Origin of the sequence: Methanothrix harundinacea 6Ac (genome assembly GCF_000235565.1) — an archaeon.
In the GTDB taxonomy this organism is placed as follows: Archaea; Halobacteriota; Methanosarcinia; order Methanotrichales; family Methanotrichaceae; genus Methanocrinis; species Methanocrinis harundinaceus.
Map to the genome: position 1 here is coordinate 786,629 of NC_017527.1, position 57,671 is coordinate 844,299.

Below are 57,671 nucleotides of genomic sequence, written 5' to 3' on the forward strand. Positions count from 1 at the left end.
CCCCTCCCCAGGGCCTGGAGGGCTGCGCCCCTCCCCACCCAGGCGTCGCCGTCCTCGGGCCTCTGCCGGATCACCTCATCGTAGATCAGGACCGCCTCCTCGTACCGCCCCAGGCTCCTGAGGGCGAGCCCCTTGTTCATCCAGGCGTGGTGGTAGGCGGGGTCGAGGCTCAACGCCATATCGTACGCCTCGACCGCCTCCGAGAGCCGCCCCTGGTCGTAGAGGGCGACCCCCTTGTTGTTCCAGGCCTGGGCGTATCCGGGGTCGAGGACGATGGCCACGTCGTAAGCCTTGATCGCCTCCGAGAGCTGCCCCTGGCCGAAGAGGGCGACCCCCTTGTTGTTCCAGGCGTTGGCGTCCTCGGGGTCTAGGCTGATGGCCATATCATAAGCCTCGATCGCCTTCTCGTCTTCTCCCATCTCGTCGAGGGCTATCCCCTTGTTGTACCAGGCGTGGGAGTACTGGGGGTCTAGGCTGATGGCCACATCATAGGCCTCGACCGCCTCCGAGAGCCTCCCCAGGTCCCGGAGGGCGACCCCCTTGTTGTTCCAGACGTAGGGGTCCTGGGGGTCGAGGCTCAAAGCCGTATCATAGGCCACGACCGCCTCCGAGAGCCTCCCCCCATCGTATAGAGATAGCCCCTTCCCCCCCCAGGCGAGGGGGGAGGCGGGGTCGATGCTTATCGCCTCGTCGTACCGGCGGGCCTCGATGAGGGGCGCCACAGCCCTCGGATCGCCGATGATGACGAGGGCCTCGGAGGCCTTCTCGGATACCCCCGGATCGGCGTCCCTCAGGGCGGCGATGAGGGGGGTTACAGCGGCGGGACCCCCGGCCTCGGCGAGGGCCTCGACCGCCTCCCCTCTCACCCCGCCGTCCGGATCTTTGAGGGCGAGGTAGGCGAGGGGCTCTATGGCCTGGGGGTCGCCGATCTCCCCCAGGGCCCGGGCAGCCCGCATCCGGACCGAGGAGTTTTCGTCTTTGATGGCTCCGATGAGGGGGGTTACCGCGGCGGGATCCCCGGCCTCGGCGAGGGCCTCGACCGCCTTCCCTCTCACCCCGCCGTCCGGATCTTTGAGGGCGAGGTGGGCGAGGGGCTCTATGGCCTGGGGGTCGCCGATCTCTCCCAGGGCGCGGGCCGCCTCTCTTCTGACCCCCGGATCGGGGTCCTTCAGGGCGGCGATGAGGGGTCCGACGGCCCGGGCGTCCCTGACCTCTCCCAGGGCCGCCGCCGCCTCGCACCTCACCTCGGAGGCCTCATCCTCCAGGGCCGATATCAGCGGGTCCACGGCCCCTGCTCCCCCGGCCTCTCCGAGGGCGCGGGCCGCCCCCGCCCGGACGTCGGCCTGGCCGTACTTCAGGTCCAGGATGAGGTCGTCCACCACGGTGGCCCCGGCAGGGGTTGACGCCGCCAGGAAGAGCAGCGCCAAAATGAGCTTTCCTATTTTACCCCCCTCCATGGATATCGATACTGTCTCCGACGACTAAAAATGCTTCGGTGATGCCTGCATGACCGATCCCTCAGCCTCGCATGAGCCCTCCCGCTCCGAGGCCGAAGACCAGAACCAGCGGCGGAGGTCCATCGATCCCCGTGGGAGGGGCGGCATGGTCTCCGCCCGGGGGAGGAGAGAGCTCCAAAGGAATCGGATCTTCCATATTCTATTTATTCTCAAAGAGGATAACCTATCGAGGTGATCCCATGAGCCGTCTTATAGCTGCGTTCATCTTCATCCTGATATCATCACCGCCGTCCCTGGCGGCGACGATCACCGTCGGGGAGGATGGCTGCGACTTTTATAGAATCGGTCCGGCCGTCGAGGCGGCGAACGTCGGCGACGTCGTCGAGGTTCACAGCGGCGAGTACCTGGTGAATCTGAACATAACCACCCCCTTTATCACCCTCCGGGGAAACGACACCGGCGGCGGTATGCCCGTCCTCCGGGCGGGAAGCTCCACCGCTGAGATCGAGAGCGAATCCGCGGGATTGACCGAGATGGTGCAGATGAGTGGTGGGACCGCCGTAGCCATAAGGGCCGATTTCGTCACCGTCGAGAACTTCGTCATCACCGGCGCCACCTGGCCGAGACCTTACGACACCGGCGAGCATAACGACGTCATCGGCCACGCCGGGATAAAGGTCTACTCCGACTTCAACAAGATCGTCAACAACACCTTCGAAGGAAACGACCTGACCGCCATAGGCCTGATCAACGCCAGCAACAACCAGATCCTCGGAAATACGATCAAGGACGTCTCCTTCGGCTACGGCATAACTATGTACAACTCTCCTGAGAACACCATCGAGGGGAACTCCCTCATCCACAACAACTGGGGGATCTCCCTTCAGAGGAGCGACTCGAACACCTTCAGGGAGAACGAGATCCGGGAGAGCGTCAACGACGGGATCTGGGCCGTAAACGCCAACTTCACCTTCATCACCGGGAACATCATATCGAGAAACGGCTTCGAGAGCGAGTTTGAGGGGAACGGCAAGGGAATCCATCTGGTGGGGTCGACGGGGCTCATCGCCAACAACGTCATCTCCTTCAACCGGGACCATGGGATATACATCCAGAGCATCTTCTGGGAGTATTGCAGCGAGCCGCCCTGCGGCGCCGAGGAGTCCAGCGAGAACCTGGTCATCGGAAACAGGATCGAAGGGAACGGAAGAGACGGGATCCGGCTGGAGAAGACCTGGAAGAACAACATCATAGACAACAACATCACCTCCAACCACGGAAACGGGATCAGCTTCCTCCAGAGCCACAACAACACCGCGGATCTGAACAACGTCACCAGAAGCGACCACGGTATCTTCCTCGACCGGTCTAACTATACGAAGGTCAATAACAATACCATCTCGGAGGGGGAGAAGACCGGGATCTTGTTCTGGTCGACCATCGGAGCCTCGGCCTACAACAACACCATCTTCGATAGCCCCGTCGGCGTATCCGTCGAGGAGTCCTCTTCAGGCCTCGCCATCACGGAGAACAGGATTAAAAACGCCACCGAGGGGATGAACATCTCCGGCGGGTCGAGGGAGAACCAGGTCACCGGAAACAACGTATCTTCCTCGGATGTGGGCGTGATCCTCGTCGGAGCAACCCGGAACCTCATAACCGGAAACCTGATCTTCGATAGCATCCTCGGGATCGTCGCCGACTTCGCCTCAAGAGGAAACTCGATCTATGGAAACGACCTCTCCGGAAACGGCGAGGCGGCGAGGGACGAGGGGGATAACCTCTGGGACGACGGGTCGAGGGGGAACCTCTGGGGGCCTGACGTTTGCGATGACGCCGATGGCGATGGCGTCTGCGAAGGACCCAGGATCATCCCAGGTGGTAAGAACACGGACAGGTTCCCGCTGGCGAGGAGGGCGGGGTCGTGAGAGGACGATGGGGCCACTTCTGAGCCCATCCTTTCCCCCCGGTTCCTGGGGCCTCTAAGAGGACCGGCCTCCTCCGGGGGGACCTCTAACCAACCAAGCAGATACAACGCCAAGCCCGCCTCGCAGCCCCTGGCGGGCTTTCTAGCCCTCTCTTCATGGAGGGCCGCGGGTCCACGCCTCCCTATTTCTCCTCCGGTTGGTGGATGGAGCAGATCGTTAAATTTATAATGTTTAATCGTTACTATTATAGTCTGAGAGGGGCGAGTATGAGGGCCTCTCGACTGCCGATATGATGGACAGATCTCATATCTCCCTCTGCCTGAGTTGTGCCCTCTCCTGCCCGTGGCCCCTCTCCCTTCAGCCCTCGAACCGCTGGCATCGGTCTATAGGGCCCCGGATGAATGCCGGCCTTCAGGGATCCCTCGGAGCTTCCGACTCCTCAAAACAGAAGGTGCAGACCTGGTCACCTTTGCATATCTGCGATTTCAGGCTGAAGGATATCTTCAGGTCGCCGCCCTCGAACTCCGCTGCCCAGGCGGCGTACTCGGCGTTGCAGATCGTCGTCCCCACCCTCTCGGATAGGGGCTCTCGACCGGATCTCACGAGAAGCTCGTGCCATGGGCACTTTGATATGATCAGCCTCAGGAGGCGGCCGTCTTCGTCCATCTCGGCCTCAAAATCGAACCCCTCGGCCGAGTGCTTCGCGGAGATGCACCTAGCAAGCCCCTCTATCCCCTCGTCGGCCTTCAGCATCGTCCTCAAGGTCCGGGCCTGGATCTTGGGGAGGACGGACCAGACCCGGCGGTCCGCCTCCAGCGCCTCCTCAAAGCCCCTCATCTCCTCTACCTTCATGAACCAGAGGCCATCGACGGCGGTGTAGCTCCTCCGGAAGTACTCCGCCCGCTCTCCGTCGGTGAGATCCGTCATCCTCTAGCCCTCTCCTCCCTTCCGTCTTCCCTCCACCTTCTCCTCCGGTCTCCTCATACCCTCTCGACGTGGCGGAGCTCGACGGCGATCCCCCGGGTGGCCTCGACCATCTCCCAGCCGCTCATCTTCGCCCTCCCGACCCCGAAGGCCGCCTCCCCGGTCACTATCACCTCGTCCCCGGGCCGGATCTGGTCGTCGGCTCTGGCGACCCCGGGGGCGAGGACGTCCCCCCGGGGGACGAAGTCGCCGATCTCAACGACGTACCCGCCCCGGGAGAGAAGCCTCCTTGCCCCCTCAGGGGAGAGGGCGATGGTGCCGTGAGGGGTGAAGGAGGCGAGGGGCTTTCTGTCAGCGGAGGAGAGCTCCCTCCCCCTAACCCGCACGCCTCCGGCGAGGAGGTCGCGGCCGGCTCCGAGGCCGAAGGAGTAGTCGGCGAGGGCCCGGAACTTCTGGATAAAAAACCCCTCCAGGGGTCTCGCGTCGCAGGTAGCCTCGGCGACCGCCTCCGAGAGCCTCCCCAGAGCCTCGCCGTCGGTCCCCCCTCCGGTAAAGACGGCGTCGATCCCGCTATCGACGACCGCCTCCTCCAGCTCCCCTTCGATGTGGGCGACGATCCTCCTGTACCGGTTCCTCTCGAGGTATCTCTCCAGGCACCTCGTCAGCCACTTCCGCTCCAAAAGGTCCCACCTCCCGGTGACGGGGACGTCGTAGCTCGCGGCGGGGTAGACCTCCTCCAGCTCCCGGGGGACCAGGGCCAGGGGCGAGGTGAGGATCAGCTCGTGGAGCCTCCGCCTCGCCTCGCCGAGGGCGGAGGCGAAGAGCCGGTGGGACCGGGATGTCGAGTAGGGCTTCCGAGCCGAGCAGGGGAGGAGGAGGAGGACGTCGCTCTCCGGGGCCCTGTACCTCTCCAGGACCCGCTCGGCGAACCGGGTCACCTCCACCCGCTGGAGGGACTCGGCACAGTTCGCGTACATGACGCTCCTCCTGGCGGTGGGGGTCCTCCGCTCCAGATACCGGTGCTCCTGGTCGAGGAGCCTCAGGGCCGCCGTCTCCTCGGGGGCGACCCTCACCTGTCTTTCGGCGTACTCGCGGAGCGTCCCCGACCGGATCATCGTCTTCACGATGGAGAGCTCCTCCTCGAGCTTCAGCTGGTTGTGTTCTGCCACCAGCTTCGGATCCTGTTCCTCCTCCAGGGCCCTGCAGAAGGGGCAGCGGCAGGGGAGCTCCTTCAGAGCCTCGACGGGCCAGACCCCGTCCCGGAGGTGGTACCTCCCCAGGAGGCCGTCGACGACGATCCTCGCGCCGTCCACGAGGTCGACCCCCAGGTAGACGAGAAGGGCGAGGTTGGCGGGGGTCGCGAGGGCCGGGGCGTAGAGGGCCGAGTCGGGGGGGGTCATCTCCCTGATCTTGACGATGGAGGCCACAAGCTCCCTCGGGTTTCGGAGGGACCCCGCCGCCCCGAGGACGTAGACGTCGGCTGCCGGGGGCCGGTCCATCGTCAGGGGGTGGACGACGACTCCTGAAGGTCCGCCCCTCGGGATCGGAGGGACGGCCAGGGTCGGCTCGGTGTGGAGGGAGAAGGGGGCATGGGGTCCGATGAATATCCTGCCCCCCTCTTCGGAGGACGCCGACCCGGCCGAGACCGCCTCCTCGATCGACGGGAAGGCCCAGATCGGTCCCACCGACTGGATCAGGTCCCTCGAGAGGATCGCCGGGGTCTCGACCGGCGCCGCGAGGCGGAGCCTTCCCATCCTCGCGGGGCCGTCGCGGTCCTTCACCTCGAAGTGGCGGGTCATCTCCCCCTCCCACGGAGGTCGGCCCATCCCCCGGGCAGCTCCTTCAGCCGTATCTCAAAGGTGGCGGAGGGGTTTGACTCCATCAGCCTCTTGAGGTTTGCCAGGGCCTGGGCGATCCCCGCCCCGTCCGCCTCCGCCGGGACCTCGGCGTTGAGGGGAGCCGTCTCCGCCAGCTCCTGGGGGTACGGGCCGAAGGGGGGCACAAACCAGAGGATCTGGTCGAACCCATCCTCCCGGACCCCCCTATCCGCCACCAAGACCCTCCCCGATAGCTCGATCCTCTCTATCCGGGCCCCATACCTCAGAACCTCCGGCCTCGCCGCCGACTCCGGCCCCATGTAGAAGCAGGTGGACCGCGCGGCGGGGTCGAGGGTCTCGATCCAGCCGGCGTGGGGTATGAGGGCCCGCAGGCCATCGATCATCTTCGGATGGGACCTCGCCCTCCTCTCCACCAGCTCCCAGAGGGACCCCTCCCAGATCGACTGCCTCACCCGCCGGACCTCCGCTAGGGAGACGGAGAGGTTGTGGCGGGCGAGGAGCTCCGTCCTCTCCGGGTCCTCTGCCAGATCCTCCGCTGCCCGGTCTCTGCATACCTCGCAGCAGCAAGGAAGGTACTTCAGCTCCTCCAGGTGGAGGGTTCCGCTGGTGGTGAGGTAGCGCCCCTGCCTCGCGCTGAGGGCGTAGGCGGCGGAGTCGAAGAGGTCGCATCCGAGGGCTGCGGCGAGGGCGAACATCATGGGGTGGCCCGCTCCGAAGAGGTGGACCGGGGCTGCCGGGCCGAGCCCCTGCTTCGAGGCGGCGACGACCTCCACCAGGTCTCTGAACCTGTAGGCCTCCATCAGGGGGACGACGGCCCCTATGGGACAGAGGTCGAAGCCCATCTCTCCGACCCGCCGGCCCGCCCCAAACCGGAGGTCGGGGTAAGTCGAACCCTGGATCGGCCCCGCCAGGAGGGATCCGCCTTCGCTCCAGTCCTCCCGCGCCTCGGAGAGCCTCTCCTCGGTGATGGCGAGCTCCGCCTCGGCCCTCGACCTGGGGACGTCCGGGGGCGTGGGGATGTCCAGGGGGACGCAGATGTCGGAGGCTATCAAACGCTGAAAATCGAGGATCTCCAGGGGCTGGACGTCGATATTGCCGTAGACCGAGAGCTGAAAGGCCCCCGAGTCGGTCATGATCGGCCCCTCAAACCCCAGGAGCCGGTGGACCCCCTCCTTCGCGGCTAAGTCGTGGAGCTCCGGGTCCTGATGGATGATGTAGCTGTTGGTGATGAGGATCTCGGCTCCCAACCTCTCGAGATCGGCAGGTTCGATCAGCCTGAGGTGGGGGTTCACCACCGGCATCAGCGCAGGGGTCTCGACGACGCCGTGGGGCGTCCGAAGCCTGCCGATCCGACCTGCCAGATCCTTGTGAAGGACTTCAAAGCAATCTGGCATCTCCTCATCTCACTGCAGATAAGGCATAAATAGGTTGGTACCGATCAAGGTGTATCGCATCCCGATTTTGAAAAAATTGGTGGTGACCAGAATTGAAATGTGCAGTTATGATCATGCTGGCGTGCCTGTCGGGCATCGCATCGGGAGATGGGTATACAACTACCCAGGACGTCTTCCTCATGGGAGATACATCGGTGATGACGTGGACGGGAGAATCGCGGTTCTCGGATTATGCAGACTTGTACTGGGCGTCTTATGTATCGAACCCCGACCGATCCCCCCTGGCCCCAGCCCTCTTCGGACAGACGGTGGACGTCGAGAATACCATGGGGATCTGGAGGATGAACTTCCCCTTCAACATCTCCGCCTCCTCCTTCGGCGATGGGACGACGCAGTCAGCGGCGGTCGTAAGCCCGAGGTATGATTTCGGGATCGGCACCTATTGGCGCTATTCTAAGCCCATGCCTATCGAGGGCTCCACCTTTGGTCAGGGGACGGCGACCAACATGACAGCGGTCCAGAGGAACACCGAGTCTATATACCAGGAGATAACAAATAAGTTCGGCCTGTAAGGGCACAGGCCGACGACTTTTCCTTTCTGCTATTTTATCATCCCCTTTTTCGTACGGTGTAGGGGAGGAGCCCTCCAGCGGCGACCATCTCCCTCTGGCGCCGGCTCAGCACCATCTTAAGAATAACCTTCTTTTCCGCCGTCCTATCGAAGGCCTCCACCACCTCTGCTCCGCCTTCGAGGGCATCCCGGATGCCGGGGATCTCCAGATCGTCATCCCTGCTGAGGAGGTCGTAATCCGATTCCGAGACGAAGGTGAAGGGGATTATCCCGAAGTTGACGAGGTTTGCGGCGTGGATCCGCTCCATCGACTTCGCCATCACCGCCTTCACCCCCAGGTACATGGGGCAGAGGGCGGCGTGCTCCCTGGAGGACCCCTGGCCGTAGCTCACCCCCGCCACGATCAGGTTCGCGATACCCCGGTCCCTCCGCACCGCTGCCCTCTTGCTGAACTCCGGGTCCAGGGGCTCAAAGACGAACTCCGAGTACTTGGGGACGTTCGACCGGTACTTGAGGCGGGATCCAGCGGGCATGATGTGGTCGGTGGTGATGTAGTCTTCCACCTTGATCGCGATCTTGCCGCAGAGGTCCTCGGGCATGGGGTCGTTGGTGGGGGGAACCCCGATGTTCGGTCCCCGATAGATCGAGACCTTCGCCCTATCTGCCGCTGGCAGGGGAGGGATGATCATGCTGTCGTCCACCTTGAAGCGATCTGGCATCCTCACCCGCGGAAACTCCATCTCCAGGTCCCTCGGGTCGACGATCTCTCCCCGGAGGGCCGCCGCCGCCGCCGCCACGGGGCTGGCCAGGTAGACGTTGGCGCTCGCGGTCCCCGATCGGCCCTTGAAGTTCCGGTTGCTGGTCCTGATGGAGATCGAGTCGGTCTTGGGGGAGATGCTGTTACCTATGCAAAAGCCGCAGGCAGACTCGAGGATCCTGGCGCCGAAGGCGATGAGGTCCGCGAGACTTCCGTTCTCCGCGATCATCATGAGGACCTGCCTCGAGCCGGGGGCCACCCCCAGGGATACCGATGAGGGGAGGCGGCGGCCCCGGACCATCTCCGCGACGGTCATAAGGTCCGCGAAGGAGGAGTTGGTGCACGACCCTATCATCACCTGGTCTACAGGGGTCCCCGCGAGGTCGCTGACGGGGACTATATTCCCTGGGCTGTGGGGTGCGGCCATCAGAGGGACCAGGTCGGAGAGGTCGACATCCAGTTCGCGATGGTACTTCGCGCCGTCGTCGGCCGCCAGGGGGGCCCATTGGCCCCCTCTATCCTGGGCCGCGAGGAACTTTTGGGTCTGCTCGTCGCTGGGGAAGAGGGAGGTCGTCACCCCCGTCTCGGCGCCCATGTTGGTTATCGTCGCCCTCTCGGGGACGGTCAGGGACTGGACTCCTTCGCCGACGTACTCGCAGATGCAACCCACGTTCCCCTTGGTCGTCAGCTCGCTGAGGACCTTCAGGATCACGTCCTTCGCCGTGACCCATTCTGGGAGCTCTCCCTCCAGGTTGACCCGGATCACCCTGGGGCAGGTCAGGTAGTAGGCGCCGCCGCCCATGGCGACCGCGACGTCCAGGCCGCCCGCCCCGATGGCGATCATCCCCAGGCCGCCGCAGGTGGGGGTATGGCTGTCGGAGCCGAGGAGGGTTCTGCCGGGCCGGCCGAACCTCTCCAGGTGGACCTGGTGGCAGATGCCGTTTCCTGGCCTCGAGAAGTGGATCCCATACCTCTCAGCAATCGTCTGGAGATATCGGTGGTCGTCGGCGTTCTCAAACCCCACCTGGACGGTGTTGTGGTCCACGTAGGATACGGAGAGCTCTGTCTCTATCCTGGAGAGGCCCATCGACTCGAACTGGAGGTACGCCATAGTCCCCGTGGCATCCTGGGTCAGGGTCTGATCGATCCTGATCCCGATCTCCTTTCCCGGCTCGTACGATCCATCTAAGAGGTGGTCCCTCAAAATCTTCTCCGTCAAGGTGAAATCCATAAAAAGCCTCCAAAACCCCTGGGATTCTGCATTTCAGCCCTCTTGCCCAGGTTTGATCTCCCTGTTGGTATTAATAATCGACGAGGATATCTGGGCCCCTCACCTCCCCCCTCCATACCACAACATTTAAATACCCGGCTGGTATTGGGGGAGTTCGCCCGTCTGGCAAAGGGGCGCGAGATTCGCGCAACCGGTCGAGGGGGGCGGAGGCCTGAGGTCTGTCGGCGGGCTCAAAATTGAGCGCCTCGACAACTCCGAAAGGCTTAAATAGCATCCCCTGATACGGGGATAGGCTGTCCGGGGTGGTCCGGTTCCGGTCCGACGTCTCAAAGGCGTCAGATCGGCGAGGCGGGCTGGACCGGTAAGCTTAAATACAATGGGCCCGTACAGATATGGGCCGCTGGGGCGCAAGGTCCCAGCACCGCGACATAACGGCGTAAGCCCCGATGGCGTAGAACGCACACGATGAAGGGCTGACCTCCAACAGTTGCGGCATATATGACTGTAGTGGAGACGGGATACAACTTGTCTCGTCTGACATACGCTTATGGCGACTCGGCCAATTCCGACCGATACTGTAAATACTTCCATAATTCTGGTTGATCCTGCCAGAGGTTACTGCTATCGAGATTCGACTAAGCCATGCGAGTTGAATGTTCTTCGTGAACATGGCGGACTGCTCAGTAACACGTGGACAACCTACCCTTGGGTCTGGCATAATCCTGGGAAACTGGGGATAATTCCGGATAGGCCACAGATGCTGGAATGCGCTGTGGCCGAAAGCTCCGGCGCCCAAGGATGGGTCTGCGGCCTATCAGGGTTGTAGTGGGTGTAATGTACCTACTAGCCTACGACGGGTACGGGTTGTGAGAGCAAGAGCCCGGAGATGGATTCTGAGACACGAATCCAGGCCCTACGGGGTGCAGCAGGCGCGAAAACTTTACAATGCGGGAAACCGTGATAAGGGAATCTCGAGTGCCAGCATATAATGTTGGCTGTCCAGATGCCTAAAAAGCATCTGTTAGCAAGGGCCGGGCAAGACCGGTGCCAGCCGCCGCGGTAACACCGGCGGCCCGAGTGGTAACCGCTTTTATTGGGTCTAAAGGGTCTGTAGCCGGCCAAGTAAGTCCCTTGGGAAATCTGGCAGCTTAACTGTCAGGCTGCTAGGGGATACTGCTGGGCTTGGGACCGGGAGAGGTGAGAGGTACCTTGGGGGTAGGGGTGAAATCTTGTGATCCTCGGGGGACCACCAGTGGCGAAGGCGTCTCACCAGAACGGGTCCGACGGTAAGGGACGAAAGCTAGGGGCACGAACCGGATTAGATACCCGGGTAGTCCTAGCCGTAAACGATGCTCGCTAGGTGTCAGTCACGGTGCGACCGTGATTGGTGCCGTAGGGAAGCCGTGAAGCGAGCCACCTGGGAAGTATGGCCGCAAGGCTGAAACTTAAAGGAATTGGCGGGGGAGCACTACAACGGGTGGAGCCTGCGGTTTAATTGGATTCAACGCCGGAAATCTCACCGGGGGCGACAGCAATATGAAGGTCAGGCTGAAGACCTTACCCGATTAGCTGAGAGGTGGTGCATGGCCGTCGTCAGTTCGTACTGTGAAGCATCCTGTTAAGTCAGGCAACGAGCGAGACCCACGTCCACAGTTGCCAGCATACCCTCCGGGGTGATGGGTACACTGTGGAGACCGCCGCTGCTAAAGCGGAGGAAGGAGTGGGCAACGGTAGGTCAGTATGCCCCGAATCTCCCGGGCTACACGCGGGCTACAATGGTTGGTACAATGGGCATCTACCCCGAAAGGGGAAGGAAATCTCTTAAAGCCAATCGTAGTTCGGATTGAGGGCTGCAACTCGCCCTCATGAAGCTGGAATCCGTAGTAATCGCGTTTCAACAGAACGCGGTGAATACGTCCCTGCTCCTTGCACACACCGCCCGTCAAACCACCCGAGTAGGGTCTGGATGAGGGTGTGTTTCCTTGACACATTCGAATCTGGGCTTTGCAAGGGGGGTTAAGTCGTAACAAGGTAGCCGTAGGGGAATCTGCGGCTGGATCACCTCCTAACGACGATGCACAAACGTGCATAAGTGTGCTTCAGTGTCGGTCGGAGCCGAATAGTCGCCAGAGCGGAAAAACTATAACGTTCAATTGCTGGGTGAGAATGACCCGGTGATGGGTGGGCCTCCAAGGGCGTATCTGGGCTCGTAGCTCAGCTGGAAGAGCGCCGCCTTTGCGAGGCGGAGGCCCTGGGTTCGAATCCCAGCGAGTCCATGTATTAGATGCACCAAGTGATGATATGTCGCTTGGGAAGGGCAGACGCTGCCGATCTACGCGGCGGCGGGTGAAGCCACGTATAAGCTTTGCAATCCAGACGCTTACTGAGTTCAGTGGGACATACGCTGTGTATGCCAACCAGTGGATGGCTTGGCTCAAGCGCTGAAGAAGGACGTGCCAAGCTGCGATAAGCCTCGGCGAGGTGCATGGAACCGTCGAACCGAGGATATCCTAATGGGAACTCCCAGCCTTAGGGCTGATCCTTAAGGATCGGGAACGCCCCGGATTGAAACATCTTAGTAGGGGCAGGAAGAGAAATCAAATCGAGATGCCGTCAGTAACGGCGAGTGAACGCGGCAGAGCCCAAACCGAATCCCTTCGGGGAGATGTGGTGTTATAAGCCTGGCTCATTACAGTTCTCTCTTGCGAAGTTGAAGTTGCCTGGAACGGCACGCCAAAGAGTGTGATAGCCACGTAAATATAAGCAGATAGGGCTGGAGCCTTGTCTTGAGTACCGTGGGTCGGATATCTCGCGGAAATTTGGGAGACACCAACTTCCAAGGCTAAATACGTCTTGAGACCGATAGCGCAGTAGTAGGGTGACCGAAAGCTGAAAAGTACCCCATAGAGGGCGGTGCAAAGTGCCTGAAATTGGTTGGTGATGGAGCGATGTGGCGTCAAAGGATACTCAGCACGAAGGAAAACGTCGCGAGGCGTCGGTACGAGTGCTGAATGCCAGCGTCACATCTTACGTTTTGAAGAACGGGCCAGGGAGTGCATTTGAGTGGCGAGGCTAATCCGTTCAACGGAGAAGCCGGAGCGAAAGCGACAAGCGCGCATCTTCGGAAAGGCGCGACGTATACAAGTGCGTGGAGTCACTTGGATGCTACCCGAAGCCGGGCGATCTAGGCGTGGGCAGGTTGAAGCGTGGCGAAAGCTGCGTGGAGGACCGTTAGCGGTGTTGATATGCAAATCACTCGCGTGACCTGTGTCTAGGGGTGAAAGTCCAATCGAGCCCGGGAATAGCTGGTTCCTTCCGAAACATGTCGCAGCATGACCTGACTGGAGGCCGTCGGCGGAGTAGAGCACTGATTGGGGAATCCGGGAAAGAAATTTTTCGCTCTCTTGTCAAACTCCCAAACCGTCGTCGCCTGAGAAGGTCGGAGTCCGGACTGGGGGGTAAGCTTCCAGTCCGTAAGGGAAACAACCCAGACCGTGGTTAAGGCCCCAAAATGTCGGCTAAGTGTTAACACTAAAGGGAGTCCTAGGCCCCAGACAACTGGAAGGTTAGCTTAGAAGCAGCTATCCTTTAAAGAGTGCGTAACAGCTCACCAGTCGAGGTTTAGGGCCCCGAAAATGGACGGGGCTAAGCCGACTGCCGATACCACGGAGCACCGAAAGGTGATCTCGTAGGAAGGCGTTGTGCGTGGGCAGAAGCGCCTCCGTGAGGAGGTGTGGACCACGTGGAAACGAAAATCCTGGCAGTAGTAGCAGCAAAGTCGGGTGAAAATCCCGATCGCCGAATGGGCTAGGTTTCCTCGGCAATGTTCGTCAGCCGAGGGTCAGTCGGTCCTAAGATATGCCGCAACTCGAGCATGTCAAAAGGGAAACAGGTTAATATTCCTGTACCATTCAACAATAAAACTGACGCTTCTGGGTAGGCTGAGCACCTTTGCCAGGGTGTTCAAGCGCCGAAACCTGCGGAGAGCCGTAATGGCGAGAAGCAGGCGAATGCGTGATGACGTAAGTCAGCTCGCCCCAGGAGCCCGTGAAAAGGGAGTTGAATGGCCGTACCGAGAACCAACACAGGTGTCCCAAGCTGAGAAGGCTAAGGCGTGTCAGGTTAATCTGGCTAAGGGAATTCGGCAAATTAGCCTCGTAACTTCGGGAGAAGAGGTGCCTGCTTTGAAGAAAGCAGGTCGCAGTGACTAGGGAGCTCTAACTGTCTAATAACAACATAGGAGATTGCAAACCCGAAAGGGCTAGTACAATCTCTGAGTCCTGCCCAGTGCAGGTACCTGAAGACCCGGTTCAACGGGAAGAAGGGCCTGTCAACGGCGGGGGTAACTATGACCCTCTTAAGGTAGCGTAGTACCTTGCCGCTTAATTGGCGGCTTGCATGAATGGAACAATGAGAGCTCTACTGTCCCTAGCCAGAACCTGGTGAAACTTTCCTCCTAGTGCAGAGACTAGGGACCCCTAATGGGAAGTGAAGACCCCGTGGAGCTTTACTGCAGCCTGTTGTTGGGTTGTGGTTTCGGATGTAGAGGATAGGTAGGAGGCGTAGAAGCCCGGGCGCCAGCTCGGGTGGAGCCGACCTTGGAATACTACCCTTCTGTGGCTACGACCCTAACTCCGAGAGGAGGACACCAATAGGTGGGCAGTTTGGGTGGGGCGCCACGCCCTAGAAAAGATATCTAGGGCGCCCTAAGGTTGACTCAATTGGGTCGGAAACCCAATGAAGAGTGCAAAAGCATAAGTCAGCCTGACGTCATCTCGCAAAGCAAGAGACGACGAGACGAAAGTCGGGTTTAGCGAACCTCTATACCTCCTTGGTGGGGGTTTTAGATGACAGAAAAGCTACCCCGGGGATAACAGAGTCGTCACCGGCAAGAGCACACATCGACCCGGTGGCTTGCTACCTCGATGTCGGTTCTTTCCATCCTGGCCGTGCAGCAGCGGCCAAGGGTGAGGTTGTTCGCCTATTAAAGGAGATCGTGAGCTGGGTTTAGACCGTCGTGAGACAGGTCGGTTACTATCTATTAGGGGTGTTTTGTGGTCTGAGGGTAAGCTGGTTTTAGTACGAGAGGAACAAGCCAGCGGCGCCACTGGTCGATCGGTTGTCTGGCAAGGCACTGCCGAGCAGCTACGCGCTAACGGATAAGGGCTGAAAGCATCTAAGCCCGAAGCTGTGCCTGAAAAGAGACCACTCTGAGGACCCTCGTAAAAGACGAGTTTGATAGAGTCGGGGTGTACGCACCGAGGCAACGAGGTGTTCAGCCCGCGACTACTAAAAGTCCGCTCAGCAGTCCCGCTGGGCTCGGGCGAAATCTGGATTTGCAAAGCGAAATGATCTCATTGCCAAGGTGGCGGAGCGGTTACGCAATTGCCTGCAGAATATAGGGGCCTCCGGCCCCAGTGCAGCCAGCAATTCCACTCCGGTTCGAATCCGGACCTTGGCTTCGAGTGTGGCGGCCATAGCGGCGGGGCAACTCCTGAACCCATTCCGAACTCAGAAGATAAGCCCGCGTGCGTTCCATACTGTACTTAGGTGCGCGAGCCCTCGGGAACTATGGATCGCTGCCACCTCACCTAATCTTTTCTACAAAGTTCTTATCTTGTATCGGCTCTTGTATCGCCTATAGATTTGCAGGTTCTTACTATATTTGTTGATTTATATTAGAAGCTATATTGGCATCTGCTCTATCTCATCGAATAGGTATTCTCCTTTACGCCTTCCCAGCAGCACCTCGAACTCCGGCGGCGTCAGAACCGGAACGGGGTACTTGGCCTGGTCGTCCAGGGCTATCCTCGGGCAGGCGGTGGAGACGGCGGCGTCCACCCCCAGGTTGACGAGGGCGTCGGGCTCCATCCGGTCGAGGTAGACGAGGATCATCCTTTTTCCCTGCTCCTCCCCCAGCGACATCATTCTTCTTGCGAGCTCCATCCTCCGCTGCCCCGGCTTCTTCGAGACGATAACCGCGATCCGTTCGGCATCACCAGCCCTGGCTATGGCTCCGTATCGGCGCCTCAGCATCGGCGCAGCGTCTATTACGGAGACGTTACCGGTCACCGGGTCGGCGGCCACCACCCTCTTTCCCGTGGCGAGGGCGACCCCGAGGGGATGAAACTGACCCGTCCCCACGAATAGATACTCATCGACGTCCGCGTTCCGGGCGGCTTCATAGTTGCATCCCAGAACCTGGCCGGGGTATCTCGTCCTCCCGCCGGGCCGGACGATCCCCTCAATCCCCCTCCCCCCCAGGAGCTCCAGGACCTCCGGGAGCTTATGGATGTGCTGGACTGTGGTGACGACCCCGACCCTGCTGGTCTTTAGGAGCTCGGCCGCCCCCTCGACGGCCTCCCTGACGTCGGCCCTCATCCTCGCCTCGACGTAGACGACTTTATCGTGGAGGGGGTCTCCCTCCAGCATCTCCGAGTGGCCGACGTGTATGACCAAATCCGCCGCCCTGCAGAGGTCGAGATCGACGTCGCAGGCGCCGTAGCACGGGTCTCCGGAGAAGATCACCTCGGCGCAGGTCTCCTCCTGGATATCCCTCGCTAAATCGGAGGCCATCCTCTTCAGCCCTTCGGGGACCTGAACTCCAACGACCTTCGCGCCAGATCTCTTGATCAGATCAAAGGCAGGGTCGAGGTCCAGGTTGAACAGCTCGAACCTAGAACCATTTGTCAAGGGTGCTCTGACCAACCTTCACCGCCTCCATGAGCCTTTTTACCGCCTTCTCCACCCTTTCCTGGGAGAAGTCCCGCTCGTCGCAGAGAAAGGCCAGGATCTTCTCGGGGTCAGGCCTCTTCGTCTCGATCTTGTAATCCTCCGTCACGGGAGGATCCAGGAAGAGGTCCCGGATCTCGGCGGCGTCCTCGATCGTCTCGCCCCTCGCCTCCAGGACCCCCTCCAGGTTGCCGTGCTCTTTTATCAGCTTCAGGGCGGTCTTGGGACCGACCCGTTTCAGCCCCTCGTTATAGTCGGTCCCGCACATTATCCCGATCTCCACAAGCTGCCTCCTCGCGATCCCGAGGCGCAAAAGCTCTTCGTCGAGGCTTATGACCTCAGGCATGACCTCGACGTAGACGTTCTTTCCCGGAAGCTTCCTTTTTCCGGTGATGGCCATGTTCCTCACCACCCGGGGCGCTCCGAAGAGGAGGGCGTCGTAGTCCTGGCTCCCCACGAGATCGACGTCGCCTTTGATCGCCATGAAGGCGGCCTGGGCCTCGCCCTCGGAGGGGGCCTGAACCGCTGGAATCCCCATCGCCTCCAAAAGCCTCATCGCGTCGGCGATCATCTCGTCCTCGAGGCGGGATGCAGCCTGGGCGTACTTGAAGCCGTCAAGCCCCTCTTCCTTCGCCCGCTGCCACATCTCCTCGGCCCTGGACCGCGTCTCGGCCCTCTGGTCGAGGGTCTCTCGCTTGAAGCGGGGCGGCTCCCCGTCGAAGACGAAGACGACCTTCGCCCCGGCCTCCAGGAGGTTGGTCATCCTATAGAGGATCCCCGAGAGGTGGGATGTGGTCCTGCCGGACCCATCCCGGAGGGGGGTCCCATCCTGCTGCCTGATTATGCTGAGGAACTGGTAGAGGGTGTTGAAGGCGTCCACCGCTATCAGCTTCCCCGCCAGCTCCTCCAGCTCTATCTTCTCCCTTTCCAGGAGATCTCCCAAGTCGACTCCCATCAGACTCCGACCTCAATGTCTCCTTATCCATCCCTTCTCATCAGATCCGTCTCATCGGACCTATATGGTCCCAAACTTAAATATTAGTTGAACGAGTCTTAGATAAAGACTGCAGGTTGGTGATGACGATGATCGAGATAACCGATGTGGCCGCCGAGGTATTGAAGGGGAACATGATCCAGGGGAGGGTCGTCAGGATGATCCTGGCTGCCACCGATGCCACCGGGGCAAATTACGTCCTCGCCTGGGGAGATCCTGCCGAGGATGATGTCGTCTTCGAGAGCAACGGGATAAAGGTCCACATGGCCCCCGAGGACGCCGAGATCCTGGGAGACAGCCCCACCATCATAGACTACGTCGATACCGAAGATCTGGGGACGGGCTTCATCATCGAGGGTCCGGAGGCCGAAGGATGCGGATGCGGCCATGATCACGACCACGATGATGGAAGCTGCGGATGCTGACCTTCCGAATCGCTCCGGCGGTCTGACGGCCGCCGCTATTTTTTCTTACCATCGAAAAATAGTCGGTTGAGGGGGATGCTCCCCCTCAACCCGCTCCTGATGCTATCCTCCTCAGATGAGGGGGATATAATCGACGGCCTCGGGGTTGGCGAGGGCGGAGGTGTCTCCGGTGGGGTTTCCGAGGGCCTTGGCCTTGATGACCCGGCGCATGATCTTGCCGGACCTGGTCTTGGGCAGGTCGTCGACGAAGTAGACGCCGGCGGGTATGGCCAGGGGTCCCATGGTCGTCCTGACGTGGGTCTTGAGGGCCTTGGCCAGGTCGTCGGAGGTCTTGACCCCCTCTTTCAGGATGACGAAGGCGATGATCGCCTCGCCCTTGATCTCGTCGGGCTTGCCGATGACCGCCGCCTCAGCGACGTCCTTGTGGGCTACGAGGGATGACTCGACCTCGGCGTTGGCGATCCTGTGGCCAGCGACGCTGAGGACGTCGTCGATCCTTCCCTGGACGAACCAGTATCCGTCCTTGTCCCTGGTGGCCTTGTCTCCGGCGAGGTAGGTGCCGGGCTTGACCTTCCAGTACATGTCCCAGTACTCTTTCTTGTACCGGACTTCGTCCTTGTAGAAGGCCCTGAGCATCGACGGCCAGGGGGTGGGGTTGACTATGTTCCCGCCCTCTCCCAGGGGGACCTCGTTTCCTTCCTCATCGTAGATGGTGGTGTTGAAGCCGGGCAGGGGGTACGCCACGGAGCCGGGCTTGCAGGGGGTCATGGGCAGCGGGGATATCACGTGACATCCGGACTCGGTCTGCCACCAGGTGTCCATGATGGGGGATATCTCGTTCCCGAAGTACTTCCGGTACCAGATGTAGGCCTCGGGGTTGAGGGGCTCGCCGACGGACCCCAGCAGCCTGACGCTGGATCGGTCGAACTTCTCGGGCCACTCGTTGCCCTGCTTCATCAGCATCCGGACGGCGGTGGGGGCGGTGTAGAAGACGGTGACCTTGTAGTCCTGGATGATCTTGTACCAGCGGCCGAAGTCGGGATAGTCGGGGGAGCCCTCGTACATGACGCTGGTGATCCCCAGGCAGAGGGGGCCGTAGGCGACATAGGAGTGGCCGGTGATCCAGCCTACATCGGCGGTGCACCAGTAGATGTCATCCTCGTTCAGGTCGAAGACCCACTTGCAGGTGTAAGCGGGGCCAACGCAGTATCCGCCGTGGGCGTGCTCGATCCCCTTGGGCTTTCCGGTGGTGCCGGAGGTGTAGAGGATGAAGAGCCTCTCCTCGGCGTCCATGACCTCGGTTGCGCAGTCGGCGGACTGCTTGTCCACGAGCTCGTGGAACCAGACGTCTCTCCCTTCGGTCCATGGGACCTCCAGGCCAGTCCTCTTGAGGACTATGACGTTCTTGACGCTTGCTGCGTCCTTGACGCCCTCGTCAGCCTGGGGCTTGAGGGGCATCGGCTTTCCACGCCTGTAGAAGCCGTCGGCGGTGAAGACGACCTTCGCCTCGCAGTCCTGGACCCTGTCGCCGAATCCCTTGGAGCTGAACCCGGAGAAGACGAGGCTGTGGATGGCGCCGATCTTGGCGCAGGCGAGCATCGCCATGACGGTCTCGGGGAGCATGGGCATGTAGATGGATATCCTGTCGCCCTTCTTTACGCCGAGGCTCTTGAGGCCGTTGGCCAGCTTGTTGACGGTCTCGTAGATCTCCTGGTAGGTGTAGGCCCTCTCGGGCTGGTCGGTGGCCTCGGGGATGAAGTGGTATGCGACCCTCTTGCCCTTCCCCGCCTTGATGTGCCTCTCGACGGCGTTGTAGAACATGTTGATCTTGCCGCCGATGAACCACTTGAAGTAGGGCTTCTCAGAGTCGTCCATCACCTGGGTGTAGGGCTCGTACCAGTCGGCGTAGGTCTTGGCCATCTCGTCCCAGAACTCGAGGTAGTGCTCGCCGCACCAGGCCCGCATCTCCTTCTCAGTCTTGAACCCCTTCTTCTTCGCCCACTGCCATGCGTTGCAGTTCTCGGCCAAGGCCTTTGGCGGCTCGAAGATCCTAGTCTCTTCCATCAGAACCTTGGTCGTTCCAGTTTTTCCATCAGCCACTTTTCTACCTCCTTTCACCTTTTAGCTTGAAGCGTCTCCGGAAAAGGCCCTTCCAAAAGACGAGATCGATCTGGAGAAGGATATGGGTTGGATGGAGCCGCGTCTCCCAGCTGGCATGCAGCTCAGGTTGGCGTCTCTCTTTTCGCGATCGACCGCCAGCAAACTCCATTTTATCCGGGGCATTTTCGGAAACACTGATGGGATCTCCCCCTTATCGTTTATAAATGTGTCGAAAAATGTTCTTTTATAAGGAATTATAACGATATATGATTGTAAATTGTTAAGAATTATCGCAAATTTTAATTCTCAAAGTGGATTATCTCTTTTCATCAACTTGGAGGAGAAAAGATGGGGATGTAGTCCATCGGATTGATGGGAAAAAACGCACTTTTCCTCCTTCCGATCGGTCTGGACCTTTGATCCCGAGCCATAACGAGCAAATCGAGATGCTTCAATCCATCAAGGCACCACCTCAGGATGGCCTCGAGGCGGTCCTCCCTTCATCAACTGGAGGGAGACCCTTTGGAGGAATGGGGATGGACCGCAGTGATAAAATGCCGACGTCTCTCCGGCCTCACGATGAAAAAAACATGATGACGAGGCTCATATCGATCTCGTCCCAGCCGTCAGCCCCGGGGACTTAAAAAAATAAAAAAGGTAGAAGGTGGCCTCCCGCCTTCAGATGAGGGGGATGCCGTCCACAGCCTCGGGGTTGGCGAGGGCGGAGGTGTCTCCGGTGGGGTTTCCGAGGGCCTTGGCCTTGACCACCCGGCGCATGATCTTGCCGGACCTGGTCTTGGGCAGGTCGTCGACGAAGTAGACGCCGGCGGGTATGGCCAGGGGTCCCATGGTCGTCCTGACGTGGGTCTTCAGCTCCTTGGCGAGATCGTCGGAGGGCTTGACGTCCTTCTTCAGGATGACGAAGGCGATGATCGCCTCGCCCTTGATCTCATCGGGCTTGCCGATGACTGCAGCCTCAGAGACGTCCTTGTGGGCTACGAGGGATGACTCGACCTCGGCGTTGGCGATCCTGTGGCCAGCGACGCTGAGGACGTCGTCGATCCTTCCCTGGACGAACCAGTATCCGTCCTTGTCCCTGGTGGCCTTGTCTCCGGCGAGGTAGGTGCCGGGCTTGACCTTCCAGTACATGTCCCAGTACTCTTTCTTGTACCGGACTTCGTCCTTGTAGAAGGCCCTGAGCATCGACGGCCAGGGGGTGGGGTTGACTATGTTCCCGCCCTCTCCCAGGGGGACCTCGTTTCCTTCCTCATCGTAGATGGTGGTGTTGAAGCCGGGCAGGGGGTACGCCACGGAGCCGGGCTTGCAGGGGGTCATGGGCAGCGGGGATATGACGAAGCAGCCCGTCTCCGTCTGCCACCAGGTGTCCATGATGGGGGCCTTGTCGTAGGCGAAGTTCTTCCGGTACCAGATGTACGCCTCGGGGTTGAGGGGCTCGCCGACGGACCCCAGCAGCCTTATGCTGGAGAGGTCGTACTTGGCGGGCCATTCCTCGCCCTGCTTCATCAGCATCCGCACCGCGGTGGGGGCGGTGTAGAAGACGGTGACCTTCTGCTCCTGGATGATCTTGTACCAGCGGCCGAAGTCGGGGAAGTCGGGAGAGCCCTCGTACATTATGGTGGTCGCGCCGAGACAGAGGGGTCCATAGGCGACATAGGAGTGGCCTGTGATCCAGCCTACGTCGGCGGTACACCACCAGACGTCGTTCTCCTTCAGGTCGAAGACCCAGTGGAGGGTCTGGGCTGGGGTGACGCAGTATCCGCCGTGGGCGTGCTCGATCCCCTTGGGCTTGCCGGTGGTCCCGGAGGTGTAGAGGATAAAGAGCCTGTCCTCGGCGTCCAGCTCCTCGGTCTTACACTCGGCAGACTGGCCCTTGATCAGCTCGTGGAACCAGACATCTTTGGCGTCGTTCCATGGGACCTCGATCCCCGTCCTCTTGAGGACGATGACGTTCTTGACGCTCTGAATCCCCTTGGTCGCCTCGTCGGCCTGGGGCTTGAGGGGCATCGGCTTTCCGCGCCTGTAGAAGCCATCGGAGGTGAAGACGACCTTCGCCTGGCAGTCGTCGACCCTGTCGCCGAATCCCTTGGAGCTGAACCCGGAGAAGACGAGGCTGTGGATGGCGCCGATCTTGGCGCAGGCGAGCATCGCCATGACGGTCTCGGGGAGCATGGGCATGTAGATGGAGACCCTGTCGCCCTTGACTACGCCGAGGCTCTTGAGGCCGTTGGCCAGCTTGTTGACGGTCTCGTAGATCTCCTGGTAGGTGTAGTCCTTCTCGGCTTGGTCGGTCGGCTCGGGGATGAAGTGGTATGCTACCTTTGCGCCCTTTCCTGCCTTGATGTGCCTCTCTATGGCGTTGTAGAAGACGTTGACCTTGCCGCCAGTAAACCACTTGAAGTACGGCATCCCGGAGTCGTCCATCACCTTGGTGTAGGGCTTGTACCAGTCGGCGTAGGTCTTGGCCATCTCGTCCCAGAACTCGAGGTAATGCTCGCCGCACCAGGCCCGCATCTCCTTCTCAGTCTTGAACCCCTTCTTCTTCGCCCACTGCCAGGCGTTGCAGTTCTCGGCCAAGGCCTTTGGCGGCTCGAAGATCCTCGTCTCTTCCATCAGAACCTTGGTCGTTCCAGTTTTTCCTTCAGCCAATTAAAATCCTCCTTTTAGCCCTCAAATTGAGATGTTCCCGCTCCTCCGAACTCTTTTGGGGATCAATCTGACGATGGGTTTCCATTTGGATTCCATCTCTCTGGATAAATGAGCACATATAGCCCACCATCGTCGGCATATCTCCGTTCCATTTTGGAGTAGCTCCGGAAACACCTGGGTACACTGTACTTCCTTTGTTTATAAATCTATCGAGAACGAATATTATAATGATTTATCGTGATGTATTCTGCACAATTATTAAGAATATCCAAATAATCTAATTCTAAATGTTGATTTGCGAGTTTCGAATACAAAGCCTCCAATGGGGAGGTTCAAAATCTGCTATAATTGAGGACCAGATCGGCTCAAACCCGGTGGACCCGTCGCCTTATTGGTATAAATAAGATCCGATGGTATCTTCATAAAAATAAATATAAAAAATATGTATTTAATTTTTTCAGCCCCGAGCTGGATGCTGAGAAGCTCCCTGCAACCCCTGAGGGTGGCGAGAAGAACCTGTTATTAATTTCCATAGTTTTTGATTTATTAAAAACATTTCCTCACAATAATGATGTTAAATCCCACGAAGATCCCAAGGGTTGAAATGATAATTACAGATTTCTCCCTGTATCTGGGGATTATCTGCTTTGTCAATCTCTGAAGGTGTTGGGCCGAAGCGGATCCTCTATCTAGGGGGAAAAGCGCCCACACCAAAAAAGATACAAATATAAATATAAAAAATATTAGTGGCCGCCCATCTAAACGATGAGCGGGATGTGCTCGACAGCCTCAGGGTTCATGAGGGTCGATATGTCTCCGACGGGGTTTCCGAGGGACTTCGCCTTGATCACACGGCGCATGATCTTGCCCGACCTCGTCTTGGGGAGGTCGTTGACGAAGTGGACCTCAGAGGGCGCTGCCACTGGGCCGAGGGTCTTCCTGACGAAGTTGATGGCATCCTTGGCCAGCTCTGGTGTCGGATCATTGCCAACCCTCAGGATGACGAAGGCTACGATCGACTCTCCCTTCACCGCATCGGGCTTGCCGACGACGGCAGCCTCAGCGATCTTGGGGTGAGCGACAAGAGCTGACTCAACCTCGGCGTTGGCGATCCTGTGGCCCGCAACGCTGAGGACATCGTCGATACGACCCTGGATCCAGAAGTACCCGTCTTTGTCTCGGGTTGCCTTGTCGCCGGCGAGATAGGTTCCGCGCTTAGGAGTGTCCCAGTAGAACTGCCAGTACTCCTTCATGAACCTCTCTTTGTCGCCCCAGAAGGCCCTGAGCATCGACGGCCAGGGTGTCTGGCTCACGATGTTGCCGCCCTCGCCGAGGGGGACCTCGTTCCCTTCCTCGTCGTAGACTGAGATGTTGAATCCTGGCAAGGGGAAGGTGCACGATCCGGGCTTCAGAGGCGTGATCGGCAGCGGCGAGTTGAGGAAGGTCCCCGTCTCCGTCTGCCACCAGGTATCCATGATCTGGAGCTTGCCTGCGCCGATGTGCTCACGGTACCACATCCATGCCTCGGGGTTGATCGGCTCGCCGACGGACCCCAGGAGCCGCAGGCTCGATAGGTCGTACTTGTCGGGCCACTCAGCGCCCTGCTTCATGAACATCCTTATCGCCGTGGGGGCGGTGTAGAGGACTGATACCTTGTTCTCCTGGATGATCTTCCACCATCTCCCGAAGTCCGGGTAGTCTGGAGCGCCCTCGTACATGACTCCCGTCATACCGAGGACTAGCGGACCGTAGACGATGTAAGAGTGGCCGGTGACCCATCCGATATCCGCGGTACACCACCAGACGTCGCTCTCCTTCAGGTCGAAGACCCAGTGGAGGGTCTGGGCCGGTCCGACGGCGTTTCCGCCCTGGGCGTGCTCGATCCCCTTCGGCTTTCCGGTGGTGCCGGAGGTATAGAGGATGTAGAGCCTGTGCTCCGGGTCGAGCTTCTCCGGTTCGCACTCTTCAGACTTGCCAGCGACGAGGTCATGCCACCAGACGTCTCTTCCGTCCTTCCATGGGACCTCGATGCCCGTCCTCTTATAGACGATCACGTGCTCTACGGATGGGGCACCCGCAAGGGCTTCGTCGACATTCGGCTTCAGAGGCACCGGCTTTCCGCGCCTGTACAGGCCGTCTGTGGTGATGATGGCCCTGGAACCGCAGTCGGCTGCTCTGTCCGAGAGGCCCTTAGAGCTGAAGCCTGAGAAGACGACGCTGTGGATGACGCCGAGCTTGGCGCAGGCGAGCACAGTGATGGGTAGCTGGGGTATCATCGGCATGTAGACGCTGACCCTGTCCCCCTTCTTTAGGCCGAGGCTTTTGAGGCCGTTTGCCAGCTTGTTGACCTCTTTATATAGGTCGCCATAGGTGATCTTCTGGGTGGGCTGGTCCGTCGGCTCCGGGACCCATATGTAGGCGACCTTGTCCTTCTTGGCCCCCTTTGCATGCCTGTCGACGGCGTTGTATGTGATGTTGACTTCGCCGCCGGTGAACCACTTGAAGTAGGGCATCCCCGAGTCGTCCAACACCTTGGTATAGGGTTTGAACCAGTCGATATACTCCTTTGCCATCTCGTCCCAGAACTCGATGTAGTTCTTGGAACACCACTCCCGCAGCTCCTTCTCGGTCTTGAACCCCTTCTTCTTCATGTACTTCATCACGTTGGAGTTCTCGACGAGCTCCTTTGGCGGCTCAAAAATTCTCGTCTCTTCCTGGAATACCTTCGTCTTTCCGGTTTTTGCTTCAGCCAATTTCAACCCTCCTTAATCAAAGATCGAATATTTTGCACTCTTCTCTCCCCAGATCCCCGGGCAGATACCAGCTCCAATACGGAGATTTCAAACCAGAATCTGCCACGCATTCTCTCCGTTTGTCTATAGAGAACGCTCGACTGGACCATGTCGATTAGTAATCTTCATGATTAATAAGGTTAGTGGCCTTTTAATCATTATAGATTCCAAAATATGGAATATCGGCCGGGTATAAATCCTGAAAATCAAAAACAGCTGAATCGACGGCTCCTAATGGTATTAGGCTATTCGCGAATTATCGCCTCACCTTTCAGGTAGAAGGGGGTGGTCCTCACGATCTTGAATCGATGGACGCTTCCAAGAGGGAGGGGCTCGTTGACCACAATCTTCCTGTAGTTGGCTGACCTCGCCATCACCGTCCCCCCTCTTCCCATCTCCGTCACCTGCGCGATGATCTCCTCCCCGAGGTAGCGGCCGTTTCTTCGCCCTGCTATCTCCTTCCAGAGGCGGGTCATCCTCCTCGAGCGGTCCTTCTTGAGCCGGGACGGCATATCCTTCAGCCTGCTCGCCTCCGTCCCGGGGCGGGAGGAGTACATGGTGACGTTGACCTTGTCAGGCTCTGCCTTTTTGATCAGCTCCTCGGTGGCGGCAAAGTCCTCCTCCCTCTCGCCGGGGTGGCCGGCGATGACGTCGGTGTAGAGAGTGAGGCCGGGGAAGGCCGCCCTGAGCCGCGCCGCCATAGAGAGGAAATCCTGGGGGGTGTAGCCCCTCCTCATCGATCGGAGGACCTCCGCCGATCCGGACTGGACCGGCAGGTGGAGGAACTTGTAGACCTTGGGGTCGTCGTAGGAGCGGATCAGCTCCTCCAAGATCGGCTTCACCTGTCCCGGGTTCATCATTCCTACCCTGATCCGAAAGTCGCCCTCGATCTCGGCGACGGCGTCGATCAGCTCCGGGAGGGAGGAACCCAGGTCCAGGCCGTAGGCAGCGGCGTCCTGGGAGGCGAGCTGGACCTCCACCGCCCCCTCTTTCAGCCGGCGACGGACCTCCTCGGCCACCTCCTGGACGGTCCTGCTCCGGAGGGGGCCCCGCGCCCTCCGGACGATGCAGTAGCTGCAACTTCCGAGGCACCCCTCCGATATGTTGACGACGGCGCAGAGGTCCCTCGTCATCCGTCCGGATCCCGCAAGCTCCGGCTCTGGGGGGAAGGCCTCGCCGATCCTCCGCCCCGAGGGGGCGGAGAGGATCCCCAGCACCTCGCGGCACCTCAGGTCCCGGACCGCCTCGGGGATCGCCGATGGGAGGCAGCCGGCGACGATGAGCCTCTCCCCCTGGAGCTCTGAGAGCCTCCTCCGAATATCCCTCTCCGTCCTTTCGGTGACGGCGCAGGTGTTGACGATCACCAGGTCCGCCTCCTCCTGAGACGATCGTCGGTGGCCCGCCTCCACCAGGGCAGAGGCGAAGGCCTCCGAGTTCCCCCGGTTTGCGGCACAGCCGTAGGTCTCGATATAAAATCTCATCCGGGATCTGTCCATGGAACCCGGGGCCGGGGCGGCATGGGGCGGCTTCTCATCCATCTCATCTCCCGGAGCCTTGGCCACCCTCCGGAGGCAGGGCGGACTCCGATCCGCCAGCCTCCTCCTCGACCTCCGGTGGATCGGTCCCCTCCGTCGGCGTCCCGTCTCCAGAGGATGCCGCCATCTTCTCCTCCTTGTGGACCTGATATACCCCGACGACGACCCCCATCAGGGCGGGGGCGAGGAAGAACCCTCCAAGCCCCGCCACCAGAACTCCCCCGACGAAGGCGAGGACGACGAGGAGCGGATGGATCGTCGACTTGACGGAGACGATGTAAGGCCTGATGATGAGGTCGGAGGGGATGTAGATCATCGCCGAGGAGACGACGAAGAAGAGGATCCCATCGAAGGGGCTCAATTCGATGTACATCCAGGCTGATATCGGTATGATGACGAGCCAGGAGGAGAGGATGGGGATCACCCCCGATATGAAGACCAGGGCAGCCAGGGCGAAGGGGTTCGGTATCCCGAAGGCGTAGAAGACCAACACCGAGAGGATTCCGCTGAGGATCGAGGTGTAGATGGCGCCGATGAATATCCCGGAGAGGATGCTGTCTATCCTCGCTTCATACTTCTTGTATATCGCCAGGTGCTCTGTGGGGAGGATGGTGGATATCCCCGTGGCGAGCTTCCCTCCATCCATCAGGAGGAAGTAGCAGACGTAGATCGAGGCGATGAGGTTTAACCCTATCAGAATTATCGACATGCCGTATGAGAAGACCGGGAAGCTCGATAGGATCCTTGCCAGAAGCTCTATCATAGTCTTTAGGCTTCCCGTCAGATCGTCATAGATGGCTGGGGGTATCTCGTAGATCGCCGGTAGTATGTCGTACCCGGCCAGAGGGGTCTCAAGCTCGGCCAAAAAGGACCCCGCCCTCTTGACGATCTCGGCCTGGTTCTCCACAACCCAGTTCAGCTGGGATACCACCTCCACCCCTCCTAAGCCGAGGATGAGGGCTATGGGAAGGACTATCGCGGTGGTGGCGACGGCCGAGCCGAGCCGCTCGCGTCTGCCGAACCTCTCTTTGATCGGCCTTCCGACGTAGGCGAAGACGACCCCCAGGATGATCCCGTCCATCAGGGGGAATAGAAAGTAGGTTATCAGTAGCAGCAGGAACAGGACCGGGATTAGGATCCAGGCGTTCTTGGTGATTTGTGATCTGAGGTCTCTCTCCAACAGATTCTCCCCACTTCAGATCTCGTAAGCATATCGATAAATAGCTTTGCCGAGGGGTTGGAAGGAAGATCCTCCAAACCCCCTCCCCCCCATCAGGGTGCAGATTATGAAGCTCTATCTCATTTTGGCAGGACGAATCCGATAAAGCCGGCCAAATTCCATAACCTGGGTCTGTCTTATCTAGACAGGTTATTTTGGTGGATCGATCACCGCTTGGGAAGCTCCACCGTCGATAGGACCCTATCCGCTCCCTCGACGATCTCCTGCTGGGTGACGCCCCGGAGGCTTGCCGCGAGGACGGCTCCGCCGGCCCCGACCCCCTCCTTGGCGCTCCCCCGGGCGTAGCAGCTGAGGGGCGGCATCTTCGACCTATCCAGGCCCGGGTCCGCCATGTACCAGCTCCTCCCGAGGGTCTCCACCGTCTCGACGAAGCTCGCGTTCCGATCCTCTACGATGTACCTGGTGGTGGCGATGGAGATGTCGCCTTCCAGGCCAAAAGCATCGGCGGCGCATAGGACGGCGGCCATCTGGGTTCCTCCCGCCAGGACCACCTTCGACCCCCCCATCCCCCTCAAGAGCCCCAGGACGGCGGGGATCATGGGGTCGCCGACCTCTTTCAGCGCCCTCAAGGGGTCGGACCTCATCGATCCGAAGGAGGCGCCGCAGCGGTCCAGGGCGGCGTCGACGATCTCCTGCTTCTTGGCCAGGGGGTGGTCGAGAAGGCTGCTGGAGACCCTGCCCGGATACCCCAGGGCCTGCATCACCGCCATGGCGGTCGTCGTTCCGCCGGCGATCGACTCGCCGATGAAGATGCAGTCGGAGAGGCTGGCGAGCTTCTTTCCGAGAAGGGCGGACCGGTCCATGATCTCGGCGGCGTCGGGGACCGCCGGAGCGAACCGGATGTCGCTTCCGGGAGAGCCGTTCATGTCGACGTAGGGGACGGCGGGCTTTCTCCGCAGGCCGCTGGTCACAAAGAGGGAGGGGATCCCCGAGAGGCTGAGGGCTGCCTTCGTCACCACCGCCGGGGTCGTCGCCCCCTCCGGGGACTCGGGGATCGCGGGGATCGTCACGATCTTGTGGAGCTCGACAAGCTCCGCGTCGGCGCTGGGGGTGTAGTCGGTGAGGTCGGGGGAGGCGCCGGCGGCGCTCACTCCGGGGATTTTGCCGGTGTCGGTGTTGGAGAGGACGCAGAGGAAGAGGGGCCTCTCTGGCCGGTAATCAAAGTGAGGGTGGATCCAGTCTCGCATGATCAATATGGTGTCGTCCGGGATATAAAAACTCAACGCCAGAGGAGTTAAGGCAAGTAAATTTTACTTGATAGGCGGAAAAGCGGGGTTGCCGATCGAGGGTGCCCCAGAAGAGATCGCGCCATCGATGAAGTAGGGATGCGGATGGTTGGCGGACTTCTTCTGTCCGCCAGTCGTTTTCTCCGGCAGCAGCAAAGATCGGCTCCACCGTATCCGCCCCCATCACTCGATCAAATTCACCTCCACCATCTCCCCCTTCTCCCGCCCCTCCAGCTCCTCCGGCACCAGGACGTACCCCTCGGCCCGAGCCACAGAGCTGAGGATCCCGGCTCCGGTGGTCATGATCGGCGTCGCGACGCCCTCCTTGAGGCTCACCCTCGCGAAGGTGAGGTAGCCGGGGCGCGAGACGATCTTTCCGGCGAGCTTGGCGGGGAAGGTTCGCGGAAGGTCGGTCCTGTGGGCCATCATGGTGATGAGGGGACGGGCGAAGATGTAGAGGGCGGCGAGGGCGGCGACGGGGTAGCCTGGAAGGCAGATAACCGGCTTTCCATCGATGACTCCGAGGGCGGTGGGCTTTGCGGGGGTGATCCGGACGCCGTGGACGAGGAGCTCCCCCATCTCCTCGATGATCGGGGGGGCGTAGTCCTCCTCCCCGATGGAGGTGCCGCCGGAGATGAGGATCAGGTCGGCGTCGAGGCTTCGGGCGATAGCCTCTCGGATGAGGCGAGGGTCGTCCTCGACGATGGACGTCTTCTGGGGCGACCCGCCCCAGATCTCAGCGTACATCTCGCAGATCAGCCCATTCGCCTCCCGGGCTTGGCCGGGCAAGAGCTTCTGGTCGGAGAAGAGGGGGACGAGTTCCCCCCCCGTGGGGATGATCGCGACCTTCGGCCTCGCGAAGACCTGGACCGTCGAGAGGCCGAGGGAGGCGAGGAGGGCTATGTCGGGGGGCCTGAGCCGATGGCCTTCTTTTAAAACCGTCTCCCAGAGGGCTACATCCTCGCCTACCCGGGCTAGGTTGCGGTAGGGGTGGACCTCCGCCGTCGCCTCCACCTCCCGTCCCCGGAGGAGGGCGTCCTCTATCATCAAGACGGCGTCCGCCCCTGGAGGCGCCGCCATCCCCGTCCGGACGGGGACGCACCTCCCCTCTCCGGCCTCGTCGCCGACCTCGAGGTATACTGGGGCGAGGGGGGTCGCGCCCCTGGTATCCGCCGCCCGAACGGCGTAGCCGTCCATGGCGGCCCTGTTGAAGGCGGGAAGGTTCACCGGAGAGGCTAGGTCACCAGAGAGGACCCTGCCCCGGGCGCTGGCGAGATGGACCGGCTCGGACCTCGTCACCGGTCTGCACCTCTCAAGGAGATCCTTCAGGGACTCGGAGGCGCTGGCAAGCTCTTTGAACATGTTTCCAGCTATTTCCGTCCAACCCATCTTTAGCCTTCCGTCGGGATGAAGTCCCTCCATCCGGGGATCGGCGGTCCTATCCTTCTTCTTCTTCCGCCCCTCCCCGTGAAAACAGATATATACGGTCCCGCCGCCATCTCCCCGCAACAAGATCGAACATTATAGATCGAAATTTCGCTTCCTAGATAGAAGGTGGAGATCCCATGGCTGCTGTAGTTTGGCTGGAAGAAGTTGGAAAAGAAGACGTCGCCGTCGTCGGCGGGAAGGGCGCAAGCCTTGGCGAGATGATAAACGTGGGCGCTCCCGTGCCCGGGGGCTTTGCGGTCACCGCTCAGGCTTATCGAGAGTTCATCACCCGATCGGGAATCGCGGAGGATATATTCGAGGCTCTGAAGGTGGACGTCCACGACCCTGAAGCCCTCAGCGGCGCCGCGGAGAGGGCGAAGCGGCTCGTCCTGGAGGCGAAGGTCCCAAAAGAGATCGAGAAGGCGATCAGGGACCGGTATCTAGAGATGTCCAAGAGGGAGGGAAAGGAGGTCCTCGTCGCCGTCAGGTCCAGCGCCACCGCCGAGGACCTCCCCGACGCGAGCTTCGCGGGGCAGCAGGAGACCTTCCTGAACATCCTGGGGGAGGACCAGGTCTTCGAGGCGGTCCGGAAGTGCTGGGCCTCTCTCTACGGGGCGAGGGCGATCTTCTACCGGGTCGAGCAGGGCTTTGAGCACGAGAAGGTGAACATCTCCGTCACCGTCCAGAAGATGATAAACTCCGAGAAGTCCGGGGTGATGTTCAGCTCCCACCCCAGCACTGGCGAACCCCATGTGATCATCGAGGCTGCCTGGGGGCTCGGGGAGGCGGTCGTCAGCGGGAGCGTCTCGCCGGACAACTACGTCGTCGACAGGGCGGACAAGAAGATCGTGAGCAGGTTTGTCGCGAAGAAGGAGATCATGATCGTCCGGGACAAGAAGACCGGCAAGACCGTCACCAAGAAGGTTCCCGCCGATAAGAGGGAGAAGGTCGTCCTCTCCGACGAGGAGATCCTCCAGCTCGCAGCCCAGGGCGAAGCCCTGGAGGAGCACTACGGCATCCCCCAGGACATAGAGTGGGCCTTCGAGGGGGGGAAGATGTACATCCTCCAGTCGAGGCCGATCACTACCATATCGAAGGGCGATGGAGGCGGGGCGGAGAAGGCTATGGGAAGCGGAAAGGTGATCCTCACCGGCCTCGGCGCCTCTCCGGGGGTGGCGACTGGCGAAGTGAAGATCGTATCGGGTTCCGGGGACCTGGGGAAGATCAAAGAGGGGGACATCCTGGTCACGGTGATGACGGAGCCGGATATGGTCCCGGCGATGAAGAGGGCGGGGGCCATAGTCACCGACGAGGGAGGGATGACCTGCCACGCCGCCATCGTCAGCCGAGAGCTGGGGTTCCCGGCCGTCGTCGGGACGAAGGAGGGGACTAAGATCCTCACCGAGGGGATGATCATCACCGTCGACGGAGGGAAGGGGAAGGTCTACGAGGGGCGGCTCAAGACGCCGAAGGCTGCGGAGGCGGCCGCGTCTCCCGTATCCTTCGTCTACAAGCCGATAACTGCGACCGAGATCAAGGTGAACGTCAGCATGGCCGAGGCGGCAGAGCAGGCGGCAGCGACCCTCGCCGACGGCGTCGGCCTCCTCCGGATCGAGCATATGATCCTGGGGCTCGGCAAGACCCCCCGGTACTACATCAACGCCGGCAAAGAGGATGAGTACCTCGACGAGCTGGTGGGCGGCGTCAGGACCGTCGCGGAGGCCTTCTACCCCAAGCCCGTCTGGGTCAGGACCCTCGACGCCCCCACCGACGAGTTCCGGGGGATGGAGGGGGGGGAGAACGAGCCCCACGAGCACAACCCCATGCTCGGCTGGCGAGGCATCCGAAGGGATCTGACGGAGACCGACCACTTCCGGCTGGAGATGAGGGCCTTCAAGAAGCTCCACGAGATGGGCCTCTCCAACGTCGGTATCATGCTCCCTCTCGTCCAGCACGTCAGCGAGTTTCAGAGGGCTAAGGCCCTGATGGTGGAGGAGGGGCTCGACCTGGAGAAGATCGACGTCGGCATTATGGTCGAGACCCCCGGGGCCGCCCTCACCATCGACGACTTCATCGAGGACGGGATCGACTTCGTCTCCTTCGGGACCAACGACCTCACCCAGTACACCCTCGCCGTCGACAGGAACAACCAGAACGTGGCATACCTCTATACCGAGCTCCACCCGGCGGTCCTAACCCTGATCGAGTACGTCGTCGAGCGGTGCAACCGGGCCGGGGTCACCACTTCCATCTGCGGCCAGGCCGGGTCCTACCCCGAGATGGCGAAGCGGCTCGTCGAGATCGGGATCACCAGCATCTCCGCCAACATCGACGCCGTCGCCACCGTCCGGGAGACGGTGGCCCGGGCGGAGCAGATAATCATGCTGAGGGCTGCAAGAGAGGAGTGATCCCGAGGAAGAGACGGCGGAAGAGGTATCCCCCTTGAGAGATCGAGGCCTATCCGAAGAGGAGGTCATGAGGGGCCTCCTGAAGATGAGGGCGAAGGATCTGAGCTACGATCGGATCTTCTCCTCCATGTGCACCCCCCCCCACCCGATAGCTCTGAAGGCGCACCAGCTCTTCCAGGAGACGAACCTCGGGGACCCGGGGCTCTTTCCCGGGTCTGCCGAGCTGGAGGCGGAGGCGGTGAGGATGATGGCGGAGCTCCTCGGCCATCCCGAGGCCTGCGGCTACCTCTCGACGGGGGGGACGGAGTCGAACATCCAGGCGATCCGGGCGGCGCGAAACTCCGCCGACTTCCGGGATGGAAACATCGTCGTCCCTAGGTCCGCCCACTTCTCCTTCGACAAGATCGGAGACCTTCTATCCCTCGAGATCAGGAAGGCGGACCTCGACGGCGACCTGAAGGTGGAGGTCGGGTCCGTCGAGGAGCTGATCGACGAGAAGACGGTATCCCTGGTGGGGATCGCCGGGACGACGGAGTTCGGCCAGGTCGACCCCATCGACCGCCTCGGGAGGCTCGCCCTGGACTGGGGGATACCCCTCCACGTCGACGCCGCCTTCGGAGGCTTCGTCCTCCCCTTCCTCGGAGGAGACTGGAGGTGGGACTTCTCCGTCGAGGGGGTCACCTCCATCACCATTGACCCCCACAAGATGGGGATGGCGACGATCCCCGGAGGAGGCCTCCTCTTCCGCCACCCTGAGGACCTGGAGCGGCTTGCCGCCTACGCCCCCTATTTGACGGTGGCGAGGCCCAAGGCCCTGACGGGGACGAGGAGCGGCGCGGCCGCGGCCGCCATCTGGGCGGTGATGAGCCACCTCGGGATGGAGGGGTTCAAGGAGGTCGTCAACGGTTGCATGGCGCTATCGCGGAGGATGGCCTCTGGCGCGAAAGAGATCGGGATCGAGCCCGTCATCGAGCCGGTGATGAACGTCGTCACCCTGAGGATGGAGGATCCCGAGGGGGTGAGGGCCGCCCTCCTCGGCCGCCGGTGGAGGGTCTCGACGACCAGGTCCCCGAAGGCCCTGAGGCTGATCATGATGCCCCACTCGACCGCCGAGAACGTCGACCTATTCCTGGGAGACCTGGAAGACGTCCTGAGAAAGAAGGCCTGACTCCCGGGAGAAAGCGGAAAAATAATGGTTTGATCAGCCCTTCTCGGGCTGAGATATCTTTTTGACGTCCTCTCTTGCTCAGACCTTGTGGCCGATGGCGAACTTTCGCATCACCCGGTCCACGGCGATGGTGACGTGGTCTCCCACCTTCGTCTCGGGGACGAATATTACGAACCCCTCGACTCTGGCGATCCCGTCGCCCTGTTTCGCGATGTCCTCGATCTCGACGTCGTACTCCTTTCCGACCTCGACAGGAGCTGTGGACTCAAAGCTGTCGTCCCGGAAAGACCCTCTATCACTTCTGAACAACTACTTCACCTTCCTTCTGGAAATGGATAATGATCAAAACGCTCAGGCCTTGTGGGCGATGGCGAATCTCTGCATGACCCTGTCGATGACGACCGTGACGTGGTCCCCGACCTTGGTGTCCGGGACGAATATTACGAACCCCTCGATCCTCGCGATCCCATCGCCCTTCTTGGCGACGTCCTCGATCTCAACTTCATACTCCTTTCCGGCCTCAACGGGGGCTGAGGGTGCGAAGCTCTCGCCTCGGAAAGAACCTCTATCGTTGCCGTACAAACACTTCACCGTCCTTAGCGAAAAACCGTAGAACAGTTTGCCGCATTGTCCACAGATCACTACCACTATTAAATCCTTGTGCTCCCGAGGAGGGGGCCGGACCATGGCAGGAGATGCCTGGGACGGATCTCTGGGACGGGGATGAGGGGGTGCCTCCGGGGGAGCGAGGCCCGATCCTCCGACTGGGAGGGGCCGAGGACGGGGTCCAACCCTTCCAGACGGCGGGGAATATATCCTATAAACGCGAACTGCGGCGGCATGAAAGGTCTGGAGAGGTACAGGGAGGTGATCCCCGACTTCGACCTCTTCGTCGAAGCGATAAGAAGGCCGCTTCCTGTCACTGCGAGGATCAACACCCTCAAGGCTGATCGGGATCGGCTGACATCCCGTCTGCGGAGGGGGAAGGTGGCCTTCACCCCCTTCTCCTGGTATCCCTTCGGCCTGCGGCTGGAGGTGGAGAAGCCCGGAAACCTCCTCGAGAGCCTGATGGGCCAGATCCACATCCAGGAGGAGATATCGATGGCATCGCCCGTCGTCCTCAGCCCCGAGCCGGGGGAGAGGGTTCTGGACCTCTGCGCTGCTCCCGGGAGCAAGACGACCCAGATCGCCATGATGATGGAGAACCGGGGGCTTTTGGTGGCGAACGACCCCGCCAACACCCGGGTCGCCTCCCTCAGGTCGAACTGCGAGAGGGCGGGGGCGGTGAACGTGGCGGTGACCAGATACGATGGCCGCCGCTTTCCCGACCGGGGGTTCGACCGGGTCCTCGTCGACGCCCCCTGCACCGGCCAGGGGATGGCGAGGAAGGACATTACCGTCCTGGGCCGGTGGAGCCTGAAGCGGTCCCTGGGGATTCAGCGGCTCCAGCGGGCCCTCCTCAGGAGGGCGTTACAGGTGACAAGGTCCGGGGGGACGGTCGTCTACTCCACCTGCACCTTCGCCCCCGAGGAGAACGAGGGGGTCGTCTCCTGGGCCCTGGGGCAGGTCTCCGGGGTCCGCCTCCAGGAGGCCTCCGTCCGGGGGCTGGCGGGGAGCCCCGGCCTCGCGGAGTGGGCCGGATCCCGGTTTGGAGACGAGATGGAGCTCTGCACCAGGTACTACCCCCACCAGAACGACGCGGGAGGGTTCTTTGTCGCAAAGCTCATTAAAGAATAGGTCGCCCCTCCAGCCGATGGATCGGGCAACCGTGGCGGAGATTATGGGATCGAGGTTCGGGATCCCTCCCGAAGCCTTCGAGGGGGTGAGCTTCTTCCTCCGGGGGAGGAACGTATGGGCCTTCAGCCTCCCCGAGATCCCCGACCTAGCCTGGGAGACGGTGGGGCTCCGTTTCATCTCGGTCCGGGGGCGGGTCCCCAAGCCCACCACCACCGCCCTCCAGCTCTTCGGCCGTCATGCCACCAAAAACGTCGTCGACCTCGGGACGGAGGAGGCCCTCAGGTTCGCGGCGGGGGAGCGGCAGAGGATCCCGGCACCCGTCGAGGAGGGGTACGTGGTGGTATCTCATGGGGAGGACGTCCTGGGGTGCGGCCAGTACCTGGATGGGGAGCTGATCTCCCTCCTCCCAAAGGAGCGGAGGATCGGGAGGGCGGAGCCGGAGGAGGATCGGTCGGGGGGGAGCGACCTCTGATCTCATCCCTGGTCCGGAAGGCAGGTTCGGAGGGCACTGGTCCCTCTCGGGGAGGCGGGATCGACCCCGCCGCCCTCCTATCTCTATACCGCGAGCCATTGAGGCTCTTTCGGCTCGCAAACCTCCTCCGGGAGGAGATCTGCGGCGACGAGGTCTCCTACGTCGTCAACAGGAACATAAACTTCACCAACCGGTGCGTCGGAAGCTGCAGCTTCTGCGCCTTCAGGAGGGCCGACGGCTACCTCCTCACCGAGGAGGCGATCCTGGAGAGGGTGGAGGCGGCGGAGAGGTCTTCTGCCACCGAGATCTGCCTCCAGGGGGGGCTGGCCCCGGGGCTCGTCCTGGAGGACTACTGCCGGATCCTGGAGGCGATTAAGGAGGATTATCCGCTGATGCACCTGCACGCCTACTCCCCCATGGAGGTCCTTTACATGTCGGAGAGCTCCGGGACTACCCCGGCGGAGTCGATCCGGGAGCTACAGCGGGCAGGGCTCGGATCGATGCCGGGAACCGCCGCCGAGATCCTGGTGGACCGGGTTAGGGGGGAGATCTGCCCCTCCAAGCTCTCCACCGCCCAGTGGCGGGAGATCGTCACCACGGCCCACCGGCTGGGGGTTCCCACCACCTCCACCATCCTCTACGGCCACGTCGAGAGGCTGGAGGACCGGATAGCTCACCTCCTCCTCCTCCGGGAGATCCAGGCGGAGACGGGCGGCTTCACCGAGTTCGTCCTCCTCCCCTTCATGCCGAAGAACAACCCCCTGGGTGCCCGGGCCCGGAGGATGGAGATCCTAGAGAACCTGAAGATGCACGCCCTCGCCCGGGTCGCCCTCCACCCCCTCATCCCCAACATCCAGGCGAGCTGGGTGAAGCTGGGGAGGGACCTCGCCGCCAGGACCCTCCTCTGGGGGACAAACGACCTTGGCGGAACCCTCATGGAGGAGAACATCTCCCGGACCGCCGGGGCCACCGAGGCGGAGGGGATAACCCCCGGGGAGCTCTCCGACCTGATCGAGAGGCATGGGCGGATCCCGGTCCAGAGGACGACCCTCTACGGCCGGGTAGGGTGATCTCGGGGATGGGGCCCGCTGGTCTTCCGTCCAACATCGCCCCTCCCGTTGGCGGCAACTTCATCCGGGCTGCTTTCCCCTCGCCCCCGGTCCGGGGGAGGCTCTGAGGCGGCAATGACGACAAGTATGATATACTACGAGCAATTCTATTTTGGGGAGTTTATCCGATGACCAGATCGGCATCTTTGATCCTGATATCTTCCGTGATCTGCCTCCTGGCCCTGGCCGGGGCCACCGAGACGGTCACCGTCACCGGTTCCACGACGGTGATGCCCCTGGTGGAGGTCTCCGCCGAGAGGTTCAACCTGATCCAGGATCGGGTCATGGTGACCGTCAGCGGCGTCGGGGGATCGGGGGTGGGGATAAAGAACGTCGCGAGCGGCTTCTCCGACATCGGGATGTCCTCCAGGATGGTGAGGGAGGACGAGGTCGAGCTCTACGGCGACAACTTCTCCGTCTACCTGATAGGCTACGACGCCATCTGCATCGCCGTCAGCGAGCCGATATACGAGGCCGGCGTCACCAGCATCAGCCGCCAGCAGCTCCGGGCGATATACGACGGGAACCTGACCAGCTGGCGGGATCTGGGGGGTCCCGATGCCGACATCTACGTCGTGGCGAGGATGGTCGGCTCGGGGACCGGCGACCTCTTCAACGAGATGGTGATGGGGGACCTCCAGACCGAGACCCTCGGCGCCGACACCTACGCCCAGAACAACGGTGAGATGAAGACCGCCATAACCAAGAGCGATAAGGCGATCGGCTACCTGGGGTTCAACTACGTCCAGGACGGTCCCCTGAGGCCGATCGCCTACGAGGGGGTCGCCCCCTCGGCCGAAAGCATCAGGGCCGATGACTATCCCCTATCTCGCCCCCTCTACGTCATGACCTGGAACGAGCCCGACGCTGGTGAAGAGGCCTTCATCGACTTCCTTCTGGGGGAGGAGGGGCAGTCGCTGGTGGAGGAGATAGGCTTTCTCCCGATCGGCTGAAACTGATAAATCGATTAAAAAAGTTGGAGGGAGCGGCGCTTGGCCCTAAGGCGGCAAGCGCCTCTCAAATACCATCGTGATCTTCTCATTTGCAGTCTTCACAGTATTGGGCCTTGGAGGTGTCGTTCCAGGCCTGGCCCCAGGCCTTCTCGCGGCAGGTGCAGTCGAAGATCTCCTCCTCGCCCCAGAGCTTGTCGGAGTCCTGCATGGAGCCGTAGCCGCCTATGCAGCAGGAGAGCCAGTCGTCCCTCGGCTTTGATCCGGTGCAGCTGGTGCAGATCTCCATGTTCTTGGTGATCTTGAAGGTGCCGATGTAGTTCTCATCGATCTCGACGAGGGGGTTTTTCAGACCGTACAATGATCTGGTCGTCGGTTTATTAGTCTTTGTGTCATAGGGCAACGCCCTCGTCACAAGCTGGCCGATGTGCACCGTCCCTTCCGTGACCTCCTCCTCGATCTTCATTTTGGTGAGGCTGGAGCCTTTCGTGGGCTTTAAGCTGTAATAACCCGTGGGAGGCCATTTGTCGATGTTCTTGAGGGTAACCCCGATGTCCTTTTTGAACGCCGAAGCATACTCAATCTGATGGACCATGGAGACGCCCTCGTCTGAGCACGAGCCATCGTAGTTCTTGGCCTCCGTCCTCTCCTTCAGCTTTGAGTTGAAAACTATCGGATTTTCAGCGTAGTATCCCGTGCCGTAGGCCATAGCCACGGGGGCATAGGTCATCTCATTCTGCTCGAGAAATGTGATGTTCTCCGCATGGGGTTTCTCACAGCCTTTGTATGGATCGCAAGTGGAACTGCATATTGTTTTGTTACCTTTTTTCTCGGTTTTCCACGATTCATATACCCACGTGTTCCGATCATTATAATCTCCGCTTACGCTGGATTGGTTGGAGTAAATCAGGGTTGCACCATCCATGGTGCCGCTCCCGTGAAGGTAGTTCTTGAGCTGGAGAGACTCGGTGTTCACCCTCTGGTAGACCATGACGTAACCTTGTCCCTCGACATCCTGTTCGAAGACTTGCTCGTTCTTTACGTAATATCCGTCCGGGTTATTGGCCGCCCACGCGGGGCCTGAGATCGCGAGCAACACCAGAAGCAACGGCCAGATCCTCATAATCGTCCCTACACCGCTCATTTTCATCCCGTCCTCCGATATCTTAATATTAAACAGCGCGTACATGACATTTATTGCTATATATGCTTTTCTAAGTCTGATTTATCCTTAAAATCAGGAAAAAGTTAACATTATATCTTAAAATAATGACCTTTTAACCGAAATACCTCGTCGCCGGGACCTTCCCATCGCCTTCCGGAGGGGGCGGAGGCTCTCCGTCAGGTCCTCAGAATCGACGGGGATTGGATCTTTACATCTTGGAAGGGCGGTCCAAGGGGCGCAGCCGGGGATTTAATCAATTTATATTGACTTATAGCAAACATATTTGATTGTTATTTATCTGCTTATACTTAAATTCACCTCCCCCACCCTCGGCTGAGCCCTAAGGATCGGTGCGGAGAGGGAGGCCGATTTTTGTCGCGGCCCTCAGAAAGATCCGTCGCCCCGGGCCACGGGGGATCGGCGTCGTTCTTTCATACGTATCTATGGAAAAGAATATATTCATGCGAAGCTCAAATTTACAATCCTGGGAGATGAATTTTGTATGTTCGATAGAGGAATCTTCTGCATCCTGATCGCCCTCTCGTTATCCCTTGCCGTCCAATCGACTTCGGCGCAGGATGGCGATCCTGGGGTGAGGCCTGTCCTGGATGATCTTGATGGAGAGGTTGAAGAAGGTGGATCTTTTAACGAAACATCGTCTTTCAACGAGACCGCCCCCTCCGGAGGTGCTGCGATCTTTGGGGAGGGGGCCGAAGATACCGGCGAAGAGGGTCTGATCGCCGTTGATGATGGAAACAAGACCGCCTCCGAGGTGCTCTCGCCCGAAACGCCGGCAGGCGAGATCCCCGGCCACCCAGCGGCGTATGGCTGCCCAGGGGCGGTCTATCTGGCAGCCGAGGACGTTTACGTGGACTTGATGGAGGAGATGGTCTACAACGACGACCATCTGGTCTGCGAATACCTGAAGGGCCGCGGTTACGAGGCGGAAGAGTTTCCAGCGATGGCCATGATCCAGTTCAACATATCCGACCTGGTGGTGGAGGAGGACGACGTCGCCGTCCTCGTTCTGAAGGCGGAGGCGATCGATAAGGCGGGCGACGAGAATTCGGGATTGATCCTCGTTCCCATAACCTCCGAGTGGACCGAAGGCTCGAGCTTCCCAGCCCTGGCGTTGAACCTCCTCTCGATGATCTCCATCCTGGAGGATAGCTCCGAGATCGACCTCGGCCGGATCGGGATGAGCTTCGGCCAGGACCGGATCGTCGTCTTCGACGTAAAAGAGCTCCTCAAGGCGGCGGAAGGCGAGAGGTTATCCTTCGCCGTGATGGCGGTGGCGGATGTCGACTACAGGGTAAGCTTCAGGTCGAGGGAGACGGGGGAGGGGCCCGCCATCCTGATCGCGCCCTATCCGACGGCGGTCTCCGGCTGAGCCTCCCGTCGGCGGCCCGAAGGATCGATAGGGAGGCCGAAGGGGGAAGCGGCCGCCCTTGGGACCGAGTTCCCTCTCCTCCCACCCTCCTCTCTCAAGATCGGGGCCCTCGGGCCCGCCGGGCCTGAGGGATGCGGCCCCCTTTTCTGCGGCACTGGCCGAAAGCTTTAATATCGTACGCTTAAGTTCTCAAGCCAATCGCTAGAATATTCAAGGCGATCATTATGTGCCACGGACAAAGCCAGGCCCTGAGAGAGGTTCAGAGGTGCATCCGCGCTCTCCACTGCCCCACGAGGTGGAGGATCATCCAGTGCATCGGCGCGGAGGAGAGGAGCACGAGGGAGATCTTTGAAGAGCTGGGGCTGGGGGAGGAGATATCCCTAGCCGGGCTTTACTATCACCTCTCCGCCCTCAAGGGGGCAGGGATCGTCGAGGTGGCCTCTTATAGAGAGTCAAAAGCCGGAACTCCGGAGAAGGTCTGGAGGCTGAAGACCCGGAGAATTGTCATAGATCTTCTGGAAGATTGCGAGGTGAAATGATATGCGCTGCGGAGATGATGCAGGTTATCGCGCACCCCCCCTGGGGAGGGGTGCCGGCAGAGATGAGGGTTGCGGATGCCAGGGCCACGGCCACGACCAGGCCGGCCACCACGGTCTCGGCCGTTCCGGAGAGGGCGGAGGCTGTTGCTGTGGAGGCCACCCCCCCGTCAGCCGGGAGGAGATGATATCGACCCTGGAGGAGTACAGGGGTTCCCTCAGGAGGGAGCTGGAAAGGGTTGAGGCGAAGCTGAGAGAGCTGACCGGGGATTGAGGCTGGAGACCCCCGCCTTTTTGGGGAGGGCGTTGGCAGAGGGACCGTTGGGTTTTGGGGGTGAGGTTTGAGATCGATTGAAGTCCGGGGGCTGACCAAGCGGTTCGGCGATCTGGTCGCCGTCGATGGCATCAGCTTCGATGTAGAGGAGGGGGAGGTCTTCGGCCTCCTCGGCCCCAACGGCTCGGGGAAGACCACCACCATCAGGATGCTCGTCGGCCTCTCCCGGCCGACGGCGGGGACGGCCAAAGTCCTCGGATACGACCTCTCCTCGGGGATCGTCGAGGCTAAAAGGCGGATCGGGGTCGTCCCCGACAGCTCAAACCTTTACGAAGAGCTGACCGCAAGAGAGAACCTCCTCTTCATGGCTGGTCTCTATGGGGTCCCCAAGGCGGACCGGGAAGATAGGGCGGAGGAGCTCCTCAGGGCCTTCGGCCTCAGCGGCCGGGGCGACGACAGGTTCGGAACCTTCTCCCGGGGGATGAAGCGGGCCCTCACCATCGCCGCAGCTCTCATCCACGATCCCCACCTCCTATTCCTCGACGAGCCGACGGTGGGGCTGGACGTGGTGGCGGCCCGCTCCCTCCGAAGCCTGATCTCGGATCTCCACGATAGGGGGCTGACGATAGTCCTCACCACCCACTATCTGGAGGAGGCGGACCATCTCTGCGATCGGATCGCCATCCTGGTCCGGGGGAAGGTCGTCGGGATCGATACGCCTGAGGGTCTGAAGAGGTCCGCCGACGAGGAGCCCGTCATCGAGGTCACCTTCGGCAGATCCGCCTTTGACCTTTGGCCCCGCCTCTCGGAGCGGCTCCCCGGCTCTGGGGTGGTCCTCCTGGAGGGGTCCCGGGTCAGGATCACCGGAGGAGACCCCTCCCGGGTCCTGGAGGAGGTCTTCGAGTTCTCGCGAGGCCACAACCTGGGGCTCCGGGCGATAAACAGCTTGACTCCGAGCCTCGAGGACGCTTTCGTCAGGATAACCGGCCTCAGCCCGACGGTGATGGCAAAGGAGAAGGGGGGGAAGGGGGTATGATCCAAGACGACCTCCGGTGCATATGGCTGATAGCGGCAAAGGACATGAGGACCTACTACCTCAAGCCCCCGGCGATAAGCTGGGGGATCGTCTTCCCCCTGGCCTGGACCCTCGCCTTCTTTCTTAGGAGCCCCGGGGACTTCGAAGACCTCGTCCCGGGGCTGATCGCCATGACGATCCTCTTCAGCACGACGGCGGCGGAGGCGGTGGTGATAAACTTCGAGCTGAGGATCGGATCCCTGGAGCGCCTCCTCCTGGCCCCGGTGAGGACCGACGCCGTCCTCCTGGGGAAGGTCCTGGGCGGCTTTCTCTTCGGGCTGTTGATGACCTCGGTGGTGACGTTGAGCACCGTCGTCGGCCTCCGCCTCCGGCCCGATCTTGCGGCCCTGATCCCGGTGGTTTTGATCTCCCTTTTGGTCTATTCGTCGATGGGGGCCCTCTTCAGCGTCGGCTTCAAGGAGGTCTTCGAGGCCCAGACCTTCTTGAACCTCCCCAGGTTCCTGATGGTCTTCCTCTGCGGCGTCGTCTATCCGATATCAGCGATGCCCGAGGGGCTTCAGCTCTTGAGCCGGGTCCTCCCCCTCACCTACACCGTCGAAGGGCTCCGAACCGCCTTCTTTTCCGGATCATCAAGCCCGCAGACCGCCTCCCTCGTCCTCGCCGGCTTTCTTTTGATCTTCATCTATCCGGCGGCGAAGATCCTTCAGAAGAGGTTTGAGTGATCGGTCGAGGGATCTATGAGATCTTCTGGACGATCTTTAGATGAACTTCAAGATGGGGCTTCCTTGGTCGCCGAGATCCGATGGATATTTAGCTTGTGCTGACGAGATAGAATACAAGATCTGGATGAGCCGGATCTTTGACGTAAAGGGAGTTGAGATGAATTGAGATCGATAGTACTGTTGGTCCTGGCGATGATGGCCCTCGCCCCCGGGGCAGCGGCCTGCGGCTGCAGCGGCGGCCTCGACGGTGTGGGGGGGCCGAAGATGATGAGCGATATCTGCCCTGAGGATTACGCCATCCGGGGGCCCAGGATGACCTTCCAGGAGGACGCCCGGTATGGGGTGGCCCTTTCGATCGACCCCGCCGGAGGCGCCAGCATGGCCTTCGTCGGAGGCGAGGACGGCCGCAGGCTCGGGGCTCCGGCCCAGGGCGGAAGCCCGGCCCCTTCGGGCGGCCTCTCCTTCAGCCAGCAGGTGTCCCACCGCCTCAACCTCGTCCCCGGGGACCTGGGGGCCTTCCGGGGGATGATGGGGGTGTGGGGCGGGTCCGGCCCGTGAGGCCCTAGAGGGCGATAGGTCCACGGCAAGGCCCCCCGGCCGGGGGGCCAAACCGAAACATTTTTCGCCGTGGAAGCCTGATGTGAGGGCGGTGATCTCCGATGGGGTTGGCCAAGAAGCTCTTCAAGGCCCTGGCCCTCATAGGCCTCGGCAAATTCGTCTCCCGCCTCAAAAAGGGGCGGAAGCGGCGTAGGTAAATTCTATAATTTTTTATCTCATAAACCTGAGGTGTGCGGGCCGGAGCCCCGAGGAGATCTCGCGGCTCATCCTGACCCACGCCCACCCCGACCACATGGGGGCGGCCCGGGCCGTAAAGGAGGCGTCGGGCTGCTCTGTGGCGTGCCACCCGGCCGATAAGGGATGGATCGAGGACGTTTGCCAGCAGCTCGCCGACCGCCCCGTCCCCGGCTTCGAGGACCTGGTGGCCGGCTCCGTCGGGGCCGACGAGGAGCTCCTCGACGGGGACCGGATCGACCTCGGCGGCGGGCGGGATCTGGAGGTGATCCACACCCCCGGCCACTCCCCCGGCTCCATCTCCCTCTGGATGGCCGAAGGGGGGGTCCTCTTCTCCGCCGACGCCATCCCCCTGCCGGGAGGGATGCCGATATACGACGATGTCTTGAGCTCCGTCCAATCGGTCCGGAGGTTGAGGGGGATCGAGGGAGTCCGGCTCCTTCTATCGGCCTGGGACGATCCCCGGACCGGGGCGGACGCCCGCCGGATCATCGACGAGGGGGCTCCTTCATCTCCAGAGGATCCACGCCGCCGTCATCAGGGCGGCGGGGTCTGCCCCGTCGCTGGAGAGGGGGGAGCTATGCCGCCGGACCCTCCGGGAGATCGGCCTCCCCGAGGCGATGGCAAACCCCCTCACCTGCCGGTCCTTCGCCTCCAGCCTCAAGCTCCTCCACCGAAGGGACCTCCCGGAGGGTTAGGGTTGAGGTGGGGCGGCCCATGCCATCTCACCCCCTCAAACTCCGTAGGGACGGGGGCCTGCATACTTCAGAGGGGGCTCGCCTCCGCCTCAATCCCTCATCTCGAAGGGGTAGGGGAAGATCTCCGAGACCATCTTCGTCGAGTAGTTCCCCTCCTCTCCCAGGACGACCAGGATCCCCCGGCCGAACTCGAAGAGGATCTGCCGCTCCTCCCCCGTCGGGGCCGCGGCCCTCCCGTCGGGGAGACGGTTTATCACCGCCCGGATCTCGGAGTCCCCCTCGGAGATCGCCTTATAGATCGCCACCTTCAGGGCGCTGGTGGTGAGGCCGTAGAGGGCGTTCTCGACGTTGCAGCCGGTGTAGATCCTCCCCGAGGAGGTGAGGACCGCAGCGCCGACGGGGTAGCGGGAGTAGGGGGCGTAGGCGGACAAGCTAGCCTTCCGGGAGGCTTCTGCCAGGGCCGAAACCTCCGAGTCGTCCAGCTCCTGGACAAACCAGCTGCGGTAGAGCTGATCATATCTCCCGTCCTCCAGGAGCTCCACCATCGCCGCATCGATGGACCTGAGGAGCTCCGGATCTCTCACCCCAAAGTAGAGGGAGTGCATCTCCCAGGGGGTGGCGAGAGGCCTGATCCCGGAATCGTCATGCAACCTCATCCAGAACCGGGTGGTGGAGCCTCCGCCGACGAAGGCGTCGGCCTCTCCCCCTTTGAGGGCCTGGAGGGCCTCCCCCTCGGATTCGTAAGCCAGAACCTCGATGCCGTTTCGATCCTTCAGGAGGTCGAAGGAGATGCTCCCGTTCTGCACCGCCACCTTTCTCCCTGCTAGCATATCGGCCGATATGACGTCGCCGTCATCCCGGACGAAGGTGAGGATGTCGAAGGTCCCGTGGGGGCGGGCTGTGAAGTTGAACTCGGCGAGCCTCTCCTCGGTCTTGACCAGACCGCCGATCACCTCCGCCACCCCCCGCTGGAAGGTGCGCTGCGCCTCGGTCCAGACCATCGGCTCGGGGATCAGCCGGAACCCCACCTCCTCCCCCAGGAGCCGGAGGAGGTCCAGCTCGAAGCCCCGGAGGGAGCCCCCCTCCTCATAGGTGAAGGGGGCGAAGTCCCGGTCGAATACAAACCGGAGATCGGCATCGTAGGACGCCTCTTCCGAACCATCGGCGAGGGCGCCGGAGGCGGGAGATCCGGCGGCAAGGATGATCGAAACCAGAAAGCCGATAAATGGCCAGATGCCTCTCATGGATGTACATGGCGGACTTGAGAATAAATTCTTTGTCGGTCCACCTTCATAGGTCCCGGTATCCCTCCCGGAGATCTCATCTTCTGGACGGGTGGGAGGTGGGATGATAATAAATTAATATGATCAAATCGAATATTCTCCTCCATCCTGGGATAGAGCGAGGGGTCGATGATGATCAAGCTCTTCAAGAGAGATAAGGAGATGACAGAGAAGGAGAGGGAGAGGAAGAAGAAGCAGGAAGAGAGGCGAAAGAGGGCTCAGGCCAGGGGTGAGAAGCCCATAAAATAGGTCCCGGGAGGCGGACGGATTTGAAGATTGCCGTGGACATCGATGGGGTGCTGGCCGATCAGGTGGGTGCGGTCCTGGAGGTGATCGAGAGAGAGTATGGCGAGAGGTACCATAAGGGCGACGTCGACCGGGCAGACTGGACCTTCGGCGGGCGAAGGTTGTGGTCGGAGGTCGGGAGGCTATTGGCAGACCCGGAGTACACCTTGAACCTGCCGCTGATAGAGGGCTCTCAGGGTGGGGTAGAACGGCTGAAAGACCATGAGGTCTTCGTAGTGACCGCCAGGCGCCCGGATGCGGAGGAGGCCACCAGGCGTTGGCTCAAAGCCCACTTTCCGTGCCTGAGGGGCTACTTCACCGCCGGGACCGGAACCAAGCATAAGATCCCCTCCGACGTATTGATCGACGACCTCGACCTCAACATCGTGGAGTTCGTCAGGAGCCACCCCCATCGCCGCGGGATCCTCTTCGTCCATCCCTGGAGCATCAACGGCACCGATATCGAGGATTACGCCGACCAGGTCTATTATTGCCCCGGATGGCCGAGGGTGGTGGAGGCGGTCGAGGAGATCGGAGGTCTGGGGTTGCCTCCATCCACCCATCGGCGGCCGCCGGTCTGACCCCTCCTGGGATTTTGTCTCCTCTCCGCCGCATCAAGATCATGCCAGCGCCTTCAGCCTCCGGATCTTCTCCATCACCTCGGCGTGCTCCCTCCTCTTCTCCTCTTCAAGCCGCCTTATGATCCCCTCGAGGGGGGTGCTGAGGGAGTAGACCGCCGGAGGGCGCCCTTTCCCCTGGGGCTGGGCCGTCCGCTCATCAATCCAGTCCTCCCCCCGGAGGCCATGAACGGCGACGCTCACCTCGGACTGGCGTAGCCGCGTCGCCTCCTCGATCTCCTTTGATGTGGCCTCGCCAGCCTTGGAGATGTATGTGATCACCACCGCCATCGCCCGCTGGATGCCGAGGCTCTGGAGGATCTCGACGAACTCGAGGTCCCCGTCGTCCAGCGACCTCGTCGATCCTTCGGTCATTTATCTCACCTCCTCCCAGCCCTCTTCTCCGGCCTCTCCTCGGCCTCGATCGAGGATATCGCCCCCTTGAAGATTATCAGCCTCTTACTCTGGCCCAGGTCTATCAAAAGCTCGTAGTTGTTGTATGCCTCAAGGACGCCCTTGATGGGCCGACCGTCCTTCATCCTGACCATGATCGGTCGATGGAGAAGCGAATCGAGGAACTGGGGAGGCCCTCCCTTAAAATCGTCCTCAGAACCCCCTGAGACGCTCTCCGGTTGGTCATCGACATTCTGGCCTATGCTAATGCTCTCCTTCATTGCCGGCTCCCTCAGAGAGTAAGGGGCGCTATAAAGATATATATTTTTTGATATCTAAAATCCGCCGGGCCGCCGGTGGAGCGAGGGCGGAAGGAGGCGGGCCACCATCGGCGATGGTCTCTCTGGTCCTTCGGATTCAAAAAGGGGCGGCGTCCTTCGAGGTGCCGCCGACGCATCCGATGGCGGATCACCTCCAAAAGATGGGAACGAACCGAGGCTCAGGTTTGTATATGGGCCTATAGCCTCGCGGATCCTTCCACCAGCTGCCATCTATGTGAGCCGGTTGGACGGGGCCGTAATAATACATCGGCGGGGCGGCATCATCCAGGAAGGATCGGGCAACGGGATACCATTCGTCCTGGCCGGCTCTATCATCGTAGAGCCCCCCGAAGATGGGATAGCTGTAGAATCCGTAGCGGCTCCGGTAGATGCTGCCATCCAGGAAGGATCGGGCTACGGGATACCACTCATCGTGAAATAACCTGTCATCATAAAGGCCGACGGCGATAGGATAGCCGAACCGGCCATAGGTGGTGATGAAGCCGACGTCGGATGAAAGCCAGTCCGGCGGCACCAGGCTTGATCCCTCTTGGAACGGCTCCGCCGCATCCCTCCCCGTTGGCGCCTCCGGTGGCGGCATCCCTCCGGCGGCCGATGCCAGAAGGAGGCAAAATATAGCCAGCACAGGTCCTCTCATATCACTAACCTCCTCTTCTCCGGTATAGCATTTTATGATCAAGGTTTATAACAATTACGCCGATACGAAAAGCTGACACCTAGCAGATCTGGGAGGCATAATCCGCAGTCCCATCAATCTGGGGACTGTGGGCCGTCCAGAGGGCGCCCCGCCGCCGCCATCCTCCATTCTTCATGCGTCCACCCCCGAGAAGGAGCCTCTCCCGGTCGGGGGCGGCGAGAAGCCTTTAATGGAGGAAGGAGAATATGGATAGGAGGATAATCATGGTTAAGCTATCAGGTGAGCCGGGAAAGAGCTCGATGAAGTTCAGCGCTGAGAAGGGTTTTGATCAGTTCAAGCAGAAGTTCTCCTTGACCAGCTCGGAGGCCGCGGCCTTTCTGAGGGCGCTCGCCGAGGAGATCGAGGCCGGAGGGGCGGTCAGCATCGCCTACGGCGAGGTCTCCATCTCGGTAAATGCCGCGCCTCCCATCGAGCTTGAGGTTGAGCTGGAGGAGGGCGAGCTCGAGATCGAGATGAAGCTGAAGGCGAGGGCCTGAGCCTTGAAACGGACGGCTCAAATCTGAGATCGGCCCGCCAACGGCGGCCGATGGCGTCCGCCATTTTTCCAACGCCCCTTATCCTTCCTTGATCATGGGCCGCGGCCCTTCGGAAGGGCGGATCTTCCCTCTCGCCACCCCATAACCTCTCAGGATCGAGGATGAACGATGGTTCTTGCCATCATCCCGCCCCGCCCCTCTCCGCCTGGGCCCTGACCAAAGCGCCGTAGGCCTCCCCCGCCTCCGTCAGGGCGATGGTCCCGTCGGCGACCTCGATCAGTCCCGCCAGCTCCAGCCGATGGAGGTGGTAGCCGAGCATCTTAGGGCCGACGGCCCCGGAGATCCCCTCGACCGAGAGGCACCCCTCCACCATCAGGATGATCATCCTCCTCCGGATCGGGCTCTCGAGGGCGTGATGGACGAGGGCCATCTCCTCGGGGGACTCGGGCTTCGGCTTCTTTCCGATCTTCATGGAGGTCTGATGGCGGAGGGGGAGTATCCCCGTTTCGGTGGCGGATTGAGGGTCGGCGGCTGAACGATAATCTCGGAGCTCCGGTCCCTCGGTCCGCTGGACCATCGGTTTCTGGGGCACCGGGTTGAGAAAGGGTCTAGAAAAAAAGTATGGTGCGGCTCCAGCGCCGTCGCCATCATCCTTCAACGATCCTTGAACCTCGTCCTCGGCTCCTCTCTGGCCATGCCGTCATCGGGGGGCTCGCCCGGCCCGCTGCTATGCTCTTCGCTGTGGTCGTAGTAGTTCTCGTCGCCGGAAGCCACGTCGGCGACCCCTCCACAGAATATGCCGAGGGCCGCCAGGGCGGCCAATATGAGAAGGGCTCTCTTCATCGAAGACGCCTCCATCTTTAATGTAGTATGTAATTATACTTAAATGCTTTGAAATTATCCTGAAGGGATGGAGATGGTCATCGGCAAATTCCCTGATCGAAACCCTGACGATAATTGATCTGACATTAGCGATGGGCTTGGATTCGATGGGTGGGAGATCGGCCACCCAGGGAGGCCCAACCGGAGGCCTCTGGGGCAACTCCCCAGATTTCGCCGTTTGAGCCTCTTCAGAGCCGGTCCGCCCTCCTCCTCTTGAGGTCAAGGCGGCCGGTACTCCTCAGGCCGATAGGATCTTCTCAGCCTCCAGCTCCTCCGCCGGAACCGGCTCCTTCTCCTCGTCGGGATAGCCGAAGGCGATCATCGACTCAACCCTGATATATTCGGGAAGACGAAGAATTGAACGGACGTACTCCTCACTGGTCACGGAATCGGTGTGCATCCGGAGCCTTATCTGGATCCAGCAGGATCCGAGGCCGAGGCTCTGACCCGCCAGCTGCAGGATGATCGATGCTATGGAGCAGTCCTCGATCCAGACGTCCGACTCTCCCTCGTCGGCGCAGACGACGACCCCTAGCCTCGCCCCCGCGAGGAAGGACGACCCGCTCTCCTTCGCCCTCGACAGGGCCGCAAGCTTTCCTCGATCTGTGACGAAGACGAACCTCCAGGGCCTGAAGTTCCTCGACGTGGGCGACCTGAGGGCCGCCTCCTTCAGAAGCTCCACGACCTCGGCCTCTATATCCTCGTCCCTGTACTTCCTCACGCTCCTCCTCTTTCTCAGCAAATCCAGCATGAATCCTGCTCCGATCTATTCCGTGGCTTTTCATATATCACATAAATAATCTTAATTCTTCGGCCAGAGGCGCATGAAATCCTATTCGAATTTTCCTCAATAGCGTTGATGGTTCGCGATCGCAGAGTCGTGAGATTCATAGTCTTTGACTTAGCATTGAGGAATCTCGTCTTGTTTCAGCTCTATTCGCCCTTAGCCTAAACCGCTAATTCTATTAGCGCTATCATATTAGGCTATTTAAACTCAATTATATCAGATTGCATAAGAGTATATGATGTCGTTATGTTTATAAATGATTGGGGACACAAGGGACTAGATATGTTAAAAGAATATGTTGAAAGAATTAGCATGAATATGGTAATCTTCGCTTTATCTCTTGTTTTTTTTTGTCTCTGCCAAGTATCTGGCGCCATAGGATGCGGCGAGTTGTCTACTAATCATGCGATATCCGAGACATATACTGATACAACAATTCCGCAATCAACGGCAACGATTTATTGTAGCTATTCTAATGCTAAAATCTTGCGTAGAACTTATTCTAATGGTATCCTCAGTAAATGGAAAAATATAGGCACAACTAATGATCAAGGAAGTATTTCTGTGAATAATTTGTCTCCGGGTATCTGGTATAAATTTTATTGTGAAAAGAAATCAGGCAGTTGTACGTACTATGGATACTCTAGATGGTTTATGGCTTATTCAGGAAGAAATGAACAGGTGTATATATCAATGATGAAAAAATGTTAGATTTGACAAAATTTGATCTATAAGGGAATATGATGCTAATAAATTGTATTATTCGTGTATGTTTGATATCCCTTCTACTTGTTTCTACTCCTCAGGCCCAGTTATATTGGGGGTTTGATAATAATTTTGATGACTGGAAACGTATCGGTTCTGCGCCTCAGTGGGAGAACTATAGCCTAGAAGAAGCGATTAAGTGGTATGATCAATGGGGTGGGTATCAAGGAGTAATTGTTATTGATGCAGGATACCATCCCAGACTTGGCATTGATGCAAGTGGTGGAATTGAAAAAAAAATATTGTTGCCCGAAAATGCTCGTAATATAATATTTAATATCGCAAAAGAAGATCATGATGGCGGTTTTCGAGCAATATTAATAGATCAAAACGGTTATCAACATTCTTTAGGGGATATTATTCTTAAATCTGGAGATAAACGACAGATTTGCTACGATATATCGACCTTAGCCGGATCAAGAATCACCTTGCAAGCTTATGCATTTGGAGCTGGAACTGATAATTCAGGTTGTGATTCAGATGCCGGAAAGTGTTGTTTTGAGTATATTGGCATAGATTCAATTGAAATTAAATCTTCTGAAGATATTTTTCCAATCCAAGAAGTGAATGATGCTATTAATCCACCTGATTATCTAGAGAATAATATTAAAATAATTTATGCCAGCGATATTTTAAAAAATATTTCCTATAAAAATCATGTAAATTATGACAACTGCGTGATTAAAGGAGATATTGACTTAGAAGACAATGTTATAGATTCGCCATTATATATAACTAATTCAATATTCGAAGGAGATATCAACTTTAAACGCACTAAATTTAATAATAATATTAGTTTTTATGGATCACATTTCCTAAACGATGTTCACTTCGAAGAATCTGTCTTCAGTAGAACTGCTACTTTTACTTATGTTTATTTCTATGGATTCGCCTTCTTTAAGAATTCCCAATTTAATAATGATTCTTATTTTAATTATGCCGATTTTAGTATGGATGCTTACTTTAGCATGTGCAAATTTAGTGGTTATGCATCCTTTCTGAGATCGCAGTTCCTCGGCGATTCTAATTTTGATGATACTGAATTCCAAAAATACGCTGACTTCAAAGAATCAAATTTTGTAGGATTAGCAGATTATTCGAGAGCTATTTTTATAGTTGATGCTGACTTTATCGGTTCGCATTTCTCAGATAATTTAATTTTTAATGAATCTAAGTTCTATACATTGAAACTAAATAGCATATCGCTTGATAGTGATTCTGAATTGTCATTAACAGATTCAGGAATTACCCGATACGATTACAGTAACATTTTAGTTGATTGGAATGATATTAGAGATCATCTATCCTATGATGAAGTTGTATATTTAAGTTTAATAAGAAACTTTAAAGATTTAGGTGTATTCGACGATGCTTATAATTGCTATTATCAATACAGAAGAGAAAGCCAATCAATAAAGCCGTGGAAAGATCTAACTAAATACGTTGATATTTTAAGTGGTCTATCCTGCGGTTATGGGGTACGTCCCAGTTATCCTCTCGCTTGGAGCTGTAGCTTAGTGCTTTTTTTTGGATTACTATTCTGGAGCCAGAAGAGTCTTCAAAAATCGATTTGTCCTTTCATGCCAAGAGATGTAAATAATAAAATTAGCTCTTCAAATAAAAACGAGAGATCAAGCGAATCGATATCAATCTCAGAAGCTATCTATTTCAGTACTCTTATTTTCTTTCACACTCATCCACCAGCTCATTGGTATCCTTCAGGAAAATGGAAGTTTGTTGTAGTAATCGAAGATATAGCTGGATGGCTATTCTTAGCTATTTTTGTAGTTGTTTTAGTAAATAGAATTATCACTTGGTAGCTATCCTTGATTAGCTCCATTAGGAGAAAATGACGAATAATATTTATGAGGAATTCAAGTTGAATAATCCTTCAACCTCAACTTAAATCGATACATCTCTCCAGCCGTCTGATGGCGTCGTACTTCTCCCTCCGGTCGAGCTTCCCGTTCTCAACCGCCTCTTTGAGGGTCGATATCGAGCAGTCGAAGGTCTCCCGGTCGACGGGGTAGGGGTGGCCGTCTTCGCCCCCGTGGGCGAAGCTGTACCTCGCCGGGTCCCTCCAGCTCGTCTCGGCACCGTAGATCAGCTCGGAGATGAGGGCGAGAGCCCGGACCCTCCTTTGCCCCATCCCCCGCAGGGAGATCAGCTCCTCGTAGCTCTCGGGCTGGATCTCGTAGGCCAGCTCCAGCGCCCTGATCCCGTTCTCCTCCAGGTCGTCGGGGAGGAGGAGGTTTGCGGTGCCGGTTCTGATATTCGACCACCATCGGAGGGTCTGAAGAGCTCAAAGTCGCCGGAAGTTCTATCTCAAGAGCTAGATCGCCGAAAGACAGCGGACGAATCGTTTATTATCTCTATCGAGGAGCGATACGCCTTGAAATCTTCGATCGAGCCCTGCCGTCCCCGAAGAATTTCCTCCTCTCCTATCTCACATCTCCGTCCGTTTCCACCATCGGCGACCTGATTTATTATCGGCTCATCGTCCCTTCTCCCTTCTGCCACCGCCCCGGCCCCCGTAGGCATAGTACCTGCTCTGGTCGATCAGGTCGGCGAGGGCCTCCTCAGGTCCGGCCTCGCCGCCCCGGCCGAGGGGGCCCAGGATCTGGGCGATCTCCTCCAGGGTCGGAGTTTCCTCCTCGCACCTCGATACGACCCGGGCGAGGAGGTCGATGATCGGGTCGACGGAGGGGCCGGAGGTGAGGAGGAGGAGGAGGACGTCCCCGTGGGTGAGGCGGTAGTCCCTCCTCATCTTCGCTATCGCGAGGAGGGCCGAGGTCGAGATCGTCCGGAGCTGCCCCGCCTCGTCCCCCTCCAGGATCGCCTCCTCGACCCGGAGGACCTCGGAGTCGTCGGCGACTAGAAGGCCGAGGGCGCTCAGCTCCTCTCCTCCCTCCCCCTCCCTCTCCGCCGCCTCCGCCCCTTCCCTCCGCCCCTCCCCCTCTACCCCGGCCGTCGGATCGCCGGCCTCCCCCGCCGGTGGGGCGGAGGCGGCCGATTCGATCCTTTCAATCCTCCGAGCGACGGCGGCGAGGTCCGGGGTCTCCCCCTTCCGGACGATCTCGAGGAGGAGGTGGACCCCCGAGGGGGAGATCCACTCTCCATCAAACCCCGGGCCCGGCGAAAAGCCGAGGGGAACTCCGAGGGCCCACACCAGGTCCCGGAGGGCGATATCATGCTCGAGGTCAAAGACCAACGCCGCCGAGGCGAGGAGCTCCACGATGGCGTCGGCGTCCTTCGTCGATTCGAGGAGGAAGCGGCGGAACCGGTCTCGGTTCCTCTCATCGGCCAGGTCTCCAGCGAGGGCGAGGATCTGATCGAGGTCGACCTTCATCGATCGATCCTTATCGATACGGCTTTAGATATAGCTATCTAAGAGCCTCAGGAAGACAAAAGGATCCGAAGGCATCGGGGGGCTTCCAGAAGGATAGGGATCGCCTCGTCGATCTTTCCCCCTGGCGATGAACTGGAGCCGAACCTATAAAAAGATTCACTGTTTTTCCAGTCGATTCCGGCTTTTATTTGAAGAGCAGATCGGGACAATGGATGATAGGAGTGCGTATGGAGGCCGAAATAGGCCCGATGAGGCCGGCGAACTCGCCGGAGCGGACTAATTAAATATAGGATATTATACCCATTACTACAAAAAGAGGTGCTTACATGAAGGCCAAATTGATGGCAATTCTGGCGATCCTTCTCCTCTCTGGAGGGATCTCTATCGCCTCGGCGGAAGACCAGGCTCCCGACGTCGCCGGCGCTCATCCCGCGACAGACCTCGGGGTGATCGGGGCGGGAGGCGAGGCGATCTCCTCCAGGGCCGACCTCGCATACCCCGGCGAGATCGACTGGTTCAAGTTCGCCGTCGAGACTCCTACCGCCGAGCTGGTCATCTCCTCTGATATGACCAAGGCCCTCCGCTTCGTCCTATACGACGAAAGCTTGGAGTACATCGACCACGGCGAGGACCTCCTGAGGATGACGGCGGATGCAGGGACCTACCTCCTCCGGGTAGATTCGATCCTCTCCCAGACCGGAAACTACACCGTCTCCATCAGCAACGTCATCTCCGAGGCCGAGCCGAACGACTGCATCACCGAGGGGAACATCCTCGGTCCCCTGGCCAATACTACGATCCTCTCCGGCTCGATCGATCCCCTCGCCGATACCGACTTCTTCCTCTTCGAGATAGGTCCGGATTCGGAGGGGTATCTCAAGGTGACGAGCGAGACCTACGAGGTGGACGAGGAGGATGAGGAGGAGTACGACCTCTGGTCCTATTCTGACTACCTCTCCCTCGTCCTCTACGGATTCAACGAGAGCGAAGGCCGCTACATGCCGATAGAGAGCGGCGACGGCGAGATGGCCGCCGACCTCTCCGCCGGAAGGTACGCCCTCAGGGCCCAGTCGGGGAGCAGCGACCCCATCTCGGGGTACGTCATAACCCTCTCCCTCCAGGACCTCGAATGTGACGACGAGCCCAACGACTCTCCCCAGGATGCCCTGGAGCTGGGGGTCCTCACTGGGGGAGGGGAGCTGACGGCGTCCGGCTGTATAATTCCCGGCGACGACGTCGACTACTACCTCCTGGTGTTGGAGGAGGCGATGGAGGTGGTCGTTGAGACCTCAGGGGACGACCGCGGCGATTCTTACCTATACCTCTACGACGACCTGGAGGAGGAGATCGATTACGACGACGACAGCGGTGAAGACTCCTGGTCCAGGATCGAGGAGGAACTCTCGGCCGGAACCTACTACATCAAGGTAGCGTCCTTCTGGAGCGGCGATTCGTTCCAGTACACCCTGAAGGTCGCGGGGACCGGTTCTGAAGAGAAGGGGGAGTGATCCCGGGCGGAAGGTCTCCCTTCGGCATATCCTTCCAGAAGACGGCGGCTCGCGGGCGGGGATGCCCGGCCGCCGCCTTTCTGCATCCATCTCCCTTCTACCTCAATCTTTGCGCCCCGGCCTTCTCCCCATTCAGATCCGGTCCCTCGGGTTCTTCTTATCGCGGAAGAGCTTCTCCGGCCCCCCCGCCTCACCAGAATGCCATCACCCCGAGGGCTACCAGGGTCATCATCACGTTCCGCAGGCCCGTCGAGCAGATCACGAGCTCGGTCCCGATCCGGGGGCCGAAGATCCCGGCGTGGGATGGGATGAGCCAGCGAACGGCCCAGCCTACGCTGGTGATGACGTTTCCTATCATGAGGGTGACGACCACATCCTTCCCGGAGAGCTCTCCCGCCGCCAAAAGGCCCCCAGCCACGGTGTAGGCGGCGACGTATCCTGCGAACTGGGCGGCAATTATGCTGATCCCCGCCGCCGGCAGGGGGAGGAGGCCGCCGATCCCCCTCAGCTGTTGGGATAATAGGTCGAAGGCCCCCACCTGGATCAGAACCGAAACCAGGAACATGATCCCCGTCGTCATCTTCACCACCCT

The 57,671-nt window shown here is 59.7% G+C and carries 49 protein-coding genes, 2 tRNA genes, 3 rRNA genes and 1 pseudogene (2 of these 55 running past the window's edge); 27 read left to right on the forward strand and 28 right to left on the reverse strand.

Features of this window, described 5'->3' with window-relative positions:
- Window positions 1-1,457, reverse strand: the 5' portion of a protein-coding gene (locus tag MHAR_RS12395) for a HEAT repeat domain-containing protein (RefSeq protein ID WP_014586298.1). Its footprint begins 49 nt before the window's first position; only the first 1,457 of its 1,506 coding nucleotides appear in the window; its start codon is at window positions 1,455-1,457; its stop codon lies beyond the left edge, outside the window.
- 239 nt (window positions 1,458-1,696) lie between these two features.
- Between MHAR_RS12395 and MHAR_RS03810 the strand changes: the two genes are divergently transcribed.
- On the forward strand, window positions 1,697-3,385 hold the full coding sequence (locus tag MHAR_RS03810; RefSeq protein WP_014586299.1) for a NosD domain-containing protein: 1,689 nt from the start codon (window positions 1,697-1,699) through the stop codon (window positions 3,383-3,385).
- A gap of 411 nt (window positions 3,386-3,796) precedes the next feature.
- On the opposite strand, the gene MHAR_RS03815 is transcribed toward MHAR_RS03810, so the two are convergent.
- The 3 genes from MHAR_RS03815 to tgtA are packed head-to-tail and all read right to left on the reverse strand — an operon-like array spanning window position 3,797 to window position 7,541.
- Window positions 3,797-4,312, reverse strand: coding sequence for a DUF6125 family protein (locus MHAR_RS03815; RefSeq protein ID WP_014586300.1), 516 nt, complete (start codon window positions 4,310-4,312; stop codon window positions 3,797-3,799).
- A gap of 53 nt (window positions 4,313-4,365) precedes the next feature.
- Window positions 4,366-6,108, reverse strand: a complete 1,743-nt coding sequence (gene arcS / locus MHAR_RS03820) for an archaeosine synthase subunit alpha (RefSeq protein WP_048144812.1) — start codon at window positions 6,106-6,108, stop codon at window positions 4,366-4,368.
- Window positions 6,105-7,541 carry a tRNA guanosine(15) transglycosylase TgtA gene (gene tgtA, locus MHAR_RS03825; RefSeq protein WP_014586302.1) on the reverse strand — a complete coding sequence of 479 codons (1,437 nt, stop codon included), beginning with the start codon at window positions 7,539-7,541 and terminating at the stop codon, window positions 6,105-6,107. The genes arcS and tgtA overlap by 4 nt, the downstream gene beginning before the upstream one ends.
- 92 nt (window positions 7,542-7,633) lie before the next feature.
- Between tgtA and MHAR_RS03830 the strand changes: the two genes are divergently transcribed.
- Window positions 7,634-8,113, forward strand: a complete 480-nt coding sequence (locus tag MHAR_RS03830) for a hypothetical protein (RefSeq protein ID WP_143763269.1) — start codon at window positions 7,634-7,636, stop codon at window positions 8,111-8,113.
- 37 nt (window positions 8,114-8,150) lie between these two features.
- Here MHAR_RS03830 and MHAR_RS03835 read toward each other — a convergent pair whose 3' ends face one another.
- Window positions 8,151-10,100: an aconitate hydratase gene (locus MHAR_RS03835; protein ID WP_014586303.1), complete on the reverse strand. Its 1,950-nt coding sequence runs from the start codon at window positions 10,098-10,100 to the stop codon at window positions 8,151-8,153.
- Window positions 10,101-10,692: 592 nt separating this feature from the next.
- On the opposite strand from MHAR_RS03835, the gene MHAR_RS03840 reads away from it, so the two are divergent.
- The 5 genes from MHAR_RS03840 to rrf all read left to right on the forward strand — a co-directional run bounded on the left by MHAR_RS03840 (window position 10,693) and on the right by rrf (window position 15,688).
- Window positions 10,693-12,167: ribosomal RNA gene (locus MHAR_RS03840) — 16S ribosomal RNA — on the forward strand.
- A 136-nt stretch (window positions 12,168-12,303) separates the two neighbouring features.
- Window positions 12,304-12,376 (forward strand) — tRNA-Ala (locus tag MHAR_RS03845).
- Between the two features lie 122 nt (window positions 12,377-12,498).
- Window positions 12,499-15,411: ribosomal RNA gene (locus MHAR_RS03850) — 23S ribosomal RNA — on the forward strand.
- 48 nt (window positions 15,412-15,459) lie between these two features.
- Window positions 15,460-15,561 (forward strand) — tRNA-Cys (locus MHAR_RS03855).
- Between the two features lie 5 nt (window positions 15,562-15,566).
- Window positions 15,567-15,688 (forward strand): 5S ribosomal RNA (rrf, locus tag MHAR_RS03860).
- The 16S, 23S and 5S rRNA genes sit together here with 2 tRNA genes alongside, the layout of an rRNA operon.
- Before the next feature lie 97 nt (window positions 15,689-15,785).
- On the opposite strand, the gene dph2 is transcribed toward rrf, so the two are convergent.
- Window positions 15,786-16,793 carry a diphthamide biosynthesis enzyme Dph2 gene (gene dph2, locus MHAR_RS03865; protein WP_014586304.1) on the reverse strand — a complete coding sequence of 336 codons (1,008 nt, stop codon included), beginning with the start codon at window positions 16,791-16,793 and terminating at the stop codon, window positions 15,786-15,788.
- A complete protein-coding gene (gene fen / locus MHAR_RS03870) occupies window positions 16,777-17,787 on the reverse strand; it encodes a flap endonuclease-1 (RefSeq protein ID WP_014586305.1) in 1,011 nt (336 codons plus the stop codon). Before fen ends, dph2 begins: the two co-directional genes overlap by 17 nt.
- Window positions 17,788-17,915: 128 nt before the next feature.
- Between fen and MHAR_RS03875 the strand changes: the two genes are divergently transcribed.
- Entirely contained in the window at window positions 17,916-18,251 is a 336-nt protein-coding gene (locus tag MHAR_RS03875) for a HesB/IscA family protein (protein WP_048144813.1), read from the forward strand.
- Window positions 18,252-18,362: 111 nt separating this feature from the next.
- Here MHAR_RS03875 and acs (MHAR_RS03880) read toward each other — a convergent pair whose 3' ends face one another.
- On the reverse strand, window positions 18,363-20,351 hold the full coding sequence (gene acs / locus MHAR_RS03880; protein WP_014586307.1) for an acetate--CoA ligase: 1,989 nt from the start codon (window positions 20,349-20,351) through the stop codon (window positions 18,363-18,365).
- A 678-nt stretch (window positions 20,352-21,029) separates the two neighbouring features.
- A complete protein-coding gene (acs, locus tag MHAR_RS03885; RefSeq protein ID WP_014586309.1) occupies window positions 21,030-23,018 on the reverse strand; it encodes an acetate--CoA ligase in 1,989 nt (662 codons plus the stop codon).
- A 348-nt stretch (window positions 23,019-23,366) separates the two neighbouring features.
- On the opposite strand from acs (MHAR_RS03885), the gene MHAR_RS13225 reads away from it, so the two are divergent.
- A complete protein-coding gene (locus MHAR_RS13225; protein WP_143763270.1) occupies window positions 23,367-23,621 on the forward strand; it encodes a hypothetical protein in 255 nt (84 codons plus the stop codon).
- A 155-nt stretch (window positions 23,622-23,776) separates the two neighbouring features.
- On the opposite strand, the gene acs (MHAR_RS03890) is transcribed toward MHAR_RS13225, so the two are convergent.
- The 5 genes from acs (MHAR_RS03890) to MHAR_RS03910 form a co-directional block, all read right to left on the reverse strand.
- Window positions 23,777-25,771, reverse strand: coding sequence for an acetate--CoA ligase (acs, locus tag MHAR_RS03890; RefSeq protein WP_014586310.1), 1,995 nt, complete (start codon window positions 25,769-25,771; stop codon window positions 23,777-23,779).
- Between the two features lie 284 nt (window positions 25,772-26,055).
- Window positions 26,056-27,348: a tRNA (N(6)-L-threonylcarbamoyladenosine(37)-C(2))-methylthiotransferase gene (locus MHAR_RS03895; RefSeq protein WP_014586311.1), complete on the reverse strand. Its 1,293-nt coding sequence runs from the start codon at window positions 27,346-27,348 to the stop codon at window positions 26,056-26,058.
- 1 nt (window position 27,349) lies between these two features.
- Window positions 27,350-28,525: an AI-2E family transporter gene (locus MHAR_RS03900; RefSeq protein ID WP_014586312.1), complete on the reverse strand. Its 1,176-nt coding sequence runs from the start codon at window positions 28,523-28,525 to the stop codon at window positions 27,350-27,352.
- 206 nt (window positions 28,526-28,731) lie between these two features.
- Window positions 28,732-29,772, reverse strand: a complete 1,041-nt coding sequence (gene cobT, locus MHAR_RS03905) for a nicotinate mononucleotide-dependent phosphoribosyltransferase CobT (protein WP_048144815.1) — start codon at window positions 29,770-29,772, stop codon at window positions 28,732-28,734.
- 222 nt (window positions 29,773-29,994) lie between these two features.
- Entirely contained in the window at window positions 29,995-31,323 is a 1,329-nt protein-coding gene (locus tag MHAR_RS03910; protein ID WP_228369602.1) for a molybdopterin molybdotransferase MoeA, read from the reverse strand.
- A 53-nt stretch (window positions 31,324-31,376) separates the two neighbouring features.
- Between MHAR_RS03910 and ppsA the strand changes: the two genes are divergently transcribed.
- Window positions 31,377-33,647: a phosphoenolpyruvate synthase gene (ppsA, locus tag MHAR_RS03915; protein ID WP_014586315.1), complete on the forward strand. Its 2,271-nt coding sequence runs from the start codon at window positions 31,377-31,379 to the stop codon at window positions 33,645-33,647.
- Window positions 33,648-33,681: 34 nt separating this feature from the next.
- A complete protein-coding gene (mfnA, locus tag MHAR_RS03920) occupies window positions 33,682-34,815 on the forward strand; it encodes a tyrosine decarboxylase MfnA (RefSeq protein ID WP_014586316.1) in 1,134 nt (377 codons plus the stop codon).
- 78 nt (window positions 34,816-34,893) lie between these two features.
- On the opposite strand, the gene MHAR_RS03925 is transcribed toward mfnA, so the two are convergent.
- Together MHAR_RS03925 and MHAR_RS03930 are read right to left on the reverse strand one after the other, a co-directional pair.
- Complete coding sequence (locus tag MHAR_RS03925; RefSeq protein ID WP_014586317.1) at window positions 34,894-35,124, reverse strand: TRAM domain-containing protein; 231 nt, start codon at window positions 35,122-35,124, stop codon at window positions 34,894-34,896.
- A 42-nt stretch (window positions 35,125-35,166) separates the two neighbouring features.
- Window positions 35,167-35,397 carry a TRAM domain-containing protein gene (locus MHAR_RS03930; protein ID WP_014586318.1) on the reverse strand — a complete coding sequence of 77 codons (231 nt, stop codon included), beginning with the start codon at window positions 35,395-35,397 and terminating at the stop codon, window positions 35,167-35,169.
- Window positions 35,398-35,655: 258 nt separating this feature from the next.
- Here MHAR_RS03930 and MHAR_RS03935 point away from each other — a divergent pair, with 258 nt between their 5' ends.
- The 4 genes from MHAR_RS03935 to MHAR_RS03950 all read left to right on the forward strand — a co-directional run bounded on the left by MHAR_RS03935 (window position 35,656) and on the right by MHAR_RS03950 (window position 39,086).
- A complete protein-coding gene (locus tag MHAR_RS03935; protein ID WP_048144817.1) occupies window positions 35,656-36,552 on the forward strand; it encodes an NOL1/NOP2/sun family putative RNA methylase in 897 nt (298 codons plus the stop codon).
- Window positions 36,553-36,568: 16 nt separating this feature from the next.
- The gene (locus MHAR_RS03940) at window positions 36,569-37,024 is read left to right on the forward strand and encodes a methyltransferase RsmF C-terminal domain-like protein (protein WP_143763271.1); all 456 of its coding nucleotides are present in this window, start codon (window positions 36,569-36,571) and stop codon (window positions 37,022-37,024) included.
- Between the two features lie 59 nt (window positions 37,025-37,083).
- On the forward strand, window positions 37,084-38,094 hold the full coding sequence (cofH, locus tag MHAR_RS03945) for a 5-amino-6-(D-ribitylamino)uracil--L-tyrosine 4-hydroxyphenyl transferase CofH (protein ID WP_048144819.1): 1,011 nt from the start codon (window positions 37,084-37,086) through the stop codon (window positions 38,092-38,094).
- A gap of 167 nt (window positions 38,095-38,261) precedes the next feature.
- Window positions 38,262-39,086, forward strand: a complete 825-nt coding sequence (locus tag MHAR_RS03950; protein ID WP_014586322.1) for a substrate-binding domain-containing protein — start codon at window positions 38,262-38,264, stop codon at window positions 39,084-39,086.
- A gap of 85 nt (window positions 39,087-39,171) precedes the next feature.
- Here the strand turns inward: MHAR_RS03950 and MHAR_RS03955 are convergent, their stop codons facing one another.
- Window positions 39,172-40,272 (reverse strand): hypothetical protein, encoded by a 1,101-nt coding sequence (locus tag MHAR_RS03955; RefSeq protein ID WP_014586323.1) that lies wholly within the window; start codon window positions 40,270-40,272, stop codon window positions 39,172-39,174.
- A gap of 478 nt (window positions 40,273-40,750) precedes the next feature.
- Here MHAR_RS03955 and MHAR_RS03960 point away from each other — a divergent pair, with 478 nt between their 5' ends.
- From MHAR_RS03960 to MHAR_RS14185, 8 genes and pseudogenes are all read left to right on the forward strand, one after another.
- Complete coding sequence (locus MHAR_RS03960; protein ID WP_014586324.1) at window positions 40,751-41,638, forward strand: hypothetical protein; 888 nt, start codon at window positions 40,751-40,753, stop codon at window positions 41,636-41,638.
- 224 nt (window positions 41,639-41,862) lie between these two features.
- Window positions 41,863-42,177 carry an ArsR/SmtB family transcription factor gene (locus MHAR_RS03965; RefSeq protein ID WP_014586325.1) on the forward strand — a complete coding sequence of 105 codons (315 nt, stop codon included), beginning with the start codon at window positions 41,863-41,865 and terminating at the stop codon, window positions 42,175-42,177.
- A gap of 1 nt (window position 42,178) precedes the next feature.
- Window positions 42,179-42,448: a hypothetical protein gene (locus tag MHAR_RS03970; protein WP_014586326.1), complete on the forward strand. Its 270-nt coding sequence runs from the start codon at window positions 42,179-42,181 to the stop codon at window positions 42,446-42,448.
- 67 nt (window positions 42,449-42,515) lie between these two features.
- Window positions 42,516-43,484 carry an ABC transporter ATP-binding protein gene (locus MHAR_RS03975; protein WP_014586327.1) on the forward strand — a complete coding sequence of 323 codons (969 nt, stop codon included), beginning with the start codon at window positions 42,516-42,518 and terminating at the stop codon, window positions 43,482-43,484.
- Window positions 43,481-44,206 carry an ABC transporter permease gene (locus tag MHAR_RS03980; protein ID WP_014586328.1) on the forward strand — a complete coding sequence of 242 codons (726 nt, stop codon included), beginning with the start codon at window positions 43,481-43,483 and terminating at the stop codon, window positions 44,204-44,206. Before MHAR_RS03975 ends, MHAR_RS03980 begins: the two co-directional genes overlap by 4 nt.
- Before the next feature lie 40 nt (window positions 44,207-44,246).
- Window positions 44,247-44,372, forward strand: coding sequence for a hypothetical protein (locus MHAR_RS14045; RefSeq protein ID WP_266335542.1), 126 nt, complete (start codon window positions 44,247-44,249; stop codon window positions 44,370-44,372).
- Window positions 44,369-44,764, forward strand: a complete 396-nt coding sequence (locus MHAR_RS03985) for a hypothetical protein (RefSeq protein ID WP_143763272.1) — start codon at window positions 44,369-44,371, stop codon at window positions 44,762-44,764. Before MHAR_RS14045 ends, MHAR_RS03985 begins: the two co-directional genes overlap by 4 nt.
- A gap of 292 nt (window positions 44,765-45,056) precedes the next feature.
- Window positions 45,057-45,359, forward strand: a pseudogene (locus tag MHAR_RS14185) (MBL fold metallo-hydrolase); the annotation flags it as partial.
- Window positions 45,360-45,506: 147 nt separating this feature from the next.
- On the opposite strand, the gene MHAR_RS13630 reads toward MHAR_RS14185, so the two are convergent.
- Together MHAR_RS13630 and MHAR_RS12400 are read right to left on the reverse strand one after the other, a co-directional pair.
- Window positions 45,507-45,662, reverse strand: coding sequence for a hypothetical protein (locus MHAR_RS13630; RefSeq protein WP_187287850.1), 156 nt, complete (start codon window positions 45,660-45,662; stop codon window positions 45,507-45,509).
- Between the two features lie 123 nt (window positions 45,663-45,785).
- Window positions 45,786-46,940 (reverse strand): cytidine deaminase, encoded by a 1,155-nt coding sequence (locus MHAR_RS12400; RefSeq protein ID WP_014586331.1) that lies wholly within the window; start codon window positions 46,938-46,940, stop codon window positions 45,786-45,788.
- Window positions 46,941-47,248: 308 nt separating this feature from the next.
- Between MHAR_RS12400 and MHAR_RS04000 the strand changes: the two genes are divergently transcribed.
- The gene (locus MHAR_RS04000) at window positions 47,249-47,845 is read left to right on the forward strand and encodes a 5' nucleotidase, NT5C type (protein ID WP_143763273.1); all 597 of its coding nucleotides are present in this window, start codon (window positions 47,249-47,251) and stop codon (window positions 47,843-47,845) included.
- A gap of 39 nt (window positions 47,846-47,884) precedes the next feature.
- Here the strand turns inward: MHAR_RS04000 and MHAR_RS04005 are convergent, their stop codons facing one another.
- The 3 genes from MHAR_RS04005 to MHAR_RS04015 form a co-directional block, all read right to left on the reverse strand.
- Entirely contained in the window at window positions 47,885-48,256 is a 372-nt protein-coding gene (locus MHAR_RS04005) for a hypothetical protein (protein ID WP_014586333.1), read from the reverse strand.
- 5 nt (window positions 48,257-48,261) lie between these two features.
- Window positions 48,262-48,555: an RNA chaperone Hfq gene (locus MHAR_RS04010; protein WP_014586334.1), complete on the reverse strand. Its 294-nt coding sequence runs from the start codon at window positions 48,553-48,555 to the stop codon at window positions 48,262-48,264.
- Window positions 48,556-48,742: 187 nt separating this feature from the next.
- Window positions 48,743-49,252 (reverse strand): hypothetical protein, encoded by a 510-nt coding sequence (locus MHAR_RS04015; RefSeq protein WP_048144337.1) that lies wholly within the window; start codon window positions 49,250-49,252, stop codon window positions 48,743-48,745.
- A gap of 263 nt (window positions 49,253-49,515) precedes the next feature.
- Here MHAR_RS04015 and MHAR_RS04020 point away from each other — a divergent pair, with 263 nt between their 5' ends.
- Window positions 49,516-49,788 (forward strand): amphi-Trp domain-containing protein, encoded by a 273-nt coding sequence (locus tag MHAR_RS04020; protein WP_143763274.1) that lies wholly within the window; start codon window positions 49,516-49,518, stop codon window positions 49,786-49,788.
- A 181-nt stretch (window positions 49,789-49,969) separates the two neighbouring features.
- On the opposite strand, the gene MHAR_RS04025 is transcribed toward MHAR_RS04020, so the two are convergent.
- From MHAR_RS04025 to MHAR_RS04035, 3 genes are all read right to left on the reverse strand, one after another.
- Window positions 49,970-50,380: a winged helix-turn-helix domain-containing protein gene (locus tag MHAR_RS04025; protein ID WP_143763275.1), complete on the reverse strand. Its 411-nt coding sequence runs from the start codon at window positions 50,378-50,380 to the stop codon at window positions 49,970-49,972.
- A 62-nt stretch (window positions 50,381-50,442) separates the two neighbouring features.
- Window positions 50,443-50,631 carry a hypothetical protein gene (locus MHAR_RS04030; protein ID WP_014586338.1) on the reverse strand — a complete coding sequence of 63 codons (189 nt, stop codon included), beginning with the start codon at window positions 50,629-50,631 and terminating at the stop codon, window positions 50,443-50,445.
- 277 nt (window positions 50,632-50,908) lie between these two features.
- Complete coding sequence (locus MHAR_RS04035; RefSeq protein ID WP_014586339.1) at window positions 50,909-51,421, reverse strand: nitroreductase family protein; 513 nt, start codon at window positions 51,419-51,421, stop codon at window positions 50,909-50,911.
- A 776-nt stretch (window positions 51,422-52,197) separates the two neighbouring features.
- Here MHAR_RS04035 and MHAR_RS12820 point away from each other — a divergent pair.
- A complete protein-coding gene (locus tag MHAR_RS12820) occupies window positions 52,198-54,042 on the forward strand; it encodes a pentapeptide repeat-containing protein (RefSeq protein WP_014586340.1) in 1,845 nt (614 codons plus the stop codon).
- Window positions 54,043-54,119: 77 nt separating this feature from the next.
- On the opposite strand, the gene MHAR_RS04040 is transcribed toward MHAR_RS12820, so the two are convergent.
- The gene (locus tag MHAR_RS04040) at window positions 54,120-54,494 is read right to left on the reverse strand and encodes a DUF763 domain-containing protein (protein WP_081472260.1); all 375 of its coding nucleotides are present in this window, start codon (window positions 54,492-54,494) and stop codon (window positions 54,120-54,122) included.
- Between the two features lie 222 nt (window positions 54,495-54,716).
- A complete protein-coding gene (locus MHAR_RS04045; protein WP_014586342.1) occupies window positions 54,717-55,571 on the reverse strand; it encodes a hypothetical protein in 855 nt (284 codons plus the stop codon).
- Window positions 55,572-55,897: 326 nt separating this feature from the next.
- On the opposite strand from MHAR_RS04045, the gene MHAR_RS04050 reads away from it, so the two are divergent.
- Entirely contained in the window at window positions 55,898-57,079 is a 1,182-nt protein-coding gene (locus MHAR_RS04050) for a hypothetical protein (protein WP_014586343.1), read from the forward strand.
- Between the two features lie 190 nt (window positions 57,080-57,269).
- Here the strand turns inward: MHAR_RS04050 and MHAR_RS04055 are convergent, their stop codons facing one another.
- On the reverse strand, window positions 57,270-57,671 hold the final stretch of the coding sequence (locus tag MHAR_RS04055; RefSeq protein WP_014586344.1) for a Nucleoside recognition domain protein. It continues 591 nt past the right edge of the window; only the last 402 of its 993 coding nucleotides appear in the window; its start codon lies beyond the right edge, outside the window; the stop codon is at window positions 57,270-57,272.

What these genes read in the sequence shown, in the direction of transcription:
- MHAR_RS03835 (WP_014586303.1), bottom strand. Translation starts at nt 10,100, where the DNA reads ATGGATTTCACCTTGACGGAGAAGATTTTGAGGGACCACCTCTTAGAT.
- MHAR_RS03955 (WP_014586323.1), bottom strand. Translation starts at nt 40,272, where the DNA reads ATGTACGCGCTGTTTAATATTAAGATATCGGAGGACGGGATGAAAATG.
- MHAR_RS04020 (WP_143763274.1), top strand. Translation starts at nt 49,516, where the DNA reads ATGGTTAAGCTATCAGGTGAGCCGGGAAAGAGCTCGATGAAGTTCAGC.
- MHAR_RS03970 (WP_014586326.1), top strand. Translation starts at nt 42,179, where the DNA reads ATGCGCTGCGGAGATGATGCAGGTTATCGCGCACCCCCCCTGGGGAGG.
- MHAR_RS04015 (WP_048144337.1), bottom strand. Translation starts at nt 49,252, where the DNA reads ATGAGAGGACCTGTGCTGGCTATATTTTGCCTCCTTCTGGCATCGGCC.
- MHAR_RS12400 (WP_014586331.1), bottom strand. Translation starts at nt 46,940, where the DNA reads ATGAGAGGCATCTGGCCATTTATCGGCTTTCTGGTTTCGATCATCCTT.
- arcS (WP_048144812.1), bottom strand. Translation starts at nt 6,108, where the DNA reads ATGACCCGCCACTTCGAGGTGAAGGACCGCGACGGCCCCGCGAGGATG.
- MHAR_RS04045 (WP_014586342.1), bottom strand. Translation starts at nt 55,571, where the DNA reads ATGAAGGTCGACCTCGATCAGATCCTCGCCCTCGCTGGAGACCTGGCC.
- ppsA (WP_014586315.1), top strand. Translation starts at nt 31,377, where the DNA reads ATGGCTGCTGTAGTTTGGCTGGAAGAAGTTGGAAAAGAAGACGTCGCC.
- MHAR_RS12820 (WP_014586340.1), top strand. Translation starts at nt 52,198, where the DNA reads ATGATGCTAATAAATTGTATTATTCGTGTATGTTTGATATCCCTTCTA.
- MHAR_RS03875 (WP_048144813.1), top strand. Translation starts at nt 17,916, where the DNA reads ATGATCGAGATAACCGATGTGGCCGCCGAGGTATTGAAGGGGAACATG.
- MHAR_RS03895 (WP_014586311.1), bottom strand. Translation starts at nt 27,348, where the DNA reads ATGGATGAGAAGCCGCCCCATGCCGCCCCGGCCCCGGGTTCCATGGAC.
- MHAR_RS04050 (WP_014586343.1), top strand. Translation starts at nt 55,898, where the DNA reads ATGAAGGCCAAATTGATGGCAATTCTGGCGATCCTTCTCCTCTCTGGA.
- MHAR_RS03815 (WP_014586300.1), bottom strand. Translation starts at nt 4,312, where the DNA reads ATGACGGATCTCACCGACGGAGAGCGGGCGGAGTACTTCCGGAGGAGC.
- MHAR_RS04030 (WP_014586338.1), bottom strand. Translation starts at nt 50,631, where the DNA reads ATGAAGAGAGCCCTTCTCATATTGGCCGCCCTGGCGGCCCTCGGCATA.
- fen (WP_014586305.1), bottom strand. Translation starts at nt 17,787, where the DNA reads ATGGGAGTCGACTTGGGAGATCTCCTGGAAAGGGAGAAGATAGAGCTG.
- MHAR_RS03940 (WP_143763271.1), top strand. Translation starts at nt 36,569, where the DNA reads ATGGATCGGGCAACCGTGGCGGAGATTATGGGATCGAGGTTCGGGATC.
- MHAR_RS03810 (WP_014586299.1), top strand. Translation starts at nt 1,697, where the DNA reads ATGAGCCGTCTTATAGCTGCGTTCATCTTCATCCTGATATCATCACCG.
- MHAR_RS03935 (WP_048144817.1), top strand. Translation starts at nt 35,656, where the DNA reads ATGAAAGGTCTGGAGAGGTACAGGGAGGTGATCCCCGACTTCGACCTC.
- MHAR_RS04010 (WP_014586334.1), bottom strand. Translation starts at nt 48,555, where the DNA reads ATGAAGGAGAGCATTAGCATAGGCCAGAATGTCGATGACCAACCGGAG.
- cobT (WP_048144815.1), bottom strand. Translation starts at nt 29,772, where the DNA reads ATGCGAGACTGGATCCACCCTCACTTTGATTACCGGCCAGAGAGGCCC.
- MHAR_RS03950 (WP_014586322.1), top strand. Translation starts at nt 38,262, where the DNA reads ATGACCAGATCGGCATCTTTGATCCTGATATCTTCCGTGATCTGCCTC.
- MHAR_RS03965 (WP_014586325.1), top strand. Translation starts at nt 41,863, where the DNA reads ATGTGCCACGGACAAAGCCAGGCCCTGAGAGAGGTTCAGAGGTGCATC.
- MHAR_RS03980 (WP_014586328.1), top strand. Translation starts at nt 43,481, where the DNA reads ATGATCCAAGACGACCTCCGGTGCATATGGCTGATAGCGGCAAAGGAC.
- tgtA (WP_014586302.1), bottom strand. Translation starts at nt 7,541, where the DNA reads ATGCCAGATTGCTTTGAAGTCCTTCACAAGGATCTGGCAGGTCGGATC.
- MHAR_RS03960 (WP_014586324.1), top strand. Translation starts at nt 40,751, where the DNA reads ATGTTCGATAGAGGAATCTTCTGCATCCTGATCGCCCTCTCGTTATCC.
- MHAR_RS14045 (WP_266335542.1), top strand. Translation starts at nt 44,247, where the DNA reads ATGAACTTCAAGATGGGGCTTCCTTGGTCGCCGAGATCCGATGGATAT.
- MHAR_RS04005 (WP_014586333.1), bottom strand. Translation starts at nt 48,256, where the DNA reads ATGACCGAAGGATCGACGAGGTCGCTGGACGACGGGGACCTCGAGTTC.
- MHAR_RS04035 (WP_014586339.1), bottom strand. Translation starts at nt 51,421, where the DNA reads ATGCTGGATTTGCTGAGAAAGAGGAGGAGCGTGAGGAAGTACAGGGAC.